This is a genomic window from Veillonella sp. R32 (genome assembly GCF_010093125.1).
Classification (GTDB): Bacteria; Bacillota; Negativicutes; order Veillonellales; family Veillonellaceae; genus Veillonella_A.
Genome location: NZ_NMZQ01000014.1, coordinates 1 through 57671, shown reverse-complemented (window position 1 = coordinate 57671; position 57671 = coordinate 1). Strand labels below are relative to the sequence as shown.

Genomic DNA, 57671 nt, shown 5'->3' with positions numbered 1-57671 from the left:
TACTCGTTCGTCGTTACGAGGACTAATTGAGCGGCCGTAAGACTCATAAGACAATCTCGCACCAAGCTCGCGAAGCAGCGCTTCGAGAGCTTGTGGCGCGTTTGCGTATACCTTTGACAGATATTAATTTGCTCGACAGAGCGTTTACGCATACGTCTTATGCAAATGAAAATAGAGCAGCTCGCGTTAAGCATAATGAACGTCTTGAATTTTTAGGAGACGCTGTATTAGACTTAATCATTGGCGAGTATCTGTTTACTACATATCCTCAAATGACTGAGGGTGAACTGACAAAAATTAAAGCAGCTACTGTATGTGAAACGTCCTTAGCCACTTGTAGTGCTAAATTAAATTTTGGTAACTACTTGTTGTTAGGTCGTGGGGAAGCCACATCTGGTGGTCGTGAACGGGCCTCCATTTTGGCGGATACCTTTGAAGCCGTTATTGGTGCTTTATATGTCAATACATCGTATGAAGTAGCGGCACAGTTCGTATTGAGTCATTTGAAAGGATATCTTGAAAAAGCCAAAGCTGGTAAATTAGGCAAAGATTATAAGACTATGTTGCAAGAATATGTGCAGCAAGAAGGGGAAAAGCAGATTGCTTATACCTTGTTGAGCGAGTCGGGCCCTGATCATGATAAAATTTTCTGCATGGAAGTACGTATTGAAGGTACGGCCTATGGATCAGGAACTGGTAAGAGCAAGAAGGAAGCAGAGCAAAATGCAGCACAAGTTACGTTAGACTATTTAGAAGGGAAACGTGCTTGTCAGCTATAATTAGGTGTATGTAAATAGAGGAGCGGCTAATCCGCTCCTTTTTCGTATAGAAAACGTGTTATTCCATGTTTAGTATCAAAGAATCGTTTGAATTCTGGATGACCATCATGGTAGGTAGCATCATTAGGCGAGGTGAGTATGAGCCATATAAGTAAGCGTGACATAAGTAAGCATAATATAAGCCAGCGTAACAAAAGTAAGCGTAATACAAGTAAGTGTAACAAAAGTAAGCGTAATACAAGTAAGTGTAACAAAAGTAAGCGTAACAAACATGGCTTGATTCCTTTTTATATTCCTCATGCAGGTTGCCCGCAACAGTGTATTTTTTGCAATCAACATCGTATTGCTAGTGGCGGGGCACAGGCGACTTTAGTAGATGTAAAAGCGACTATTGCAGAGTATGTAGGCAATGAACGATCTAATAAATATTGGGAAGTCGCATTTTATGGTGGTAGTTTTTCAGCTTTACCTAGGGATTTACAGGAAGGTTTATTAAAACCTTCCTATGAAGCGCTACAAGAGGGGCACATTGATGGTATTCGCTGTTCTACTAGGCCTGATGCTTTAAGTGATGAAGCCATTGATGTCTTAGTCGCTTATGGTGTTAGTACGGTGGAAATTGGCGTGCAATCCATGGATGAAGATATATTAATTCAGGCTAAGCGTGGTCATACGGCTAGGGAGGTCATAGAGGCGGTACAGCGGTTACAAGAACGAGGGCTTACTGTAGGCATACAATTGTTGCCAGGTTTACCTGGTGAAACTTGGCAAACCTTAGTACATACCGCTGTAGCTGTTGGTCAGTTAAGACCTGATTTTGTGAGGATTTATCCCGTCCTCGTTATTGCCGATACTGAACTCGCCGATGCTGTGGTAGCTGGTGAGTATACACCGCTAACAGTGGAGGAAGCTATCCGTTATAGTGCTTTTTTGAAAACGTATTTTGAGAGTTACCATATTGAGGTGATTCGCACAGGTCTACAAAGTACGGCTGACCTAGATGCAGGAATTGGCTTGGTAGGCGGTCCTTATGAGCCAGCCATGGGTGAATTAGTCGTTAATTATCAATGGCAACAAAAGCTAGAAACTTTGTTACACCAACACATGGAGGCCTTTGATACAGCGTATAATAAGCAGCTTGTCTGTGAAGTTGAAGGTAAGACTGAAATAGATACGAACTATAATGCGACGAGTAAAGAAATTACGATTGTCTATCCTCGTTGCTTAACCTCAAAATTACGGGGAGAAAAGCAACGGAATATAAACTATTTTAAGGCAACCTATAGTCAGTATACTTGGCATTGGTGTGAATGGGGCTCTAAAGTAGCCAAAAAGCTAGGGTTAGCTGCTCAGGATTATGAGGAAATTACAGAGAATGTGTGTTTGATTATCGATAATATTAGGTACACTGTGGTATAATAAAAGGTACGTTATTACAAGTGATTTTGGTTCACGGAAAGGTGGTTAGCATGCAACTCTTACGATTAGAGTTAAAGGGATTTAAGTCCTTTGCTGATAAAACAATTGTAAAATTTTCACCAGGCATGACAGCCATTGTAGGTCCTAATGGGAGTGGTAAAAGTAATATTACCGATGCCATGCGTTGGGTCTTAGGTGAATCAAATGTGCGCCAATTACGTGGCCAAAAAGCAGAAGATATCATTTTCGCTGGTACAGAAAAACGCCGTCCCATGAGTACGGCGGAAGTAACCTTAGTGTTTGATAATAGGGATAAGCGCTTACATCCCGATTTGGCAGAAGTGGCGTTAACACGTCGTATTTATCGCAGTGGGGACAGCGAATTTTATATTAATAAAAAGGCTTGTCGTTTAAAGGATATACAGGCTTTATTAGCTGATACAGGATTGGGCCGTGATTCTATGGCTATTATTGGTCAGAATCGTGTAGATGCGATTTTAAATAGTAAGCCTGAAGAGCGACGCTTAATTTTTGAAGAAGTGGCTGGAATTGCTCGTTTCAAAATGAACAAAGAAGAGTCTTTACGCCGCATGGGTCAAACGGATCGCAACATGGAACGCGTAGCGGACTTAATGGCTAATTTAGAGGAACAAATCGGTCCTTTACAAGAGAAAGCGGCTAAGACAGAAGAACATGGTCGTTTGAGCCAAGCAAAACGTCTATATGATGGGGCATTAGCCTTCCATGATTTTAAAGTAGCGGACCGCCTGTTTACTAAACAAGAAAATGAAAAGATTGCGTTAGAACAAGAAGATATTGAAATAGAAACGGAGTTAGCTACAGTAGCTGGGTCCGAGCAAAGTTTAAAATTACATAATGATGAACAGCAGTTGGCATTGCGCACTTGTGAAGAAGCGGTAGCGCAAGCGCAACGTGAAGAAGAGCGGTTACAAGGGGAGAAGAAGCTCGTAGAGGAACAGTTGCGGTCGGCCACTAAAGAAGTACAAGAATTACAATATCGCTTACATGAAATGGAAGCAACTATAGCTGGGGATGGGCAGAAAGTGTTAGTCCATCAAAAGCTTGTTACCGATAGTGAAACAGATATAGCAACCCAAGCAGAGGTAGTAGCTGCTAAAGAAGCGGCGTATGAAATGGCTAAAGCAGAATTGCAGACTATACAAGCGGCGTTTCAGGCCGTGCAAAAAGAAGCGGCCAGTCGTCATGAAGAGCAATTAGCTTTAGTTGGTCAAGTTGAAAAATATCGGTCTGAGTTACAACGGGTGGCGGATGAATTAGGTACCGCTCAGAATTTGGTGTCTACGTTGCATCAAGAAGTAGTAGACGTAGCGACGGAAGAAGAGACAGCATTAGCTAAGCAAGAAGACTTAGTAGCAAAAAAAGCAAAGCAAGAAGCAACGCGCGCAGAGCAACAGCAAGCTTTGCAAGAGCTACGCCGCAGTCGGCAACAATTGGAAAAAGCTATGCAAGCTAATCGCCGTGAAGAGCAACGCGTAGAAGGGCGTTTGCAAGTATTGGCTCAGTGGACCGAACAACATGAAGGGTATGCGGAAGGCACGCGTAATGCTCTGCAGGCGAATGAACCGTGGCGACGTGATTTGCATGGTGCCATTGGTGATTTATTTACGGTGGAACCTAAATTGGTAACAGCCTTAGATATTGCTTTAGGTGGTAGTATTAATCATGTAGTAGCGAGTACGGCTCGTGCTGCGGCAGATTGTATTGCCTATCTAAAGCGCACGCAAGGTGGTCGCGTTACCTTTTTACCTTTAGAAACGGTTAAAGGGCAAGCCTTGCAGACCCCAGCCTTACAAGAACCAGGCGTATTAGGTAGGGCTGTAGATTGTATTGCTTTTGATGAAAGGTATCGTGGTGTATTTACTTATTTATTAGGACGCACATTAATAGTAGATACAATGGAACGGGCTATTGAATTGCAGAAGCAATACAAGCAACAACTTCGCATCGTTACTTTAGGGGGCGAACAGTTTCAACCTGGTGGCTCCTTGGCTGGTGGGGTAGCCAAACGACGCAAAGCATCCGTAATGGCTCGTAAAGAAGAGCTTAGCACGTTAGAAGCACAGCGAGTTCAGTTACAAGCGAAACTTACGGCTGATCAAGCTAGTTTACAACGTGAAGAGCAAGCTATGGATGCATTAGTAGCGACTATAGACGCTGAAAAAGATAGTTGGGATGAACTTCATACCTTATTGCTCACAGCGCAGACACTTTGTCAGACGTTGAGTGAGCGCAAGCAACGGAAGGAACGGTTAGTAGCTGAAAATACAGCGAAAGTGAGTTCATTAGAAAAAGCGCAACAAACCTTACAGGAACAGTTGGCTCAAGGGGAATCACAGTTACGGGCCCTTCAAAGTCAATTGGATGCTGCAGGTGCTGGGGCGGTTACGTTAAGCCAACTAGAAGAGGCACAACAGGCTCAAGAAATGGCCAATACGGCCTGGAGTGAAGCTCGTTTTGCCTATGAACAAAGTCGCCAACAACAGGCGTATCGTCAAACGCAAATTGCTGAATGGCAAGCGGCCATTACGGCTAATACTGCTAAAATGGAGCCTTTGCAAGAGCAATTAACTCGACAGCTAGAATTGATAGAGATAACATTGCCACAGCAACTACAGAGTTTGACGGAGGCTTATAGCGGTCAAGCTAGTAGAGCCCAAGCATTGCAAACAGAGCGGCAAGATCTCTATGAATTACATAGTTCACAGAAGCAGAATTTAGAAGCGTTAAGTGAACGCCGTAAGGAATTAGATACACGCCAAAAACGAATTCAACAGCGTTTATTACAGATGGAAGGACAATTGGCTAAATATGAAATGAATAGTACCCAAGCGTTGGCGAAGTTAGAAGAGTTAGGCTTCACCAAAGAGGAGGCACAAGGTATTCAACTTGATGGGGCTGTCGCTGATTGGCGCTTAGCGCAGGGACAATTACAAAGTCAATTGGAAGCCTTAGGACCTATTAATCCAGAGGCGGTAAGCGAATATGAAGAAGCTCTTAAAAAGCAAAGTTTCTATGAAGAACAGAGATCGGATTTGGAGTTAGCGAAACAACAACTTCAGTCAGTGATTGCAGAAATTGACAAAGCTATGTCTACACAGCTCAGCGAAGTATTAGAGATTGTAGGCGACCGCTTCCAAGCTGTATTTAGCCAACTCTTTGGGGGTGGCACAGCTCAGATTGTCTTAACGGATGCAGATAATATTTTAACTAGTGGCATTGATTTTTATATTCAGCCACCGGGGAAAAAGCGGCAACAGTTAACCCTTTTATCAGGTGGTGAACGGGCGCTGACGGTTATTGCGTTGCTCTTTTCCTTCTTAGATTATCGTCCAGCACCATTCTGTGTGCTTGACGAAGTAGATGCTGCTTTAGATGAAGCTAATGTAGAACGCTTTGGCAGTTATTTACAACGTTTAGGGGCGGATACGCAATTTATCGTAGTATCTCATCGTAAACGGACTATGGAAGCCGCGTTGGTATTGCAAGGTGTTACCATGGTAGAACGAGGCGTTTCACGACTCTTAACAGTAGCCTTTGATGATATTGAGGAGGATATGTAATGGGATTTTGGAATCGTACTAAGCAAATGTTAGGCATTAGTAATGCCTTAGAAAATACAAAGAAAAAATTTACAGAAGCCATTGAAACAGTAGTCATTGGGTATGCAAAAATTGATGATGACTTTCTTGATGATTTAGAAGTGGCTATGATTACAGCTGACTTAGGTAGCAAAACGACAGAATTATTGATGAAAGAGATTCGTCGTGGCGTTACAGAAGGGAAAATCAACCATACCAATGAAGTAATGGGCTATATTGAAGAATATGTGACTAAGATTTTGGAAGATCAAGAAGAAACCTTAGAAATGCATTCGCCAGAAGTCATTTTAGTAGTCGGCGTGAATGGTGTAGGCAAAACGACGACTATTGCTAAATTAGCTCATTATTATAAGGAAGCTGGTAAAAAAGTGGTGTTAGCAGCGGCTGATACGTTCCGTGCTGCTGCTTCGGAACAGTTGACAATTTGGGCGGAACGAGCTGATGTGCCAATTATTAAGCACCAAGAAGGAGCGGATCCAGCCGCTGTGGTGTTTGATGCCTTAGCTTCTGCTAAAGCACGCAATGCGGATATTGTGATTATTGATACCGCTGGGCGTTTGCATACGAAGACTAATTTGATGGAAGAATTGAAAAAAATTGGTCGTGTGGCGGATCGTCAGGTCCCAGGAGCACCGCACCAGACTTTGTTAATTTTAGATGGTACTACCGGTCAAAATGCAGTGAGTCAAGCTAAATTGTTTGGTCAAGCTGTACCGATTACAGGGATTATTGTTACTAAATTGGATGGCACCGCTAAGGGGGGCGTGGTTATTTCCATTAAAGAAGAATTGGGGGTTCCTGTTCGCTGGATTGGTATTGGTGAAAAGATTGATGATTTACAACCATTTAATGCGAAGGAATTTGCCAATGCATTGTTTGATAAAGGAATGAGTACTGATGAAAAATGAGATGAGTCGTGAGGAATTAGTAGCTTATGCTAAGGCGGAGAACCGTGCTAATAAATATGGTGCCCCTGCAGAAGCTATTGAGACCTTAGGAGATTTATTAGCCTATGTAGGTAATGAAATGTATCGCCCTGTAACGCGCCTTATGTTGGCCAATTGGGCGGAATTGAATGAACGTATTGATAATTTTTCAGCAGAGGAATGGGCATTTGCTAGTGATGTAGCATCTAAAGTAGGGCTTGATAAACGAGTGGTGGCCTTGCTCATTGAAGTACTGGAAGGGGCGGATACGCCAAAGCAGGTAGAAGAAAGTCAGCGTACGGAACTCAATGAAGAAGAACGTAAAGTATTACAGCAACACATTGAGCGCGTTCGCGAAGAAGAAGCAGCGCAAGCCGCTGCCGAAGCGAATCGCTTGATGGCTGAAGAAGGTAAATAATATGGCACATCCAAGTATTCATCGTAATTACGAAGGACCTATGAATCCGTTTAAAGTAGAAGCTCCGTTTGAGCCTATGGGGGATCAGCCAGCGGCGATTGCCTCCTTAGTGCAAGGCGTTGAACAGGGCGATTGGGCGCAAGTTTTATTAGGCGCCACTGGCACTGGTAAAACCTATACAATGGCTAAACTTATTGAAGGGGTACAAAAGCCTACGTTGGTTATTGCTCATAATAAGACGCTAGCGGCTCAGCTAGCTAGTGAGTTTAAAAGTTTTTTTCCAAATAATGCGGTAGAATATTTTGTGTCTTATTATGATTTTTACCAACCTGAAGCGTACATTGCTTCTACGGATACATATATTGAAAAAGATGCGTCTATTAATGATGAAATTGATAAACTGCGACATTCTGCGACGATGAGTTTATTTGAGCGACGTGATGTTATTATTGTAGCATCTGTAAGTTGTATTTATGGCTTAGGGGATCCAGAAGATTATAGCGATTTAGTGGTTTCTCTGCGCTTAGGTCAAGAGAAAAGTCGCGAGGATATTTTAAAAAAATTAGTAGATATTCAATATACACGTAATGATTTAAACTTTACGCGCGGGACGTTCCGCGTTCATGGTGATACGATTGAAGTATTTCCTGCTGCCTATAGTGAACGGGTGGTGCGTATAGAACTATTCGGTGATGAAATTGACCGTTTAGCTGAAGTGGATGCATTGACTGGCGAAGTAATTGTGGACCGCAAGCATGTAGCCATTTATCCAGCTTCGCATTATGTAACGACTCGTGAAAAGTTACAAGTGGCTATAGAGCGTATTGAAGCAGAATTAGATGAACAATTAAAATTGTTAAAATCTAAAGATCGCCTGTTAGAAGCGCAGCGATTGGAACAGCGTACTCGGTATGATATTGAAATGATGCAAGAAATGAGCTATTGTTCAGGCATTGAAAATTACTCCCGTTTGCTTTCTAATCGTAAACCGGGGGAAGCGCCTTTTACTTTGATTGATTATTTTCCTGATGATTTTTTAATTCTTATTGATGAATCTCATGTGACTATGCCTCAGGTACGTGCTATGTACAACGGGGATAGAGCGCGCAAGGAAAACTTGATAGAATACGGGTTCCGTTTACCTTCAGCACTAGATAATCGTCCTTTGAAATTTGAAGAGTTTCAAGAGCGCATTAATCAGATTGTGTATGTATCCGCTACGCCAGGAACTTATGAAATGGAAGTACAAACAAATGTAGCTGAGCAGATTATTCGCCCTACAGGATTGCTAGATCCAGTTATTGAAGTACGACCTATTCGCGGTCAAATGGATGATTTATTAGGGGAAATTAAACAGCGCACAGCTAAGAATGAACGCGTTCTAGTTACGACATTAACTAAAAAAATGGCGGAGGACTTAACGGAATTCCTTAAAGAAGTAGGGGTTCGCGTTCGATATTTACATTCAGATATTGCTACTATTGAACGGGCTGACATCATTCGTGATTTGCGGGCTGGTGTTTTTGACGTGTTGGTAGGAATTAATTTATTGCGTGAAGGCCTTGATATGCCAGAAGTATCGTTAGTGGCTATTTTAGATGCCGACAAGGAAGGTTTTTTACGCAGTGATACCTCTTTGATTCAGACCATTGGTCGTGCTGCTCGTAATGAACATGGGCGTGTTATTATGTATGCCGATCGCATCACTGGTTCTATGGAGCGGGCTATTAGTGAAACAGAGCGGCGGCGTGAAGTACAGCAAGCCTATAATAAGGCTCATAATATTACGCCGAAGTCCATTCGTAAAGAAGTTAAAGAATTAATTGAATTGACGAAGTTGGAAGAAGAGGTAGACAGTTCTGGTTCTACTACAGGTAGTAAGCGGGGTGCTAAGAGTAAGTCAAGACAGCAAGGCGCTACCGATGCTAACGTTCCTAAGCAGAGGCAACGAGCGAGCAAAACTGAGCATACCGCCAGTTCAGCTGATAAGTCTGGTAATGTTGGTCGTGCTGGTAAGCGTAAGAATTCCTTGCAAGCAGTGGCTGAAGGCACCGCTACCTATGGTGATACTACGTCTAAGACAGTAGCGCCAGCTATTACGGTAGAAGATATATTTAATGACATAGAAACAACGACGCGACTTATGAAAGCGGCTGCAAAGCAGTTAGAATTTGAAAAAGCCGCCGAACTTCGTGATAAGTTAGGTATATTGCGTCAGCAATTGTCTGATTTGCAAGATGCTCATGAAACGAAGCCGAAACGTCGTCGTTAATACTAAATGTTCTTTAGCCAGGAGGTTATGGTGAAAGAAGAAATTATAGTAAAAGGAGCAAGGCAACATAATTTAAAAAATATTGATGTGGCCTTGCCAAGAGATAAATTTATTGTTATTACAGGGTTAAGTGGCTCCGGCAAATCGTCTTTAGCCTTTGATACGATATATGCAGAAGGGCAACGTCGCTATGTGGAGTCGTTGTCCGCTTATGCGCGCCAATTTTTAGGGCAAATGGATAAACCAGATGTAGATTATATTGAAGGTTTATCACCGGCTATTTCGATTGATCAGAAGACGACAAGTCGCAACCCTCGTTCCACCGTGGGGACAGTGACTGAGATTTATGATTATTTGCGCCTATTGTTTGCCCGCGTAGGTCGCGCGTATTGTCCCGAATGTGGCAAGCCCATTTCACAGCAATCCATAGAACAAATGACGGATGATGTAATGATGTTGCCAGAACGGACTAAAATTTTAGTTATGGCTCCTTTATTGCGTGGTAAGAAGGGGGAACATAAACAATTATTAGAACGATTGCGTAAAGAAGGGTTTACGCGAGTTCAAATTGATGGTGAGATTCGTACTTTAGATGAAGATATTCAGTTAGCGAAGACAAAAAAACATGATTTAGAAATTGTCATCGATCGTTTAGTGGTAAAAGAAGGCATTGAAAGTCGCTTAGCTGATTCTATGGAAACGGCGGCTAAGTGGGGGGAAGGTTTAGTAGTAGTGCAAGAAGTAGACGGTCGGACACATATGTACAGTCAACATTTTGCCTGCCCTGATTGCCACATTTCATTACCAGCTATTGAGCCTCGGATGTTTTCCTTCAATAGTCCTTTTGGTGCGTGTCCGGCTTGCTCGGGTATTGGTAGTACCATGGAAGTGGATGAAGACCGTGTTATTCCCGATGGTAATATATCCTTTGCTGATGGGGCGGTAGTGCCTTTAAGTTCTAATCCTAATGCATGGTTTATGCGCCAACTAGAAGGCTTATTAGTCGCTCATGGCTATGATTTGAATGCTACTTTTAATGAATTGCCTAAAAAGGTACAAGATTTAGTTATGAATGGTAGTACGGATAAGGTAACTTTCGACTATGAAAATATGCGTGGGGAAGTAAAGACATTCCATACGGAGTACGAAGGTATTTTGCCTATGGTAAAACGCCGTCATAGTGAAGCCTTGAATGATACACAGCGGGAAGCTTTTGAAGAATTTATGTCCATTAAACCTTGTAAAACCTGTGGCGGTGCTCGATTAAAACCAGAAGCACTAGCTGTTCGGGTAGGGCCGAAGAATATTCACGAAGTGACAGAAATGACGATTAGCGAAGCAGTGGAGTTTTTCCATACGGTGCCTTTAACTGACCGAGAACAATTCATTGGCAATCAGATTTTGAAAGAAATCAATGCTCGTTTAATGTTTCTCAATAATGTGGGCTTAGATTATTTAACCATGAGTCGCAATGCAGGCACTTTATCGGGTGGGGAAGCACAGCGTATTCGCTTAGCCACTCAGATTGGCTCTGGCTTAGTGGGCGTTTTGTATATCCTTGATGAACCGTCGATTGGTTTACATCAGCGGGATAATGATCGCCTCATTGCTACCCTTAAAGGGTTGCGTGATTTGGGCAATACTTTGTTAGTCGTTGAACATGATGAAGACACCATGCTAGCGTCGGATTATTTAGTGGACATTGGTCCTGGCGCTGGTGAACATGGGGGGCAGATTATAGCGCAAGGTACGGCCGAAGAAGTTATGGCTAATGAGCATTCCATTACGGGACAGTATTTAAGTGGTCGTAAGTTTATTGCGTTACCTGAAAAGCGACGTAAGTCGAATGGTAATTTCTTAGAAATTCGTGGGGCTTCTGAAAACAATTTAAAAAATATTAACGTGAAATTCCCTCTAGGCGTGTTTAATGTAGTCACCGGCGTTAGTGGGTCCGGTAAATCTACCTTAATTAATGAAATTTTATATAAGGGGCTGGCTAATCATCTATATCGTTCCTATCATAAAGTAGGGGCCCATAAGGAAATTCGTGGTACAGAACATATCGACAAGATTATTAATATTGACCAAAGCCCTATTGGTCGTACGCCACGATCGAATCCGGCCACTTATACAGGTGTGTTTGATTCGATTCGCGAATTATATAGCCAAACACCAGAAGCCAAAATGCGTGGCTATAAGCAAGGTCGTTTCAGTTTTAATGTCCGTGGTGGTCGCTGTGAAGCTTGTCGTGGCGATGGTATTATTAAAATTGAAATGCATTTTTTACCAGATGTATACGTGCCTTGTGAAGTTTGTAAAGGGGCCCGCTATAATCGTGAAACCTTGGAAGTAAAATATAAGGGGAAGACGATTGCGGAAGTGCTTGATATGGTAGTCGATGAAGCAGTCGAATTTTTTAAAGCCATTCCTAAAATTCATCGCAAATTAGTAACCCTCCAAGAGGTGGGGCTAGGTTATATCCGTTTAGGTCAACCAGCGACTACGCTATCTGGCGGGGAAGCACAACGTGTTAAATTAGCTACTGAATTAGCACGGCGTAGTACAGGTAAAACGCTATATATTTTGGATGAACCGACTACAGGCCTCCATGCAGAGGATATTCGTAAACTGCTAGACGTGTTACAAAAGTTAGTAGATGGTGGTGATACGGTCGTTGTGATTGAACATAATTTAGATGTAATTAAAACAGCGGACCATATTATCGATTTAGGCCCTGAAGGCGGCGTCCGTGGGGGTACTATCGTAGGTACGGGTACACCAGAGCAGATTTGTAAAGTGGACGCTAGTTATACGGGTAAATTTTTAGCCCCTGTACTAGCGAAGACTAAGAAATTTATGGCTGCTGCTAAAGCGGCGGTGAAGGCAGGTAACTAATGGTTACAGAGGATGTATTAGAGAAGATTAGTCATTTACCTACGACACCAGGTGTTTATTTATGGCGTGATCAATATAAGCGTATTATTTATGTAGGTAAAGCGATTAATTTGCGCAATCGCGTGCGCTCCTATGTGCGGCAAGATAGCAATCGAGCACCCAAAGTGACAGCTATGATGCGGCGTGCTGTGGATGTGGAGGTTATTCAAACCAAGACAGAAATGGAAGCGCTTATTCTTGAAAATACACTGATTAAGGAACATCATCCCAAATATAATATTATGCTTCGCGATGATAAGACCTATCCCTATGTGAAAGTAACGGTACAAGAGGAGTATCCGCGAGTGCTTATGGTGCGCCGGATGGTGCGGGATGGGGCCAAATATTTTGGGCCCTTTACGGATGTGACGGCGGTGCATCAGACCTTGAAATTATTTCGTCGTCATTTTCCTTTACGCACTTGTCAGAATATGAAGGTGCCACGTCCTTGTTTGCAATATCATATGGGCTATTGTGAAGCACCTTGCCAAGGTTTGGTAAGTCCTGAAAAATATGGTACGTATATTGAGCAGATTGTACAGGTATTAGAAGGTAAGCCAATTCCGTTATTAAATCAATTAAAGGAACAAATGGAAATGGCTGCGGAAGAATTAAACTTTGAAAAGGCAGCTCAATTACGCGATCAATTGCAAGCGTTAGATAAGCTGCGGGAAAAACAGCGTATGGTGACTCAGCGCGGTGATATTGATGTAGTGGGCCTTGCTATAGAAGGCCTTATGGCTTGTGTACAAGTTTTCTTTATTCGCCAAGGCCGTTTATTAGGGCGGGAAAACTTCTTCATTAAGAATGAAGGGGATGATGAAGTTACTATTATGACTGACTTTGTTAAGCAGTACTATAGTGGTGCTTCCTTTGTGCCGAAAGAAGTGTTACTTCCTTATGAAACGCCAGAGCAGGAACTTTTTGCCACATGGTTTTCTGAAATGAAGGGACAAGTGGTAGAGGTATCAGTGCCACAGCGAGGCTATAAATATGATTTAATAAAAATGGCTGCTGAAAATGCGCAAAACTTCTTGGCCGAACGACGGCGACAGTGGCAATACGATTTAGATAAAAGTGGTGGTGCTGTTAAGAAGTTAGCAGAAGTATTGGATTTACCGCGTTTACCTGAGCGGATGGAATGTTTTGATATTTCTCATACGCAAGGTAGTGAAACAGTGGCTTCTATGGTTGTCTTTGAAGATGGTAAGCCTGCGAAAAAAGAATATCGTCGTTTTAAATTAAAAACAGTGCAAGGCAAGCCTGATGATTTTAAATCTATGGCCGAAATTATGGAACGTCGTTATGGTAATGAGACGGATTGGCCTATGCCTGATTTGATTATTATAGATGGCGGTAAAGGGCAGTTGAACGCAGCCTTACCGTTGATTCGTGCTGTAGGGGTAACGGATGTGCCTGTTATTTCCTTAGCTAAGCGCATTGAAGAAGTATTTGTAGAAGGGCAGTCGGAGAGTATTATATTATCCCATCATTCTCCAGAACTTCAATTATTACAGCAAATTCGTGATGAAGCTCATCGCTTTGCCATTACGTATCACCGTAAATTGCGGGGGAAACGTAATTTAGAGTCTATTTTAGATCATATTGAAGGAATTGGACCTAAGCGGCGTAAAGCTTTATGGCAGGCCTTTGGTAATTTAGAAGGGATAAAGGCTGCTTCTGTTGAGGAGTTAGTTAGGGTGCCAGGTATGAATCAAAAAACGGCAGAGGCTGTTTTTGAGTTTTTCCGTTTGTCGAAAGAGGAAAAGCGTGCTACTATTGAAAGAGGCGCTCCGCAGAGGACAGCCCATTAATTAGTTTAGTCATAGCCTTTAATAAAGGCTGGTATTTGGGAGGTTTTTGTTTTGAAGGGTAAATTATCATTAAGTTCAGCCATTGTTATTGGCTCTATGCTATTTGGTATGTTCTTTGGAGCTGGCAATCTTATTTTCCCTGTTCACATGGGGCAGGAAGCGGGTGCTGATGTATGGCCCGCCACCTTAGGTTTTCTAATTACGGCTATTGGGTTGCCCTTTTTAGGGGTGGTGGCTATTGGTATTTCCCGCAGTAGTGGCCTATATGATTTAGCTACGCGAATTCATCCTACTTACGCTAAGTTATTTACGGTGTTATTATATTTAACAATTGGGCCTGCTTTTGCTTTGCCACGTACGGCTACCGTATCCTATCAAATTGGGTTAGCACCGTATATTGGCGATGAAGTACAAACTATAGCTTTAGCTACTTTTACTTTAGTATTCTTTGTATTAGCTTTGTTTTTCTCTATGAACCCAGGCAAGCTAATGACGTATATTGGTAAAATTTTAAATCCTTTATTTTTGATATTTTTAGCAATTTTGTTAGTCGTAGCCTTATTATCACCAATGGGATCTATTCATACAGCACCTATTAGTGGTGATTATACTACAATGCCATTTTTTAAAGGTTTTACTGAAGGGTATAACACGATGGATGCCCTAGCAGCGTTGGCTTTTGGTATTATTGTTATTCGGGCTATGCAAGAAGTGGGAGTTAAAGAGCCTAAAGATATTGCTGTTGGCATGGTAAAAGCGGGGTTTGTAACTGTTATTTTAATGGTTATTATTTATGCTTTCTTAGCCTATGTAGGGGCTTCGAGTCTAGGGGTATTGCCATTGTCTGCTAATGGAGGTATTGCATTAGCTCAGATTGCCCAATATTACTTTGGCTCTATTGGCGCTGTTTTATTAGCTATTATAGTTACCTTAGCTTGTCTAAAAACGGCGGTTGGTTTAATTTGTGCTTGTTCTGAAACCTTTGCCGAATTATTCCCAAATTCTATTAGTTATAAGAAGTATGCTTATACATTTGCTCTTATATCCTTTTTAATTGGGAATGTAGGGTTGACACAAATTATTTCATTAGCTATTCCTATTTTAATGTTATTGTATCCGTTGACGATAACTATTATTTTATTAACATTCTTGGCCCCTATTTTTAAAGGGCGTCAAGCTGTATATTTAAGTATGACTGTGTTTGCTTTATTAGCGGCTATTGGCGATGCTTTGAATACATTGCCGTCGTTTTTAGGGCAACAAAGTTTTGTACAAAGTACCTTGCAATTATATAAAATGTTACCTTTCTTTGACCTCGGCATGGGATGGATAGTACCATCGGCTATTGGTTTTGTGTTAGGACTTTTATATATTGCTGTGAAAAAATCTGAAACGATTGCTTAACAGGAGGCATAGACGTATGAATATATGTGTAACTGGTGGGGCTGGCTTTATTGGCTCACACCTAGTGGATCGACTCATTGAACAAGGTCATACGGTATTGGTGATTGACAATTTAAGTACTGGTTGTCGTGAATTTGTTAATCCTAAGGCACAGTTTGTGGAAATGGATATTCGGGATGATGGATTGGGAACCGTATTAGATGAATTTAAGCCTACCTATGTGTTTCACGAGGCGGCCCAAACAATGGTACCTACGTCTATGGAAAACCCTGCTTTTGATTGTGATGTCAATCTGATGGGCCTTATTAATGTGCTCAATGTATGTCGACAAGTAGGGGTGGCTAAAATTATTATGCCTTCGTCCGCTGCTGTATATGGTGATTTAGCAACGTTGCCATTGACAGAAACGATGGTAGGTCACCCATCTTCTTTTTATGGGCTTACTAAATTGACGACTGAAAGTTATTTACGCCTTTACTATGAAGCGTTTGGCTTGCCTTACATTTGTTTCCGGTATGCCAATGTATATGGGCCTCGCCAAGGTAATGGTGGCGAAGGCGGGGTAATTAGTATTTTTTGTGAACGCTTGCAAAAACAACAGGATATTACAATTTTTGGTGATGGTGAACAAACACGAGACTTTGTTTATGTAGATGATGTAGTAGCCGCTAATTTGGCAGCGTTAGATAAACCTGATTTAGTAGGGGTTATCAATGTAAGTACCGAAGTAGGTACATCTTTAAATGAATTAGTAGCTCACTTTAAGACCATTGTGGGACATGATTTTAAAGTGCAGTATGAGGCTGAACGAGCTGGTGATATAAAACATTCCTTGTTAAGTACAAAAAAAATGATGACTGAGTTAAATTATTCGCCTAAAATTAATTTGACAACAGGCCTAGCCAACACGTATCATTATTTCGATACTAAATTATAGATGTAAGGTACATAATTTAAAATTCTTTACTGAAATAAAATATGAAATAATAAGTGCAAGGGTAATTATTTTAAGGAGTTTGACATGGAAACAAAAAAACAAGAAGAAAAAAAGATTCAGTATATTATTTGTCGTGTATGTGGCTATATTGAAACGGCTGATAAAGCAGATCAACCATGCCCAGCTTGTGGGTTCCCAAAAACAGTTTGGGCTGAATATACACCACGCAAATTGAACCCTACGCGTAAACGTTTATTAGACTTACATTTACATCCAATTGCGGTACATTTCCCAATTGCTGGTTCCGCTTTGACTGTAGGTTTGCCAATTTTAGGCTTATTAGTACCTTATACTTTAAGCTATCGTTTATTTGATTTTGCTATGATGGTATGCTTAGTAATGCCTTTATTAGTACTTATTGGTGGCATTTCTGGTTATATTGGTGGTAAACTTCGTTATAAAACAACAACAGCGCCTGTGTTGAAGTTTAAAATTTACTTAAGTGTTGTATACTTTATACTTACTGTGATTCAAGCCTATGTGGCCTATGCCTATACAGTTCATGCAGGCAATGCGTTGATTATTGCTGTATTAGGTGTTTTAGCTTCCGTGTCAGCTGCTATTTTAGGTAAAAAAGGGTCTCACTTATTTGCTGGTTTATTTGGCCCTTACGTACAAGGTTAATCTTAGAGTGTGATATAATATTAGTAGCACACTAAGGTAAGTCTTTTCAGTTTCTACAAATTCTTCCACTTAGGAAGATTATATTACAACTTATTGAAGTGTCTTGTTTGGCATAGAGCTATGCTAAACAAGGCACTTTTTATCCGTTTAAGGAGCGACTATGCAAATCAATCGAGCAGTATTACAAATATTAGATTTTTCTTCGTCCTTAGCTGTTTATTCTGAAAACGAACTCAATATGGGCGAAGAGGCTTTACAGGATTATGTGAGTGCCCATGTGACAAAGGGAATTAAAGACCCTGGCTTGCGCACCGGTTATTTGAATGAAACCAGTCAATTAGGGCAGGCCTTACAGCAATATAAGGATGGCACTACAGACTTAGTTACTTTAGGCAAAGATATAGGGGAGCGTTTGTTTAATTTTATGAAACAAGCTACAGACCCTGTTATTATCGATACGATTATTTGTGAAGCAGCTGATAATAATTCATATCTTTGTATTTTACTTTGTCAAGCTCATGATGCGTATACCCATCAATTATTTAATGAAGAAGACGGCACCTTGACTACGGAGTTGATTCCTAACCGAGCAGTATTGCCAAGTCCTACGCAGAAATTACGTTCTTTTTGCGCCATTAATTTAGAGGACTTTTCCGTTCGCTTATTTGAACCTAAAGGCGAGTATGATGGTGAAGTCGTGTATATCTTAGGCGATAAAGTACTACAGATTGGCACTAATCCATCGTCCCGTGATACGGTGTCTAAAGTGCGCCGCATTGTAGATAAAGTAGCAAAGGCTCATGAAGGAGATGGTGTAGAAGAACTGGCAAAAGTTCGTTCTATGATTTCGAAAAATGCAGAAGTATCAGATACGTTAAATCCAGAAACGATTGTGGATACAGTCTTTGCTAATCAGCCACAGCAGAAGGAAGCAGCTAAAAAAGCTCTTGCAGAACAAGATATGTTACGGCCCTTACCTGTCAACCGTGAATTTGCTACTAAAGTAGGGGAAAAACATAAAATTAAAACTGATACGGGGATTGAAGTTAGCTTTCCCGTTGAATATATGCAAAATAGCGAATTTATCGAGATTGTAACTAATCCAGATGGTACTTTACGTATTGAATTGAAGAATATTAATAAAATTTTGAATAAATGATTACCTTTAAAATGAAGATTAAATAGGTTATCAATTAATTTTTATAATAAAATATAGTAGATTTTGGGATAATTGTAGTAAAATATAAAAGGAACGATAAGTGTGAGTAAGAAAGACCATAAAAAAACAAATGCTATGCGTATGTTAGACACGCAAAAAATCAGTTATGAAGTACTTGCTTATGAATGGGAAGAAGGCCGAGGTGCTGGTGTTCATGTAGCTGAGGAATTACATTTGCCAGAGGCACAAGTATTTAAGACTCTAGTGGGCCGTGGCAATGTGACAGGACCGGTCGTATTTTGTATTCCTGTAGCTGCCGAGTTAGATTTAAAACAAGCCGCCCGTGTTAGTGGTAATAAATCAGTAGAGCTTATTGCCGTTAAAGATTTATTGGGGTTAACGGGGTATTTACGCGGCGGTTGTTCACCAGTGGGTATGAAAAAACTATTTCCAACTTATTTTGATGCAACGATGGCTAGTTATACAGAAATTTATGTCAGCGCTGGCCTAAGAGGGATGCAAATTAAAGTAAATCCTCAGGATTTACAAGCGGTGGTAGCCGCACATTTTGAACCATTAACTATGAAATAGGGCAAATTATGAAGATATTAGAGGGGTCTTTAATTTTTATTTTATAGTTAGATGGTATGGTATTAGGATAGATTAGGATAGGTATATTATATGTTAATTAAAGGGATGTATTCAGTCTAATTATAAGGAGTTTGTATGGGTAAAAAATATTATGCCGTAAGAGAAGGGCGAGTACGGGGGATTTTTGATTCATGGGCTGCTTGTGAAAGACAAGTTAAAGGATATGGGGGCGCTATTTATAAATCATTTACGTCTAGGCAAGAAGCGGAGGAATTTATTGCTGATGAAGTAGCTCCTATTAAAGGAATGTCTATGGCGGAGTATTTAGAAACAGCTAAAGCCTCCCAGCGTAGATCGCCACGCCGTAAAAAAGTTGTGGCACCAGCACCAACACCAGTGGTAACGGCAGAATCTATTTTAGCGGATTTAGGACCAGATTGTATGTTGGCATATATTGATGGTAGTTTTGATAAAACACGTAATGTAGTAGGCTCTGGTGGCATTATGTTTTATGAAGGGCAAGAAGAAACGTTTTCTTTTGGTACGGATAAGGAAATGTATACTGCTTACTGGAACGTAGCTGGTGAATTATTAGGGGCTATGCACGTTATTAAGACGGCTATTGCTAAACAGATAAAAGAAGTTCATATTTATTATGACTATATGGGGATTGAAATGTGGGCTACTGGTCGTTGGAAAGCCAATAATCCATTGACGAAAGCGTATGCTGAATTTACGCTTAATAGCCGTCGTCAAGTGAAGACGGTATTTCATAAAGTGGCAGCTCATACAGGTGTTGTTTATAATGAAAAAGCTGATGCGTTAGCTAAGGCAGGCACGTCAAAAGTGATTGATTTATGAAAATAATGTATAATTCATGACTCGTTAACTATTGCGTCTACTGAAGTAGCACGGTACAATAAGAGAAGTGAATTAAAGGAGGGGTCAGAATGAAGAAAATCATCCTGCCATCAGGTTTTACATTTGATTATACTAATTTGTTTACTGCTTGGGGTGTTACTGAAGCAGATGTACATACGCATTTTGATTTAATTGCCAATGCTGTAAAGGCGGCTACTAGAGTTCGTTTAACAGGTATAGTGGATGGTCATTTATCTAAAGATGGAGCACCTGAAGCTGTCTTGTTTCCTCAATTGCCATACATTGAAGATGGTAATTTAAACAATGAAGCCGTTTTGCAACGGTTAACCGATTTAGGCCAACATGCCAAAGCGGCGGTAGATGCCGTTGTAAGCTTTGGTATTGGTGGCTCTTATTTAGGGGGCAAAGTTTTATTTGATGTTCATTGTGGCGAGTTTTGGAATCAGAAAACAGCGGCTGAACGCAATGGTTATCCTCAATTGTATTTTAGTGGTAACAATGTGGATCCATTGCGCACGAATGAATTAATTGCTACCTTGAAGCGTAGTGCGGCTCAAAAAGGCAAAGACTTTACAGTTATGCTTATCTTGATTTCAAAATCTGGTTCGACGATTGAGCCTATGTCCAATTTTATGGTGGTACAAGAGGCTCTATTGGCGGCTGGTATTAAGGTCGAAGTGGTTGCAGTTACGGATCCGCGCACAGATGAAAAGGAAACTTTGCTTCATAAATTGGCCGTTCAACAGGGCTGGCCGATGTTTGCTGTACCTGATGGTGTAGGTGGTCGTTTCTCAGTTTTTACTGAAGTAGGCCTTATTATTGGCGCTGTTATTGGTTTTGATATTCGCGCCTTTTTAGCCGGTGCTAAAGCTATGGATGAAGCTTGTCAAAGTGGTGATATGCTAAAAAATCCAGCTTTACTCAATGCTATTTTGAAATATGTAGGCTCTGAAAAATATGGCCGCATTATTGAAATTATGATGCCTTATGGTGACTCCTTGAAATCCTTGGCTGAATGGTATGTACAGTTATTAGCTGAATCATTAGGCAAGAAGCAGAGTAAGACGAAGGGCCGTTATGGTCGTACCCCAGTGGTTGCTGTAGGTACTACGGATATGCATGCTCAGACTCAAGAACATCAAGAAGGACGACTTAATAAGATTGTTACTTTTGTGAAGGTTAAGGATTGGGAAACTAAAGCAATTGTGCCTCATATGTATGATGCGTATGAGCCATTAAAAGCTTTTAGCGGTCTTGATTTAGGCGTAATTTTAAATACTGCCTTAGAGGCTAATAGCGAAGCATTAACTGGGGATGAACGTTTTAATATTACTTTTGAATTGCCAACCTTATCAGCGTATCATTTAGGCGAGTTTATGTTTATGCTTTGCTGGTCTATCTTCTATGAAGGACAATTAGCTGGGGTAGATGCTTTTGACCAACCTGGCGTTGAAGTGTATAAAAAATTATTAGGACCTAAATTAGCGGAACAGCAAGTTGAAGAAGTATAGGCAAAGTGATTCAGTGGATGTGTTGTAGGAGGCGTTGTTATGAATATTTTGGTCACTGGCGGGGCCGGTTATATCGGTAGTCATACAGTAAGAGCGTTACAAAAAGCAGGTCATACGCCCATTGTGTTAGACAATTTATCGCGAGGACATGTAGAATCGTTACCAGCTGGAGTTGAGTTTATTAATATGGATATTGCTGACCCAGCTTTAGTTAAGTTGTTAAAAGAAAAACAAATTGATGGGGTTATGCATTTTGCCGCCCACTCCCAAGTAGGGGAATCTATGACGAATCCTATGATTTATTATGAAAATAATGTAGTAGGCTCCTTCCATCTTATTGAATCTGTTCGTCAAGCAGGGGTAAAATATTTTGTCTTTTCTTCTACGGCCGCTGTCTATGGTGAACCAGAAGTGGTGCCTATTAAAGAAGATGCTCGTTTAGCACCTACTAATGTATATGGCCGTACAAAGCTTATGATTGAACAAATGCTACAAGATTATAGCCAGATTTATGGTTTGCGTTATGTAGCTTTGCGCTATTTTAATGCTGCTGGGGCTGATAGTAGTGGAGAAATTGGTGAAGATCATACACCAGAAACGCATTTAATTCCACTTATTTTGGAAGCAGCTTTAGGGAAACGCCCTAATATTACGATTTTTGGCACTGATTATGACACCGCTGATGGCACTTGTGTACGTGATTATATTCATGTGAATGACTTGGCTTCAGCTCACATTTTGAGTATGGAATATTTGCGCGATGGCGGTGCATCTAATTACTTTAATTTAGGTTCTGGTAATGGTTTTAGTGTAAAAGAAATTGTAGACGCTACTAAAACGGTTACCGGTGTAGATTTTCCAGTGGCTATTGGGGAACGCCGTGCCGGGGATCCAGGTACTTTGATTGCTTCTTCTGAAAAAGCTCAAACTGTACTGGGGTGGAAGCCGGTGCACAGCGATGTAACTCAAGTTATTAAAGATGCTTGGCAATGGCATCAAGGCCATCCTAATGGCTATAAAGCATAAAAAGGATAGTGAATAGAATGAATAGACTGTCTCTACAAGATTTGCGAAATTTGTTAATTAAGAAAGGTCGCCTCTTGTACGGGGCGGTCTTTTTATTTTGCCTCGTTTGTTTCTATGGTATTAGTACGGCACAGTGGCAGCGGGTAACTGATCTAAGTGAAAGTAATGCTAATGGAGCTAGGGAGGACATTTCCAATAAAAGCCACGTTGATGATGGAGCTTCTTATGGGCCGAATAAAGGAACAAGGGGTGGCACAGTAAGTGCTTATAATGCGAAGGGGCAGAACGGGGTTGGACAAGCACAGTTTACTAATGGTAAAGGGACGAATGGGAGTAGCCAAGGTGAAACAAAGGACCAATTTATAGCACCTGTTATAGGTTTGGCGAAAGCCTTAAGGGCTCAACCATTTGATGATTCTTTTACACATGCTTTGCTTACTGAAGATATGACAGCGGTCCCCTTAGGAGCCAATGTTATACCTAAAGAACGAAGTAGTGCAACTGGGGGACGTGATGGCCACGCCTATGGGAATCAACAGACAAATCTAAGTGGCATAAGGACTATTAGGGAACAACGTTCTTCGTATAGTAGTAATAGCTATAATCGTGTAAACAATGGCTATACGACAAAAGGGCGAGTTACTATAAATAGTTTAGAAAGTGTGCATTTAACAGGTTTAATAGGAGGTTCTACTAATTTAGCCCTGCTGCGGACTGATAATGGGGAAGCTTGTTATGCAGTAGGTGAAGGACCACAAGGTATCCTTGTGCAGGCCATTACAAGTGAGGCGGTTTTAATTAGTGACGGTGTTAAAAGTCGATGGCTTTATATGGAATAATTAATGTGAAATAATTTATAGGGAATAATTCATAAAAAATAGTTTATAGGGAACATTTTATGTAGCGTAATTTGTGTAGTCTAATTATGGGGGTAACTGGGGAGTCGTGAGTATGATAAGTAAGGTAGATAAGGTAAGCTATAATGATGCAATAAGTAATGTTACAAATAGTAATGTTGTAAACAGTAACGATGTAAGTAGTAATGATGTAAGTATTAATGATGCAGGGTGTAACGATATAAGCCATAATAAGGTAGCGCGAGATATAATGGGGACAGTACGAGAGTTTTATAAATACTTAAAAATAGTCTTGTGGTTAGTTTGTTTTTTACAATTTCATTTATGCGGTGAATCTGTTGCCGCTTTGTCTATGACCGTAAATAATGGGAGTTTAGCTGGTTTAGTACAGTCCATTGCACGCAGTGAAGGTATGGCTATTACAGGGACTGAAACTTTGGCTGGTAATGTTTCGATTCGTCTTAATGAGCCTAATGGGATTACCGCCATACAGCGATTGGCGCGGCTGAAACATTTTACTTTTTATGAAGAGGACGGCCTTTGGGTTGTGGATGGTAATGGTATGGGGGATAAGGAAGCGCGTGTAGCTCATATTATTTCACCTAAACATATGTCAGCATTAGCCCTAAGTGAAGCCTTGCAAGCGATTGTAGCGACAAAGAATATACGGGTTGTGAAAGGGGCTAATCAAGTGATTATTTATGGTACACCAGCGGAACTTAGACAAGTCCACGAAGTGTTGCCTACGCTTGATAGAGCGCCTAAGCAAGTGCGCCTAGAAGTGGCGGTGGTAGCCTTTGAACATTCTTATTTAAAAGAAACGGGCATTCAATGGTCTTGGCAAAGTATAACAGGGCATGGCGAAGATGATACTAATTCCTATGGTGGCATTCGTTTCGGCCGAGCTCCTTCTGGATTACCCTATACGTTTTGGTTTAAGCCAGAAATAAAAGCGCAAGCAACGACGGATAAAACGGTGCTAATTGCTCGGCCCTCTATTATGGCTTTAAACGGGGAAGAAGCGAAAATTTTAATTGGGGATCGCATTCCTGTCTTGGAAGAAGTGAAAGATGGCACAGAAAGTAGGACTACCACTCGATATGAAGAAGCGGGGATTCGTTTGACTTATACGCCCTTTGTAGCCGAGGATCATACGATTGAAGCGGATATTCATGCGGAAGTGAGTAGTCCTGCCTTAGTGTCTGAAATGAAGGCTTATCGTATTACTACTCGTGAAGCGCATACTAAGGTTAATCTGCAGTCTGGTGAAGTATTAGTGATTGGCGGTTTAATGGATAATCGAGAGGGGAAACAATTTACTAAAATACCAATTTTAGGAGATATTCCACTGTTGGGAAAATTATTTCAGCATGCTAGACGCACTAAGGATAAAGTAGAATTATGTATTTTTGTAAAAGCCATTGCCCTAGATGACCCTAAGAGAGATTCTCTGTGATATAATAAAATTATATGTAAATGAACGGAGGCATAAGGATGGAACGAATCCGTATAATTGGATTAGGTAAATCATTTGGGGTACGGCAAGTATTTAGTAATGTATCTTTTGAGATAAAACATGGTGAACGAGTTGGTTTAGTAGGACCTAATGGAGCTGGTAAATCGACGCTCATGAAATGTATTTTAGGCCTTGAAGAAGCTGATGAAGGGCAGATTGTTAAAGATAGTGCGACAACTATTGGCTATTTACAACAAGATATAAATTTAGGTGACGATAGCTTGGCTATTGAAATCCAAAAAGCCTTTGCTGACGTACAGCAATGGGAAGCGCAATTATTGGATGTGTCTAAGCAATTGGAAACACATCCACAAGACGAAAGTTTACTGAAGCGGTTAGCCCATATTCAAGAGCGTTTAGAGTGGCTTGGCGGCTATGATTATGAAGCACAAAGTCGGCGTATTGCTTATGGTCTTGGGTTTACTGATGAGGATTTAACCAAATCTGTATCTGAATTTTCTGGTGGTCAAAAGACACGGATTAATTTGGCGAAAGCATTAGTGCGTCGCCCTGATTTTTTATTTTTAGATGAACCGACTAACCATTTAGATATGGATATGCTGGAATGGTTGGAAAATTATTTAAGTTCTTATGGTGGCGGTATTTTAATTATTAGTCATGACCGCTATTTTCTTGATCGCGTAACGACGCGCATTGTGGAATTAGATCATCATAAAGCTACAAGTTATCGCGGGAATTATAGTCGCTATGTGGAGCAGCGCGAAGCACAGTATAAGGCTCAACAATCAGCCTATGAAAAACAACAAGAATATATTCGTAAGACGGAAGAATATATTGATAAATACAGAGCAGGGATTAAATCTAAAATGGCTAGAGGCCGTCAATCGCAATTGAATCGTTTGGAGCGGTTAGTGGCACCTGAAAGTTCAGAACAATTAAAGTTTACCTTTCCTAAAGCTGAATTTAGTGCCGATAAGGTACTAACTGTAGAGGAGTTGTTTTTGTCCTATGGGGACCGCGATATTGTGGAAGATATATCGTTTATGATTCGTCGTGGTGAAGCGGTTGCTTTGATTGGTCCTAATGGGGCCGGTAAGTCTACGCTTTTAAAAGCTATTACTGGAGAATTAACGCCTGAAGCAGGTTTTATAGATATTGGTAGCCGCGTGTCAGTCGGTTATTTTTCACAAGAACATGAGGAATTACATCCTCAGTGGACTGCTGTAGAAGAAGTTATGAGTCAGTTTAACTTTAGCGAAGAGAAAGCACGCAATGTATTGGGCATGTTCTTATTCCGTGGCGACGATGTGTTTAAGCAAGTTCGTGATTTATCTGGGGGCGAACGGGCCCGTTTAAGTTTATTAAAACTATTTTTACAAGGTGATAATTTCTTAATCCTTGACGAACCGACTAACCATTTAGACATTCCGACTCGTGAAGTGGTGGAAGAGGCACTTATGGGGTTTACAGGGACTTTATTAGTTGTATCCCATGATCGTTATTTTTTAGATAAAGTGGCAAAACGAACCCTTGTTTTGGAGCCCGATGGGCTTGAAGAGTTTCAAGGAAACTATACATATTATAAAGATAAACTAAAAGAACAAGCACAGGTTGCTGAGCAAGCGGCTTTAAGAATGGCAGGTGCCGGAACAAATGGGACTGGTAAGCCAGCAAATGAGGCTAAAGCTACTGGTAGAGAAAATACGGAAACCGCTCGTTCTGAGTCAACGTTGACTAATGCTGACGCCAATAAGAGTGATATGGGCATGGAAGGGCAAGTGGCTAACCTTAGTAGTAATAAGGAGGAACCTAAAAAGCTAAATGCTTATATGCAAGCTAAGCAGCTGGAAGAAACGGAAACGGAAATAGCTCGTTTAGAGGCAACTCTTAAAATGTATGAAGTACAATTACAAAATCCAGCGCTTCAAGAAGATAGTGAGGCCTTAGCGGAAACGGCCGCTCAAATGGATGAAGTTACGAATAAACTATCTGTTTTGTATGAAAAATGGGAGCAGTTAGCACAATGAAAGGTCGATTTGCACCGAGTCCAACCGGACATATTCATTTAGGCAATGTGTGGATTGCTATGTTGGCCTGGCTATCAGTACAACAACAGCAGGGTACCTTTTTAGTACGTATGGAAGATATTGATACGCAACGGGCCAAACGCTCGTTGGGTGAGGAGTTATTAGATGATTTAGAATGGTTGGGCCTTACCTGGGATGAGGGGCCACGCGTTGGTGGGGCGGCAGGGCCTTATTGGCAAAGTGAACGCTATTCTTTATATGAAGCGCAAGTTCAGGCTTGGGCTAAGGAAGGTATATTATATCCCTGTTATTGTAATCGTGCGCGTTTGCAGTCCATTAGTTCGGCTCCTCATGGTCATGAAGGAATTGCTCATTATGATGGTCATTGTCGGCATTTAAGTGAAATGGAGTGTCAACAGTTACGATTACAGAAAGTACCTTCTTGGCGTATGAAAATAGCTAATAGAGAGTATGATTTTACAGATCGTTGGCAAGGTACCCAGCATGCTCAGTTATGGCCTGGTGCTGATGATTTTATTGTTAAGCGAGCTGATGGCATGTTTGCTTATAATCTAGCTGTTGTTATGGATGACATAGCTATGGGGGTTACCGAAGTTATTCGTGGTTATGATTTATTGCCTGCCGTAGGGGCACAACTTTGGTTATATGAGTCTTTAGGGGCGCCAGCTCCTACATATGGACATGCGCCTTTAGTGGTGGATGAAAAGGGCTACCGATTATCAAAACGACAGCAGAGCATTACTTTGCGAGAGTTGCGTCAAAGTGGCTACAGCGGGGCCATGATATTAGGCCGTTTGGCTTTAGCGGCAGGACTGGTAACAACTAAACAAGTAGGTCCTTTTGAAACGCTCACTTGGTCCGCGTTAGTAAAGGGGAATATTGAGAATTTATCTCTGAAACAACAACAAGTCAAATTGACAAATTTCGATATTGTGATATAATTTATTACAGAGAGTTGAGGTGATGTTATGACACCTAAGGACGCACTTACTGAAAAAGTTTGGGCTGTGCTGGGCGCTACAAGTCGTAAGGAAAAGTTTGGTTATAAAATTTATGCTTGTTTACGCGACCATGGTTACACGGTGTATCCAGTAAATCCCAATGTAGCTGAAATTGAAGGAGCTACTTGTTATCCGTCGCTCAGTGACTTACCAGAAGTCCCTGCTGTGGTGGACTTTGTAGTGCCTGAGAAAATTGGCTTAGCTGCTTTAGAGGAATGTAAAACATTACGTATTCCTACAGTTTGGTTGCAGCCTGGTGCTGATAAACCAGCCGTAGTGACAAAGGCTAGGGAGCTAGGGCTACAGGTCATTGAAGATTGTGTATTAGTCCAAATACGTCCAGATAATCATTAATGAAAGTTCATATAACTGAAATAAATTTTCAAATATAGTCAATTGTAGGAGGGTATTTTAACATGGCAAATATTGCAGAAGTAACAACAGCAAATTTTAAAGAAGCAATTTCTTCTAAAGAAGTGGCAATCGTAGATTTTTGGGCTCCATGGTGCGGCTATTGCGTACGCATGATGCCTGTATTCGAAGCACTAGCTGAAGAATTGGGTGATAAAGTAGCCTTTGTTAAAGTTAACACTGATGAAGTTGTTGAATTAGCAAAAGAATACCAAGTAGAAGTATTACCTACTTTCGCTATTATTAAAAATGGCGAAGTAGTGGATCGTAAAATCGGTTATGTACCACAAAATGAATTAAAAGCAGCAATTGAAGCTCATTTATAATTTTGGTTTTATAACTCAATTTTAAAATGTAAAAAGCCTGGTGCTGAAAGTAAGCTCGAGTTAAACTCGATGATTACTTTCGGCATCAGGCTTTTTCTAGTTTCAGAAGCTTGTACTTTGTTAGCTTTGTAATTCTTTTTTACGCGCTTCTAAGGCTTTATCTAAGGATAAGGCCTTTTTTCGATCTAAATAACTGCGGGCAAAAATATGAGGAATGGATACGCCAATGGCAATGCAAATAACTGTCATTAGACCAGTAATACCACTGCGTAAAGCAAATAGGAGATTGTCCGGCGTTAGGGAATTAATTGTTAATAACCCAAATAAGAAACGATATAATAGGACGCCAGGAATCATTGGAATAACCGATGGAATAGATAAGATGAGGGGGGCAGTGCGGAAAAATTTATAAAAGCGCAATGCTAATAAGGCGATGATGGCAGCTGCAACAAAGCTGGCCCCCACTAAGGTGAACCCAAAGTTTACAATTAGTACGTTGCGCGTAATTACGCTAATAATGCCGCCTAATGCAATAATCCATAGCAGTCGATAGGGGGTGTTAAAAATGACAGAGAAGCAAACGGCCCCCACGGCAGCGGCAATCGCTTGAATCGGGGATACTACAGCAGGGGTAATATTAAGGTGGGTAAAAGTGGATACATGGTCAAAATAGAGCGCCATGGCAATACCCACTGACATACTGCTTACGATGAGTAAGGTGTGCATCGCGCGCGTCATGCCTGATACAATGTGATTATTAATCATGTCATCCACGGCATTGATAAGAGGAATGCCTGGTATTAAAAAGAGTGTACAACTGACCATGGCATAAATAATTTCAAAGGAACCTAAAGTAGTATGTAATAAATAGGCTGCTGAGGTAGCGGCAAAGGCAGCGGCCACAACGCCAAAGTAAAAGTTAATTTTAAAATGACGGCATAGATGGCGAATAAAAAAGCCCACTAATGCACAAATGGAGGTCATAATGGCTGAAAAGAAGGAACCGCCAAATAAAATAGTAAAAGCACCACAGGCAAGGCCAGCTGCTACAGCTAGAATAGAGGTAGAGTATTTAGGCGGTGCTTGGGCAATTGTTTTAAGATGATCTTCAAACTCATCTAAGGTAAAGTTTTGTTCTATGGCCTTCCACGTTAATTTTGACAATGTAGAGAGAATCGTCATATTCACACCGTGAGTAGGCGTTTTGCGAAAAGCTGTATAGGAATGCTTTTCATCATTGATGTTCAACATTAAGGTCATATAGGCAATATGAATGTGAACATATTGTGGTGGAATCCCCATATAGGTGGCAGCGCGCATCATATCGCGTTGTAGATGATTGGTGTTGGCCCCGTTTTCCATAAGGAGTTGGCCAAAATCAAGTAATAAATCCATTTTACGACGAATGGCTACGAAAGGTTCATTCATAATCTGGTAGTTAGAAGGGCCTGGCGAAGCAGGACAGGGGTGATGGCGATGCTGTGGATGACCGTGGGTGCTGTGAGTGGCCACCGAAGCAGGCCCATGAAGTGAAGTAATCGTATGTTTTTTATCAGTTTTGCGAGTCATACAATAATCCTTTCTATGAAGCTTGGGATTCTATTATTTCCTATTTAGTATATCATATGGCAGGCTTATAGTGTTAAGGGGGTGGTGAAAAATGGCGAATGGGGGGCAAAGTGGGGGAAGCAAAAAAATAGCAACGAAAAAAGTCGCATTATTACGAACATACGAATTTTAAAAGAAAACAAAAAAACGTTTAAAAGCAGGAAAAAATAAGGTTTAAAAATTTTTTCTGCTTTTTTTATTAAATTTCGCATATTTTATTGTTATTAAGTGGGGGAATGTGGTAGAATTTACCATATAGTGGTGAATAAGATAGGGAACGTGTAAAAGGAGGTGAGACAATGATGTTCATGGGTGAGTATTCACATACCATAGATACAAAGGGACGATTGATTATTCCTGCTAAATTGCGTGAGCAATTAGGGGAGTCCTGTATTATGACCAAGAGCCTCGATAATTGTCTCGCTATTTATACGTATGAAACCTTTGAAGCCAAAGCAACTCAATTAGCTGCTCAGTCTAATGGTAAAGCTAGTGTGCGTGGTCTAAAACGCTCTATTTTTGCCAATGCCAATGAATTAGAATTTGACAAACAAGGACGTATTTTAGTACCTGCTACATTACGTAACTATGCCTTTTTAAAAAAAGAAGCCGTAGTTATTGGTGCTGGTGACCATGTAGAGATTTGGAGTCGTGAACATTGGGATGCGTACTCTGCTGATATGGATGCGAATATGGAAGCCTTAACAGAAAATATGGAAGGGCTTATATTCTAATCCAATTTTAGGATTAAGAAGGTAGTATTGATTACGAAGGGAGGCCCCATGGAATTTCATCATGTCAGCGTGTTGCTTGACGAAACAGTAAAAGCAGTCATTACTGACCCTCATGGGGTCTATGTAGACTGTACGCTTGGTGGCGCTGGTCATGCACACGCCTTAGGTGAACAATTAGCCGAAGATGGTTTACTCATCGGCTTAGATCAAGATGAGGTAGCACTTGCTACGGCTACAGAACGTTTGCAAGATTTACCATGTCGTGTTATGACGATTCCTACCAATTTCCGCTATTTAAAACAAGCCTTAACGGAACGAGGTATTACAGCGGTTGATGGTTTCATCTTTGATTTAGGCGTATCCAGTTATCAATTAGATACGGCGGAACGCGGTTTTTCCTATATGCAAGATGGACCATTAGATATGCGGATGGATCAACATAGCTCTTTAACAGCAGCGACTGTGGTCAATACATATAGCGAGGAAGATTTGCATCGTATTATTCGCGATTATGGTGAAGAGCGGTGGGCTAAGCGCATTGCCCAATTTATCGTAGTCGCTCGTGCTAATCAGCCGATTGAAACGACGGGGGAATTGACGACAATCATTAAGCAAGCCATTCCTTCCGGAGCGCGCCGTGAAGGGCCACATCCAGCGAAACGGACGTTTCAAGCGATTCGCATTGAAGTAAACCAAGAATTAGCTATTTTACAAGACAGCTTTAAAGATGCTGTTGATTTATTAAAGCCCGGTGGCCATATTGGGGTCATTACCTTTCATTCTTTGGAGGATCGCATTACAAAGCAAACCTTTAAAGAATTAAGTACTGGCTGTATTTGTCCACCAGGATTACCGGTTTGTGTGTGTCATCATACAGCTAGTGTTAAGGCTCGAAATAAAGCGATAGAGCCTAGTAAAGAAGAAGTCGCTGCCAATCCAAGGTCACGCAGTGCTAAACTACGCGTGGCTCAAAAGGTATAGATAGATTGTGGGGGTTGATTGTATGTTAGCGAGAAAGACCGTTGGTGTGAGAGTTGCTCAACCAACAGCGAGACCCTATATACCAACGCAAAGGCGTACTGCGAAGCGAGTTGGCGTATTTAGTAATGCATCGCCGGAACTAAAGCAAGTCATGTTTCTGGTTGGTTTGGTTTGTACTGTTGGTTTTTGTATAGTAGGTGGCCAAGCGATTAAAGCGGGGGCCGGCTATCAATTGGTAGATATGCAAAAAGAAATGGTTCAACTTTCGAGAGATAACGATGAATTGAATTTAGAAGTAGCCGAATTAAAGTCGCCTACCCGGATTCAACAAATTGCGCAAGATAAATTGGGAATGGTTTTGCCCGATGCTTTTGTGTACAATAGCAAAGGTACTACTGTAGAACGAGATGTGAAAGTAACACAGCACATTGTGGATTAACTACGGTATGAGGCAGCTCCGTAGGTGAGCTGCTTTCCTTGTTTGAAGTGGAGGTATTTACGTGAAAACAGTACAAGATATTATAGATGTAATAAAAGAGGTAACCGTTACAGGACCCACCGACGTGGCTGTTTCACACATAACAGCTGACTCTAGAGACGTTAAAGCAGGTAGCTTGTTTATTTGCTTAACAGGAGCTCATGTTAATGGTCATGATTATGTAGCCAAGGCAATTGAAGCGGGTGCCGTAGCTGTATTGGTTTCACAACCGGTGGCAGTACCGGCTGGGATTGCTGTTTTAACCGTAGCGGATACGCGCGTTGCTATGCAGCAATGCGTACCGTTTTTTTATGACTATCCTGGCTGTAAGATGCGCATGATTGGCGTAACTGGTACTAATGGTAAAACGACAACTACTCATATTATTGGCCATATTTTACGAGCACAAGGTCATAAAGTAGGGATTATTGGTACTGTTCATGTTATGATTGGTGATAAAACCTATCCTATTCATAATACAACACCTGATGTAGTGGATTTACAGCATATTTTGGCGCGCATGGTTGAGGCAGGTGTCACACACTGTATTATGGAAGTATCTTCTCATGCTCTAGCTTTAGGCCGTGTTGCTGGGGTTGAATATGATACAGCAGTGTTTACCAACTTAACACAAGACCATTTGGATTTTCATAAGACTTTTGAAAATTATTTAGCGGCTAAATGTAAATTATTTGAACAAGTAAGTGCGCCTAATCAGCATAAAACTAAAAAAGGGGCCGTTATTAATATTGATGATCCTTATGGGGCTCGCGTGGAGGCTAAAAATTCAGCGCCTCTTATTACCTATGGTACAAAAGGCGTAGGTACGCTTGAAGGGGAACATTTAACAATTACCTCTAAGACCTCTGCTTATGATGTAGTCTATGAAGGTAAACAGTACCCCATTCATATGCGCATTACTGGTCTTTTTAATGTGTATAATACGTTAGCAGCCATTGGTGCTTGTTTATTTGAAGGCGTACCTATGGAGGCTATTATTAAAGCCCTTAGTGATTTTACTGCTGTGCCAGGCCGTTTTGAACTCATTGAAGAAGGACAACCTTTTGCAGTGGTAGTTGATTATGCGCATACGCCTGACGGCTTAGAAAATATTTTAGAAACAGCTAAAAAAATCGTGGATAATCATATTTTAGTAGTCTTTGGTTGTGGTGGTGACCGTGATGCTACGAAACGTCCCATTATGGGGCGCATAGCGGCTAAGTATGGTGATAAAATATTTGTCACTTCTGATAATCCTCGCACGGAGGATCCCAACCAGATTGTGGCACAAGTTGCTGCTGGCGTAAAAGAAGCATTGCGGACAGACTCTAGCTATGAAGTTCTTGTTGATCGCCGAACGGCTATTCATGAGGCGATTAAACAAGCGCAGCCAGGAGATGTAGTGATTATTGCTGGTAAAGGGCATGAAGATTATCAGATTTTAAAAGATAAGACCATTCATTTTGATGATAGAGAAGTGGCGCGAGAAGCGTTGAAGGAGAGATAAGCATGGCGGAACTTACGCTCCAGGAGGTGTTGACCGTTACTGGTGGTACCTATACTGGTGAAGTTAAGACAAATACAGTGTTTACAAATGTATCAACTGATACGCGTACCATTGAAGAAGGTTCCTTATTTGTAGCCTTAACGGGCGATACCTTTGATGGCCATGATTTTTTAGAACAGGCTAAAACAAAAGGAGCGTTAGGTGCTTTAGTAGGTAAAGGGCGAGCGATTGCTGATTTAATTTGTATTGAAGTAGACGCCCCTTTATTAGCTTATCAACAATTAGCTAATTATCATCGTCGTCGATTTGCGATTCCTGTAGTAGCTGTAACAGGTTCTTCTGGGAAAACAACGACGAAAGAAATGATTGCCACCGTATTAGGAGCTAAATTTAATGTGCTAAAAACGGAGAAAAATTTTAACAATGAAATTGGCTTACCTAAAACTCTGTTGCAATTGACTGAAGAGCATGAAGCTTGTGTAGTCGAAATGGGGATGCGTGGGCTTGGTCAGATTGATGAATTAGCACGTATTGCACAGCCTACTGTAGGGGTGATTACTAATGTGGGGAATAGCCATATTGAGTTATTAGGTTCCCGTGAAAATATTGGTAAAGCTAAAAGCGAATTGATTCGTCATATTCCCCCAGAAGGAACGGCCATTTTAAATGAGGATGATGATTTAGTTCGCCCAATGGCCGCTTTAACAGAAGGCAAAACAATTTTCTACGGCATTAAAGAGAATGCTACCGTATCGGGTTTTCAATTGCGGTATAAAAAAGATGGCATTAAATTTACTTGCCGTTGCTTTGACGAAGTATTTGATATTTTCTTACCTATGATTGGGGAACACAATGTATATGATGCATTAGCGGCTATTGCCGTAGGTCGTGCTTTAGGGGTGTCTTCTCAGAAAATAGCGAAAGCCTTAGGTAATTTTAAAGGTATTCCTATGCGTCAAGAAATCGTATCTTTTGGTGACATAGTAGTGTTGAATGATGCTTATAATGCTAATCCTGCTTCTATGGCAGAATCTATTAAAGCGTTAGGTCAATTAGACGGTAAACGAAAGATTGCTATGTTAGGTGATATGTTGGAACTTGGTGAGCACACGGAGGCGAGTCATCGTGAGATGGGGCGCTTGTTGGTGGCAGAAGGGTACGATCAAGTGTATACCTTTGGTGAAGCAGCTAAACATATTGCTCGTGAAGCGAAAGCAGCGGGCATTCGCGTAGCCAAAATTGCTGATAGTCATTTGGATATGGTGAATTCCTATTGGGAGGAACGAGCTAAAGGGGATGTAATTTTGGTAAAAGGTTCTCGCGGGTTGCGGATGGAACGGGTTGTATCCGAAATCGCTGATCGAGAGTCTGCGAAATAAAGACGATTGTACATAAATAATAAATTATAGTAAACATTTTTCAAAAAGGTCGAAATCTATTTGCATTACAGCCATAGATGTACTACCATAGATAACGGCCTTTATTTTTAAGAGTCCTTTAGTGGCTTTGGGGCTAGGTTAGTATATTAAGGAGCTCTTCTGTATAGAGCTTACTCTTGTTTTAAGGAGCGATTGTTCGAATGACCATGCAATTATTGTGGGCGTTTATTACCTCATTAGTAATAACCCTAGTATTAGGAAAAATAGGAATCCCTTTATTACGTCGTTTACACGCGCAACAGAGTATTCGTGAAGATGGGCCACAGGCTCATTTAGCTAAGGCAGGTACACCGACTATGGGTGGCCTTTTCATGCTGTTGGCTATGGTAATTAGTGTGTTAATTTTCTCACCTTTTCATATGGCAACGTGGGTTTTATTATTCTTAACATTAGGTCATGGTCTGCTCGGGTTCTTAGATGATTTTATTAAATCAGTTAAAAAACGTAATTTAGGACTTACTGCTAAACAGAAATTATTAGGTCAAATTATTATGTCTGCTATTTTCTGCTATATTGCTACTGAAATTTTAGTAGTACCCACTACGGTATGGATTCCATTAACGAATATTACTGTAGATTTGGGCTGGTTCTATTATGTATTAGTATTTGTGATTATTGTAGGGACTACCAATGCAGTTAACTTGACTGATGGGCTTGATGGCTTAGCCGCTGGTACGTCGGCAGCAGCCGCTATTGCTTATACGGTAATTGGTATGTTAGCCTTTCAAACTAGCGTAGCCTTCTTTGGTATCGTTTTATGTGGGGCTGTGTTAGGTTTTCTCTATTTTAATGCTAATCCAGCCAAGGTGTTCATGGGTGATACAGGCTCCTTAGCTTTGGGTGGTGCTTTTGCAGGTATGGCTATTTTGACAAAAACGGAGTTGTTATTAATCATTATTGGCGGTATTTTTGTAATGGAAGCCTTATCCGTTATTATTCAAGTAGCATCTTTTAAAACACGAGGTGTACGGGTGTTTAAGATGAGCCCGATTCACCATCATTTTGAATTGTCAGGTTGGAGTGAGCAAAAGGTAGTATCACGGTTCTGGCTTGGTAGTTGTGTATTTGCTGTTATTGGTTTATTGATGTATACATTGCGATAGGTAGGCGTTATTATGGAGTACAAGGGAAAACGAATTTTAGTACTGGGAGCAGGGCGTAGTGGTATCGGCGCTGCCCATGTACTCGGCCTATTAGGGGCAAAAGTAGTGTTAAATGATTATAAAACGGTAAATTTAACAGCAGCGGAGCAACAGTTGTTGGCTGAAGGCAAAGTAACCGTTATTACCGGTCGTCAGGATATAGATTTATTGACTGATGTGGATCGTATTGTTGTATCACCGGGCATAGCTTTGACAATTCCTATATTAGTAGAAGCTAAGCAACGCGGTTTGGATATTGTCGGTGAAGTGGAAGTGGCTTATGACATTTCTAAAGCACCTATTTTAGGCGTTACGGGCACTAATGGGAAGACGACGACAACTACGTTATTGGCAGAGGTCATGGCACAGACTGGTAAGCCTATTAAAGTGGGCGGTAATATAGGTTCTTCCTTAAGTGAGGCAGCGTATGAAATTTCCCGTGATGGCTATTTAGTGGCGGAATTGTCGAGTTATCAATTAGAAACAGTAAAAACGTTTCAACCACTAGGGGCGATTGTCTTAAACATTACGCCGGATCATTTGCAACGTCATAAAACCATGGCTGCTTATCAAGCCGCTAAAGAAAATATTTTTGCACACCAACAGGCTAGTGATCGAACGGTGCTTAATTTGGATGATGAGTCAGTAGCTAGTATGAAGAAACGAGTGCCAGGCAAAGTACTTTGCATCAGTCAGGACCATAGTGTGACGGATGGAGCGTATTTTGAAAATGGACAGTGTTATGCAGTTCGTGGTGGGGTAGCTGAATTTGTTATTAACACGGCTGAAATTCACTTGCCAGGGCGCCATAATATTGAAAATATATTAGCTGTTATTGCTTTGGCTTATGATTTAGGTGTTACGGCTGAGCAAATTCATGCTGTGATTGCACAGTTTAAAGGGGTAGAACATCGGTTAGAGCCAGTGGCGGAAATTGCTGGGGCTATGTATTTCAATGATTCTAAAGCAACGAATACAGACTCCGCTATTAAGGCTATAGAAGCCTTTACAGCGCCTATTATTTTACTAGCAGGTGGTCATGATAAGCTGACTGACTTAACAGAGTTTATGGCCTTAGTAAAGACACGTGTACGTGACTTAATTCTTATGGGGGAAGCAGCACAGCGCTTTGCCGAGGCTGCTAAAGCAGCCGGTGTAACCAATATTTATCAAGTCCGTTCTATGGCTGAGGCTGTAGCGAAAGGTTATGAACTGGCTAAGGCCGGTGATGTGGTGTTATTATCGCCAGCTTGTTCCAGCTTTGATTGGTATCATTGTTTTGAAGAACGTGGCGATGATTTTAAAAATGAAGTACAAGCATTAAAAACATTAGTGGAAGGGAAAGTAGAGCAGAAAGGGTCGTTGTCATGAAGCGTATCATTATTTCCGGTGGTGGCACTGGAGGGCATATTTATCCGGCCATTACTATTTATAAAGAGATTGCTGCTATGACAGAGGCTGAGTTTCTTTATATCGGTACTGATAAGGGGTTAGAAGCTACCTTAGTGCCGAAGGAAGGAATTCCTTTTAAGACCTTACCTGTGGAAGGGTTAAATCGTAATCTCTCTTTTAGAGCCTTAGTTACGTTAGGCAAAACTTTAGGTTCTTTGATAAAAGCGAATCGCATTATTTCTGAATTTAAGCCAGATATTGTGATTGGCACTGGTGGTTATGTATGTGGCCCTATTTTATTAGCTGCGGCTTTACGACATGTGCCCACATTAATTCAGGAACAAAATACGATTGGTGGTATTACGAATAAAATTTTGAGTCGCTTTGTTGATGTAGTAGCGGTTGGGTTTGAGGAGGCTGAAAAGGCCTTTGAAGGAGCAAAACGCATTGTCTATACAGGTAATCCTGTGCGACCAGAAGTGTTAGTAGATACGCGCGCTGAAGGTCGTGAATTCTTTAATTTACAAGACGATGAGTTTGCTGTTTTGATTGCTGGTGGTTCTCGCGGGGCACGTAACATTAATACGGCCATGATTGAGGTGCATAAACACTTTAAAGATCGAAAAGGTATTAAACTGATTCATGTTACGGGTACTGGTGAATATGACCGAGTATTAGCGGCGCTTGGCATTGAAGAGGGAACGGCGTATAGTGATACATCCATAATCTTGCCGTATTTGCATGAAATGCCAAAAGCCCTTGCGGCTGCTGATTTAGCCGTGTTCCGGGCCGGTGCGGTAGGGTTAGCAGAGCTAACCGTTCGTGGCATACCGTCCATTTTAATTCCTTACCCTTATGCGGCCGAAGATCATCAGACCTATAATGCACGGGCTTTAGTGAGTGCTGGTGCGGCTCGTATGATTGTGGATAAAATGTTACAAGGCAATGACCTCATTGGCGAGATTGAGTTCTTTATGAAAAATCCTGCCGAGCGAGCGCGCATGTCCGTAGCCGCTAAATCATTAGGAAAGCCACAGGCAGCACATGATATTGCCCAATTGGCCTTAGACATTGCAAAATAAATTATAAGGAGCGATTACACCATGCTAGATGGTATTCATAAAATACATCTTATTGGCATTGCTGGTTCAGGTATGCGAGCAATTGCTAATATTTTAATTAGTCAAGGATTTGACGTGTCTGGTTCGGATATTCAAGAATCAGCAGTAACTGAACGTTTTCGAAAAATGGGGGCTACCATTCATATTGGTCATAATGCAGCGTATGTAAAAGGCGTAGATGCTGTAGTTCGCTCTACCGCCATTCATGCGGACAACCCCGAATTGATGGCTGCTGAAGCGCAGCATATTCCTATTTTACATCGCTCTGATATTGTAAAAGCAGTGCTAGATATTACTAAAGGTATTGCCGTAGCTGGTGCGCATGGTAAAACGACGACCACCTCTATGTTGGGCCAAATTTTTGTTGAAGCTGGTCTCGATCCTACCGTTATTATTGGTGGTGAAGTGGATTATCTAGGGGGAAGCAGTCAATGGGGCCGTGGCGAATATAGTATTGCTGAGGCTGATGAAAGCGATGGGTCTTTCTTAAAATTGAATCCTCATGAGATTGTCATCACGAACATTGAAAATGACCATATGGACCATTATGGTACTATGGAGAATTTGCTAACAGCATTTGCTGAATTTGTTGGTAAGTTGCCAGCTCAGGGGACAGCGGTAGTGTGTGGTGATAATGAAAATATTCAACACATTATGAAACAAGTAGACCGTCAGTTTATTACCTATGGTTTAACAGCACATAATGAATATACGGCGCAGAATATTCATTATGAAAAAGGCGTTTTAGTATATGATGCGTTTCATCAAGAAAACTGCATAGCTACTGTGCGTTTAAAAGTGCCAGGTACGCATAATGCGCTCAACTCCTTAGGTGCTCTGGTTATGGCAACACGTTGTGGTATTCCTGTAGAGGTGGTCGTAAAAGGCCTTGCTAAATTTACGGGTGCTAAGCGTCGTTTTGAGACCAAAGGACATAGTCATGATGTATGGGTAGTTGATGATTATGCACATCATCCAACAGAAATCGCTGCTACGTTAGGCGCTGCGAAAGCATTAGAATCTCATCGCGTAGTTTGTATATTCCAGCCACATCGTTTTACTCGGACTAATCTCTTATTAAAAGAGTTTGGCCAAGCCTTTAAAAAGGCTGATGTATTATTTATTACAGACATTTACAGTGCTGGGGAAGAGCCTATTGCAGGCATTGATGGTCACTCTATCCCTAATATGGTAGAAGCCACAACGGGGCAAACGGTACATTACATTCCACATGTAGAGGATGTGCCAAAGGTGGTAAAAGCAGTATTACAGCCTAATGACTTAGTCATTACTATGGGGGCTGGTAGTATTAGCCAATATGGTCCAAAATTATTAGCTGCATTAGAAGAGGAATAGTCATGAAGGATAAACAAATTATTGTATTAATGGGTGGTCCATCAAAAGAAGCAGAAGTTTCACGGCGCACAGGCCAAGCTATTGCAGAAGCTTTGGTGAGCCTTGGCTATAAAGCGGAAACCTTAGAATTGGTGCCAGAACAAGTATTACAAGATATTAAGGCACGTAAAGGGGATATTGTATTTAATGCTTTGCATGGGAAATTTGGCGAAGACGGTGCATTACAAGGCTTGCTTGAAATGGCTGGTATTCCATATACTGGTTCGGGTATTATGGCACAAGCGGTGGGTATGAATAAAAAAATTAGTAAAGATGTGTTTGTAGGGTCACAAATTCCAACAGCCCGCGCTGTATCTTATAATAGTGAACAGCAAAGCGAAGCTCAAATTCTCGAACATATTAAAGCTAATTTTACGTATCCTGTTGTTTTAAAACCAGCTACGCAAGGTTCTAGTATTGGCGTTGTGATTGTACGAACCGAAGCGGAGTTAGAGGCTGCTGTCAAAGAGGCTTTGGTATATGATCACATTCTAGTAGTTGAGCAGTATTTAGATGGTCGTGAATTTACCGTGTCCGTATTGGATGGTAAAGCCTTGCCAGTGATTGAAATTCGTCCTCATTCTGGGGAATATGACTATCAGTCAAAATATACAACGGGCGCTACCGATTATTTAGTGCCTGCACCTATTGATGAAACGTTGACCACTAAGATGCAAGCTATTGGTGAAGCTGTATATAGCGAATTACAATGTAGTGGTGTAATCCGCGTTGATATTATGACGAATGAAGCAGGCGAACCTTTTGTATTAGAATATAATACAGTTCCTGGCATGACGGCCACTTCCTTAGTACCTAAGGCAGCCCGTGCTATGGGGATGGATTTTCCTACTTTATGTGAAAAGATTCTATTGTCCGCTGGTTTAGGTAAGTTTTAATTAATTGCGGAGATACAAAGATGAACGGAGATAATCGTCAGTATTCATCTAGTTCCAATCAAAGGCCTCATACTGGGGCTGGTGAAGCAAATTGGTCTAGTTGGTCTGCTTGGGCTGAACAGGCAGGGCCAGAGGTGGTAACACCGAATCCACAACCTCGTTTTGTACCACCACAGCCAACAGAACCACGTCACCTATATGATTTTGATCAACCCCGTGAAGAAACGCCTACCTATGATGATAGTCTAGGCGGTGGTTCAGGGGAACCGCCAGAGCCACCGCGCCGGCCTCATGCTTGGCGACGTCGCGTAGTATGGGGTGGTGGCGCCTTGCTAATCCTTTGGGCTTTATTATTTATGTTGCCCATTCCTTTTGGCACGATTCAAGTAACTGGTAGTGATAAGGTTACGGTGTCAGATGTAATGGCAGCTGGCAATATTCACTATCCTGTGAATTTATTGCAAATAAATTCTGGCCAATTAGAAGAACGTTTGCAACATGATTTACGAGTAGAAACGGCGAAAGTAACGTATGTATTGCCCTTAACCTTGCAAGTTAATATTACGGAACGACAACCTGCGGCGGTAGTAGCTACACAATTTGGCTTTGCTACGCTCGATTCAGCAGGTCGCGTTATTAATTTAGGAACTGCTATTGAAGATACGTCGGCACCCATTATTTCAGGTATTAAATTAGGCAATGTTCTCTTAGGGGACATGATTGAAGTACCAGTTATTAAAGGGGCTCTTACGTATTTAACCTCTTTAAGTGTGGAAGGACGTAAAAATATAGCAGAAATTAATGTAGGGGATACACAACAACTGATTGCTTATACTGTAGATGGTTTGCCATTACATTTAGGCGATACAACTGAACTAGATAAAAAAGGGCCTTTATCAGAAAATATGCTGCGTGATGTAAAGGCTCGTGGAGTAGCAGCACAATATTTAGATGTGAATGTAAAGGCGCCCTTTATAAAGACGCCTTAATACGAAAATAATGGAAGAGGAAGCATGTTAAAGCAAGGTCGTTGGGCGATAGCGGCTGTAAGTATGTTGTTAGGCGTTATGTTAGTAGGGCAATATAAAATGACTCAAAGCATTGCGGAAAGCAATATTCATTTACAGCGCACAGGAGATTTAGCACGTGAACTGACGGCAGCCGAAAAGGAACGAGACGAGCTACGTCAGCAATTAGAAGCAATACAAAAGAGTGATGCCACGGCCAGTGCGGTTAGTGACATCAATTTATTAAAACAACGAGCGGGCCTTACGGATGTGAGTGGCCCAGGGGTAGTCATTACGATTAATGATAGTAAGGTTCCCGTTAAAGACAATGAAAATCCTAACCTCTATTTAATTCATGATGAAGATTTATTGCGCGTTCTCAATGAATTGCGCGCCGGTGGGGCTGAAGCCATTGCTATTAACGATCAACGTTTAGTCGGTACATCCGAAGTGCGTTGTGCCGGTCCAACTGTTATGGTGAATGGTAAAGTATTTGCACCACCTTTTGTAATTAAAGCAATTGGTGATCCTAAGACCTTATCGGCGGCCTTAACTATGCGTGGTGGTGTAGTCGAATCTTTAAAATATTGGGGGATTGAATTAAAAATTCAAAAAGAAGATAATATTGTAGTACCTGCTTTTGCGGGTACTTTTAAAGAAGAACACTTAAAAGAAATTAAACAAGGAGGCGGTAAACAATAATGATGTACTTATTTATCGTCGGTGGTTTAATTTTAGGCATTGCTATTGGTGTACTGACACCGCTAGAAATTTCACCTATATATGCTAAATACACATCAGTAGCGTTATTAGCTGCATTAGATAGTGTTTTTGGTGGTACTCGAGCAGCCTTAGAACGTATCTTCAATTTATCTATCTTTTTAACGGGTTTCTTTTCAAATTCACTATTAGCGGCTTTATTAGTATTCTTGGGCAATTTTGTTGGCATAGACCTCTATTATGTAGCATTAATCAGTTTTGGTTTACGATTATTCCAAAATACAGCAGCCATTCGCCGATTACTTTTGTCAAGACGTACAAAATAAGGTATACTTTTATTTAAAGAGTGGAAAAAATAAAAAAAATAGTGTAAAATGAAATGAAACTAGTTATAATAATATTGAATATAATCACTTAGTTTGAAATAAAGGGCATATAAATCTTACGGGCAACAGGAGGAGGAACGTAAATGTCGGAATTCGCAAGTATTAAAGTTATTGGTGTCGGTGGTGGCGGAAGCAACGCCGTAAATCGTATGATTGACAGTGGCCTTCAAGGTGTAGAATTCTTGGTAGCCAATACAGAAACACAAGCATTAGATAATTCAAAAGCAACAACAAAAATCCAATTAGGTGAAAAATTGACTAAAGGTCTTGGCGCTGGTGCCAATCCTCAGGTTGGGGAAGAAGCCGCTCAAGAAAGTCGTGAAGAAATTACTAAAGCCCTTCAAGGTTCCGACATGGTATTTGTTACTGCTGGTATGGGTGGTGGCACTGGTACTGGTGCAGCACCTATCGTAGCTGAATGCGCTCGTGAAATGGGTGCGTTGACCGTAGGTGTAGTAACGAAACCATTTACTTTTGAAGGTAAACGTCGTAAAAATCAAGCGGATAAAGGCATTGAAATGCTTACTAGCAAAGTAGATACTATTATTGTGATTCCTAATGATAAATTATTGCAAGTGGTAGATAAAAAGACTCCATTGAACGAAGCATTCCGCACAGCTGATGATGTGCTTCGTCAAGGTATCAAAGGTATTTCTGATTTGATCACCGTACCAGGTCTTATTAATCTTGACTTTGCTGACGTAAAAACAATTATGACTAATCAAGGGGAAGCCTTGATGGGTATTGGTATTGGCGAAGGTGAAAACCGCGCTGTAGATGCTGCTAAAATGGCAATTAATAGCCCATTATTGGAAACTTCCATTGAAGGGGCTAAAGGCATTCTCTTGAATATTACTGGTAGCAATGATTTAAGCTTATTCGAAATTAACGAAGCTGCTGAAATCATTTCCGAAGCAGCGGATCCAGAAGCTAACATTATTTTTGGTTCCGTTATAGATGAAAACCTTGGAGACCGTGTACAGATTACTGTTGTAGCTACTGGCTTCGGGGCACAGCCTAAAACAGGGGTAACAAAATCTCCATTTGGTACAGTAGGACCTGAAATTCCTACATTTATGAAACGCTAATTATATAATTAGTTTTATGAGAACAGAGGAGGTACCTTTATGAACAAGAAATTATTCGTGGCTACTTTAGCCGCTACTATGTTGACTGGTGCTGCTTTCGCAGCTGCTGTACCTGTTACTGATATTAATGAAGGTCAGAGCAAAATCGGTGTAGAATATAGCTTTAACCAAAGTGTAAGTGATGAAAGTGGTCATGCTGATGGTTTTGGTGCTAATTTGCAAACTGCTTTAAGCGATAAATTAGCTTTACAATATGCATATAGCAAAGTAAATCTTGATGATCAAAGTGATTTAAAAGACCATCAATTAGCAGCTGTATATGAAATTCATCCAAATGTAAACATATATGGTGCTGGTACTTACATTAAAGCAGATGGTGACCATGAAACTGGTATGCAAGCTGGTGTAATTGGTCATGTGCCATTGACTGATAAAATTAATGGCTATGCTAAAGTAGGTTTTGGTAACGATATTAAAAACACATATCAAATCGGTGCTGCCTATGCATTAAATGATGATTTAGATCTTAACGTATATTATCAATATGATAAATACAGCGTAGATGGTGACCGTGGTACTGTAAAAGGTTTACATGCTGGCGTAGGTTATAACTTCTAGTTTTAGGAAGAAGCTTATAATTTCTGATTTTAGAATAAAACTGGCATAGCATATATACGGATATAATAAAGTCCATGATAGTAGCTTGGCTATTATCATGGACTTTTGTGCATTTTAAAGAGTGTTAGAAAATAGTATATAATATAGACACAATAGTGTATACAATATTCTTTTGAAAAACAAAGCATTTCCGCTTGTAAGAGATACCCATTTTAGTTATTATTAAGTAAGGAATTATTAACTTAAGATGGGATGGTGTTATGAATGACTATGAGTATGGCTGCCACACATGCACGTGGTAAAAAAGCAAAAGATAATATTTTCGTCATGAATGCACGAGCACAGGAAGATGCGCGTCAGAACGGAAAAGAAAATGTATTGAACGGTACCTTAGGCTCCATCATGGATGAAGAAGGGGATATTGTATTCTTAAAAGCAGTAGAACATGAATATCTACATTTGCCACGTAATGAATACACGGCCTATGCACCTATTGCTGGATTACCTGAGTTCTTAGAAGCAGCGCAAAAGGAATGCTTTGGTGAATCAAGACCAGATGCTTTTGTGTCTGCTGTAGCTACGGCTGGTGGTACAGGTGGTATTCACCATTTAGTTCATAACTACACGAATCCTGAAGATATAGTGTTAACGGCGGATTGGTATTGGGGGGCTTATGAACAAATTTGTGGCGACAATCATCGTCATTTAGAAACCTATCCATTATTTGATGAAAATTTACATTTTAATTTTGAAGCCTTCAAAGGGAGGGCTTTGGAAGTAGCCGCTAAACAGGAAAATGTAGTTTTGATTTTTAATACACCAGGTAATAACCCAACTGGTTTTAGTTTAACTGATGAAGATTGGGATAAAGTTATCGGCTTTGCTAAAGAATTAGTAGGTAATGGCAAGAATAAAGTTATTATCGCTTGTGATGTAGCTTATATTGATTACTCTGGTGAAAAGCAAACAGTTCGTCGATTCTTTAAAAAATTTAGCCAATTACCTAAAGAAATCTTAGTTGTTGCATGCTATAGCTTATCTAAAGGGTTTACTATGTATGGCCAGCGTGTAGGTGCTATGATTGGTATTACTTCGGATGAAGCTGTTAATAATGAATTTACTGAAATTAATGCGTTAACTTCACGTGCTACTTGGTCAAATATTTGCCGACCAGCTATGCGCACTATGGCTAACATTGTGAATGATCCAGCAAAATTAGCTGCTCATGAAAAAGAACGAGCTGAATATTGTGAATTAGTACAAGAACGGGCGCATATTTTCACAGAGGAAGCTAAGGAGTTAGGCGTTCCTTGCTTACCATACTGTGGTGGTTTCTTCTTGACAATTCCAACAGAATATAGCAAAGAAATTGTGGAAGAATTAACAAAAGAACATGTCTATGTCATTGCATTAAAACATGGGATTCGCATTGCTGCTTGTAGCATTCCTAAGCGACAAATGCATGGCTTAGCTAAGACGGTGTATGAAGTAATGCATCGTTTAGGCCACTTATAAAAAAATCCGGTAAACTGACGGTGAGATACAGAGCCAAAAGTTATACGAACTTATGGTAGTAATCACGGTTGGTTTACCGGTTTTGTTTTTATAGCCTCTTTTAATGGGCTTGCTTTTTAGCATTAGCCAAGTCTTTGGCAGGGGTAATAGTACCTGTTTCTTCATCTACAAATTGAACACGGTCTAATTGTGATTTTACCTGACCACGAATGAAGTCGAGATAAATGCGATATAATTCCTTTTTCTCTACTAATTCTGCATCAGTTAAAGCTTGACCTGATTTCTTTTTATGCGCTAATTCATTAATACGTGCTAACACATCATTAATTTTCATACGTTCCTCCCAAGTAATATATGTACTTACATTATATCATATTGGTCAATCTTACTCTATGGTAGGCGTTATTTATCCTAAATGGGCTTGGTTTGATGTTTAACTAGAGTTAGTGATATAATTGTAAGCAGTATAATACATGTGTATTCGATATTGCATTAGGAGTAGTTGGTAATGCGTGTAACTAAAGCCATTAAGGCAGAACAAATTGAGATTTTAGAAACTGTATATAAAGATGCAAAGCCTGCTTTACATTATAATAGCCCCTTTGAATTATTAGTGGCTGTAGTTTTGTCTGCGCAGTGTACGGATGAACGAGTTAACATTATTACGGACCGTTTATTTCCTACGTATAGCGATCCTGCCGATATGCTAGCTCTAGGGACGGCTAAGCTAGAAGTATTAATTCGTGATTGCGGTTTATACCGAGCTAAAGCGGCTAATTTAATTAAAACTTGTGATATTTTAGTCCATACTTATGGTGGGGAAGTACCAGCTGATTTTGATAAATTGGTAGAATTGCCAGGGGTAGGACGAAAAACGGCGAACGTGCTTATATCTGTTTTATTTGATATACCTGCTATTGCCGTAGATACGCATGTATTTCGCGTATCGAATCGCTTAGGTCTAGCTCGGGGCAAGACTCCAGAAGCGGTGGAAGAAAAATTAAAAAAAGCAATCCCTATGGATAAGTGGAGTGCGGCCCATCATTGGCTTATTTGGCATGGTCGCAAGGTATGTAAAGCGCGTAAACCACTATGCGGTGAATGTCCATTAGTCCATGTATGTCCATCAGCTGGTAAGGAGGCATAAAAGTGAAAGAATCAATGCAAACTATTATTAATAAATTTAAGACCTTAGGTGTTACTGGTAGTGCTGTAGTTACGGAACTATTGCGCTTTCGCGTGTTAGACCAAATGCTTCAAGCAAGTCCAGAAGTTCGTCAATGGGGCATTACGGGTGATAAATTATATGAACTAGCTACTCAAAGTACCGTAGAGGCTTTTGGTCCTATGCCTTATGACCAGGCTGGTTTTGAACAAGTATATGGCCCATCTTTTGCTGTAGAAGTGATGGATTTTATTACGGAAACAGGCTATGTAGAAGGTATTGCTAGTGGTGAACAATGGCGCTTACCTTTTAAAGAAATCATTGAAGAACATAAGAAGTCCGAAGGCATTATTTTATTTGCGTTTATTGAAGAATATGCAGGGTTAGCGGAAGAAATTTTGCAAGCATTGCCAGCAGAACGCTTATTGTTGTATACGCCATCAGAAACTTGCTATAACTTGTTCAAACAATTATATCCGTTGGCTCCCGTTATTGATGAATGGCCGGAAGATGTTATTTTTGACCACATTGTGGCTGCGTCAACCGGTTTATTCCGGGCACCGGTGCAAATTATGGAAGAATTGGCTACCCGAGTAGGTAATATTACGGAACTAGGGACGGCTCATTATTTTATTCCTATTAGTGCTATTCAAGATCAAGTAGGGATGAATCGTATGGCGGTGCAGTATATGCTTTTACAAAAGCGGTTACAAGCCGTACGGGAATGGGCGCCTTTAGGTACCTATGAATTTGTGTATACTAATTATGATGTGAAAAAAGTGGCATTAGAAATTCGTGAAGTTATGGCTGAAGGTTGGCGCAGTACGCCGTTTATTGCCTTGCCGCATGAAGTATTGGCCGCTATGGATACGTTCTCTTTAGTACAATATGGTTTATCTTTATGTGGGGTTGAGCCGGCCATGAAAGCGCAATTGCCAACATTAGGGGAAGATGGTTTCACGTCGGCGGATCCTAAAGTGCCTTTATATGTTCAGAAGATTTTTAGTGCCTATGAAGCTACTCGTTTAGTAGTGGAACGGCAAGGTTTAACAGTACAGTTGAAATTGGTGCCCCAAGAAGGGCGTCCTAGTGGCGAGTCTTTTGATGAAACGGCGTATGCCGAATTGATGGAACAGACGGATTTAACACAGTCTACGGAGGCATATTGGTTGTTTACTAATCCTCAAGCCGCGTATATTTGGTATACGTATTTCCGCAGTGAACGGGGCCAAGCTGTACTTACTAAATTGGCACAAATGGTATTAACACCGGCGGCTCTTTTACAGTTAATGGGCAGTGTTCGTCGTAATATTATTAAAGAGGAAGCGTTAGCGGAATTAGCGAGTCAATTTGAAACGGCTCGGGAGGCACGTAAAGTAGCTTTGGAACAAGCCGATGCTGCTTGGCAAGGTGCTATTGAGGCAATCGCAGCTGAAATTGTACCAGTAACTGAGAGCGCTAATTGACAGGATGGAATAATTGGGATAAAGTAAAGAAATAGATAAGGAGGTACATAATGGCTGTAGTAAATTTTGAAATTTATAAAGTACTCGGTACTTTATCTGAAAATAAAGATGGTTGGAAAAAACAATTAACTTGCACTAGCTGGGGACGTTATAATCCTAAATTTGATCTTCGTTCTTGGGATAGTGAATACAATGGTATGACTAAAGGGATTACCTTGTCTTTAGAAGAAATTGTAGCACTTCGTGATTTACTCAATGAAGTCGATTTAGAAGCGGCTTATGAAGAATCCGTAGCAGAACGTCAAGCTGCTAAAGCTGCTGAAAAGGCCGCTGAAAAAGAAGGGGCTGACGAATAATAAAAAATTTATCATTTTCAATCGAATAAGTTGCATTAAGTGATTGAGCATGATATAATCAATAAGCATAGTTTTGGACAGTGGAAAGAGGTGTATAGAATGAAAGAAGGAATTCATCCTAATTATGGTGAAGCTACCGTAACTTGCGGTTGTGGCAATACGTTTAAAACTGGTTCTGTTAAAAACGACCTTCGTGTAGACGTATGTTCCAAATGTCATCCGTTCTTCACAGGACAGCAACGTACTGCTCAGGCTCGCGGTCGTATCGAACAATTCAACAAGCGTTACGGTAAATAATTACTGTAGTCTAGCTATACAAATAATACGGCAGAGCTTCGGCTCTGCCTATATTTGTTTGAGAGAGGAGACGCTTTTGGAAACGAAACGAGTTAAGAAATTTGTTGGTGGACAGGCGGTCATAGAAGGTGTTATGATGCGCGGCCCTAAGTATACAGCTACGGCGGTGCGTGAACCGAGTGGCCAAATTGTGGTAGATAGGACCACTACAAGTTCAATTAGTGAACGCTATCCTATTTTAAAAAAGCCTTTATTGCGTGGTTGTGTAGCGCTATATGAGTCCTTAGTTATCGGCATGAAGGCCCTGTCTTTTTCAGCTAAAGCAGCTGGAGAAGAAGAGGAAACTATGTCAAATAAAGAGATTGCTTTGACCATGGTAGTGTCTACTCTATTGGCTATTGGTTTATTTTTAGCCTTACCAACGTATGCAGCTAAATGGATCCCTGGTGTAGGGGATAATCATTTTGTATTAAATTTAATAGAAGGGGCTATTCGCCTAATTCTATTTTTACTTTATATTTGGGCCATTGGTCAAACGAAGGATATTCGACGGGTTTTTCAATATCATGGGGCTGAACATAAGACGATTCATACTTATGAAAGTGATATGCCCTTAACGGTGGCGAATGTGCGCCAGCATTCCCGTTTGCATGCTCGTTGTGGCACTAACTTCTTGCTTATCGTAATGGTAACGAGTATCTTTGTATTTGCCTTCTTAGGTTGGCCTAGTTTATGGGAACGCATTATTTCTCGGGTTCTATTAATGCCTGTAGTGGCAGGGATTGCCTATGAAATGATTCGTTTAGCTGGTCGTAGTGAAAGTCCTTTGGTAAAGGCTTTGATTACGCCTGGTTTATGGTTGCAATACATGACAACTCGTGAGCCGGAAGATGATCAAATTGAAGTGGCTATTCGCGCTCTTGAAGAAGTTAGACCTAGCGAAGAAGATGCCTATGAAGTGTAACTTTATCTAGATAATGATAGTAGCTTACTAGTTATTAAGTAGAGTACTAGTTATTAAGTAAACTATTAGTTATTAAGTAAGGTACTAGTTATTAAGTAAGCTATTAGTTATTAAGACAAAGAAATTGATAAAATTAACCTGAAAGGGGTACCTATTCATGGTATTAGTTGATAAATTACAAGTTATTGAAGATAAATATATGGATTTGGAGCAACGTATTAGTGACCCTGAAGTGATTGCTCGACAACAGGAGTGGCAAAAGCTAACACGTCAGCATGCGAGTCTTACTGAAACAGTAGAAGCTTTCCGTGACTATAAGCAAGTTTTGACGGGCATTGATGAAGCGTTGGAAGTGCTGGAAGATAAATCCTTAGACGAAGAATTCCGTGAAATGGCACAAGAAGAATTAAAAGAATTAAAAGAGCGCAAAGAAGAACTCGAAGAGCGTCTTCATATTTTGTTGTTACCAAAAGATCCTAATGATGAAAAGAATGTTATTGTGGAAATTCGCGGTGGTGCTGGTGGTGATGAAGCCGCTTTATTTGCAGGCGATTTATTCCGTATGTACACAAAATATGCAGAAGCACAAGGTTGGCGTTGTGAAATTATTGATGCTAATGCACCTGAATTAGGTGGTTTTAAAGAAGTGGTATTTTCGGTGGATGGCGATAGTGCTTATTCCAAATTAAAATTTGAAAGTGGCGTACATCGTGTACAGCGTGTACCTGAAACAGAATCTTCTGGTCGTATTCATACCTCCACAGTAACGGTAGCTGTTTTACCAGAAGCGGAAGATGTGGACATTGAAATTAATGATAAAGATCTTCAGATTGATACCTATTGTGCTAGTGGTGCTGGTGGTCAGCACGTTAACCGTACAGAATCAGCTGTGCGTATTACGCATAAACCAACAGGCATTGTGGTAGCTTGTCAAGATGAACGATCGCAATTAAAAAATAAAGATAAGGCAATGCGCGTATTACGTGCTAAGTTGCAAGATAAAGCAGAACAAGAAGCAGCGGCTAGCGTAGCGGCTGATCGTAAGAGCCAAGTAGGGACTGGTGACCGCAGTGAACGTATTCGTACCTATAACTACCCACAAGGTCGCGTTACGGATCATCGTATTAATTTAACGCTCTATAAACTAGATGCAGTGCTCAATGGTGATTTAGATGAATTAATTCAAGCTTTAATTGCAGCAGATCAGGCGGCTAAGATGCAGGAGGCTGATCAAAATGCCTAAGGAGCTATGGACAATTGGCCGCTTGCTCCAGTGGACAGAGCAGTATTTTCTCGGCAAAGGCGTCGAATCAAGTCGCCTTGATGGGGAAGTGCTGCTTTCTCACATATTGGGGAAAGATCGGATTTATCTATATACTCATTATGATGAGCCTTTGACTAAGGCTGAGTTAGATGCCTTTCGACCATTGGTGTTAGAGCGTGGTAAAGGGTACAGTGTAGCCGCTATTATTGGTAAAAAGGAGTTTATGGGTCTTACTTTTACTGTGACTAAAGACGTGCTCATACCACGACCTGATACGGAAACCCTAGTAGAAGATATATTAACTATTATTCCTAAGGATGAATCACCTTATATTCTCGATGTATGCACTGGACCAGGTACAATTTTGTATAGTTTATTACATTATTTGCCGGCCGCCACAGGCTTAGGCCTTGATATTAGTAAAGAGGCTTTAGGGGTAGCGGTTACCAATCGGGAACAGTTACAGTTGCAGGCGCGTGCTAAACTTTGTGCATCTGACTTATTTAGTGCGTTGCAACAAGAGGCACAATACGAAAAGGCCTTTGACATTATCGTGTCTAATCCACCGTATATTCCATCAGCAGAAGTAAAAACATTAGCGCCTGAAGTATTGCATGAGCCTGTGCTTGCCTTAGATGGGGGAACCGATGGTTTAGATTTTTATCGTCGTTTATTAACTGAGGCACCGCGTTATTTAAAAGCAGGTGGTTATTTAGCTGTTGAAATAGGCTATGACCAAGAAGCAGCCGTTTCAGAGCTAGCCAAAGGGACTGGGTTTTATAGTGATGTGGTAGCTAATAAGGATATTGCTGGTATTGTACGTGAACTACGTTGGCAGAAACTAGGTGACTAATATGGCATTAGAAACAAAAATATATAAAAACTTAGACCCTAAAGAAATTGCTGAATTAGGATCTCGATTACGGGCTGGGGAATTAGTCGCTATTCCTACAGAAACTGTGTATGGCTTAGGTGCTAATGGCTTAGATGAGGAGGCTATGTCAAGAATCTATGAAGCGAAAGGCCGTCCCTCTGATAATCCATTGATTTTGCATGTCCCAGACCAGGCCAGTGTAACTCCTTTAGTGAAAGAGATTTCCCCGACTGCTAAGCAGTTGATGGATGCCTTTTGGCCAGGACCTTTGACCATTATTTTGCCTAAGTCCGATAACGTACCATTGCGGGCTACTGGAGGCCTTGATAGTGTGGCGGTTCGCTGTCCAGCTCATGACGTATGTCGTGCTATTTTACAAGCGGCAGGTGTACCTGTAGCGGCTCCTAGTGCTAATATTTCAGGCCGTCCTAGTCCTACTACAGCCGATGCGGTATATCATGATATGGCGGGGCGTATTGAAGCTATTGCTGATGCAGGCCCTTGTGAGGTAGGGGTGGAGTCAACTATTGTAGAATGTGGTGACGATGCAGTTACGATTTTAAGACCTGGTGGTATTACGGATGCTATGCTACGTCAAGTAGTGAGCACGGTTACTTTTGATGAAGCATTGAGTGCACCTGATGTGGCGCCTAAGGCACCAGGTATGAAATATAAACATTATGCGCCTGATGGAGTGATGACGACTTATGTAGGAGTGCCTAAATTAATTAGCGAAGCTATGATTGAAGCAATGGAAGCCATTCAAAAAGAGCATGAGGAACTAGTGTCTCAAGAGGGGAAAACAAGCATAGCCAAACCGCTACGTTTTGGTTTTTTAATCAATGAAGAAGTAGCACAATTTTTGGATATTTACTTGGCTGATTTACCGGTGCCTTTTGAATTTGTTATTTATGGTAATGCTGCTGATTATCGTGGCTTAGCTCATTCTTTATATTCGTCTTTATTAGCTTTTAATGAGGCAAAGGTGACGCATATTTTTGCTACTGGTGTACCACGGCAAGGTTTGGGGCGAGCTATAATGAATCGCATGGATAAGGCCAGTGGCTACAACGTTGTGAATGCTGTACCTAAACGTGACTAATAGCTTTAAAATAATGATTTGAAATGAGGTTTTACTATGAATATTTTATTTGTTTGTACCGGTAATACTTGTCGTAGTCCTATGGCTGAAGGTTTGTTGCGTGCTATGGCTGCTAAAGAAGATAAAGATATTGTTACTTTATCGGCTGGTTTATTTACAGCGCCAGGTGGTCGAGTTTCACCGTATGCAGAAAAGGCTGTAAAAGATGTGGTAGATATTTCACAGCATCAATCACGACCTCTTACCAAGGCCTTATTAGATGCGGCTGATTTAGTATTAGGCCTTTCGTCTGATCATAAAAATGTTCTACTTCGTCAATTCCCTGATATGAAGGATAAAATTATGACCTTAGGGGAATGGGCGGGCACGAATGAAGATGTGCCTGATCCATTTGGTGGCACTCAAGAAGAATATAATGAGTGTGCTAGTCAAATCAAAACTTTATTGACTCAAGGCTTAGCAAACTTGAAATAATAGGTTTTTACTTAACATCTATATTTTTGAATATAAAAACTATTTTCTATAAATTGACAAGTATCTTCAGAATATGCACAAATGTCGTTGCTTGATTTAATGTGACATAGTAAAATAGTGTGAGAGATATTTATATTTTAAAAGTATCGATTAGGAGGGATAGGATGAAAGTAGCCATTGGCGCAGACCACGGTGGCGTCCATTTAAAAGCTACAGTGAAAGCTGTACTCGATGAGCTTAACGTGGCCTATACTGACTTCGGAACAGATTCTGAAGCATCAGTGGATTATCCAGATATTGCCGGCCCTGTGGCTAAAGCAGTAGCTGCTGGTGAATATGATCGGGGCATTTTAATTTGCGGTACCGGTATTGGTATTGGCATTGCCGCCAATAAAGTAGCGGGGATTCGAGCTGCACTTTGTCACGATACATTTTCCGCGCACGCTTCACGGGAGCATAATAATGCCAATATTTTAACTATGGGTGAACGTGTAATTGGCCCAGGGTTAGCAACAGATATTGTAAAAATTTGGTTAACCACTGAATTTGAAGGGGGCCGTCATGAACGGCGTGTCGCCAAAATTGCTGAATTAGAGGCTTAAAGTCCTTATAATTTGGGGGAACAACTTTTATTTCATAGGCACTATGAGTTAAGTGTGTAGGAGGTAATGCTATGAGCATTCTTAAGAGTCAAGATCCAGAATTAAAACAATGTATTGATTTAGAGTTGAGCCGTCAACGCAACAAATTAGAAATGATTGCATCTGAAAACTTCGTTTCAGAAGCCGTTATGGAAGCGCAAGGCAGTGTATTAACTAACAAATATGCAGAAGGTTATTCTGGTAAACGCTATTATGGTGGCTGTGAATATGTTGATATGGTAGAGGATTTAGCTATTGCTCGTGCTAAAAAACTATTTGGCGCTGATCATGTAAATGTACAACCTCATTCTGGTTCGCAAGCTAATTTTGGGGTATATTTTGCCTTATTAAAACCAGGCGATACTATTATGGGGATGAATTTATCCCATGGTGGTCATTTGACTCACGGTTCGCCAGTAAACGTTTCAGGTACATATTTTAATGTAGTACCTTATGGTGTAAATGCAGAAACACAACAAATTGATTACGATGAAATGCGTAAAATTGCCTTAGAATCCAAACCAAAAATGATTATTGGTGGTGGCAGTGCGTATTCTCGTATTATTGACTTCAAAAAAATGGCTGACATTGCTCATGAAGTGGGCGCTATTTTCATGGTAGATATGGCTCACTTTGCAGGACTAGTAGCTGCTGGGTTGCATCCAAATCCAGTAGAATATGCCGATATCGTTACTACAACGACACATAAGACGTTGCGTGGCCCTCGTGGTGGCATGATTCTCTGCAAAGAAAAATATGCTAAAGCCATTGATAAAGCTATTTTCCCTGGTATCCAAGGTGGCCCTTTAATGCATGTTATTGCGGCTAAAGCGGTTGCTTTTGGGGAAGCCTTACAACCAGCTTTTAAAGAATATGCTCAACAAGTTGTGACAAATGCTAAAGTATTAGCAGCAGCCCTTGAAAAAGAAGGGTTTTTAATCGTTTCTGGTGGCACTGATACGCATGTCATGTTAGTAGATGTACGAAGCTGTGGTTTAACTGGTAAAGTGGCTGAATTCTTGCTTGATGAAGTAGGTATTACTTGCAATAAAAATACGATTCCATTCGATCCAGAAAGCCCATTTGTGACAAGTGGTATCCGTTTAGGTACGCCAGCTTTGACAACTCGTGGTTTGAAAGAAGCTGATATGGAAGAAATTGCATCCATTATTGCATTAGTGCTTAAAAATTCTGAAGATAAAGCAAAACATGAAGAAGCAGCTAAGCGCGTAGCCGCTCTTTGTGCAAAATATCCTATGTATCCTAATCTTTAATACGAGGCTAAGAGAGAGTTTCACATAGTGTGAGTATACTGTATGGTACTATGACATAGTTATGTAGTATAATAAGGTAGAACACACAAAATAATGCACAGTATTTAGGCATAAGGAGGCACTAAATTTTATGAACGTTAATGTAATGACTCATCCCTTGATTCAACATAAAGTAACCTTGATTCGTAATGTAGAAACGGGGTCAAAAGATTTTCGTGAATTATTGGAAGAAATTACACTATTAATGGGTTACGAAATTACTCGTGACTTGCCTTTGGAAGACGTAGAAGTACAGACTCCGTTAGTCAAAGCAATTGGTAAACAAATTGCAGGTAAAAAATTAGGGATTATTCCTATTTTACGTGCTGGTTTAGGCATGGTTAATGGTCTTTTAGAATTAATGCCAATGGCAAAAGTAGGCCATGTAGGTTTATATCGTGATCCTGAAACGTTGAAACCAGTTGAATATTATTGCAAATTGCCTTCAGACTTGGCAGGCCGTCGTATTATTGTAACCGACCCAATGTTGGCTACTGGTGGTAGTGCATCGGCAGCGATTACTCTTTTAAAAGAAAAAGGGGCTCGTGACATTCAGTTGATGTGCTTAGTAGCAGCACCACAAGGGGTGGAAACAGTTAATAAAGAACATCCTGATGTGCGCATTTATGTGGCTGCTCTTGATGAAGATTTAAATGAACATGGCTATATCTTACCTGGTCTTGGTGACGCAGGGGACCGTATTTTTGGTACTAAATAGTATTTTTGTAATACAGTAAATAGCTGTTATAGTACATAATGTATAAAATTAAATAGTTTGATAATAGAACAAGAATTGGTAGCCAATTCTTGTTCTATTTGTATATAGGTCTTGAGGGGCTCTTTGTCAAATTTGGGGGCTCTAAAGAGCTTATGCACTCTTAGGAAGGACATGTAATGTTGTTGTTGAGTGTTCTTTTTTAGCATTAATGAATAAAATCCGATTACGAAAGCGTTCGAAGTTTTGTATTCCAAACGCACAACGTTTCAGTGCTTTTATTTTATTGTTACAACCTTCTGTAAAGCCGTTAGAGTATGGTAATGTTAGGGCATTAACTATCTCTTCTCGCCAAAATTTAAAGGTCTTTAGAAGTGATTTAAATTCAGGAAGTTCAGAGCTGGCTACTAAGGAAAGCCATTGATCAATGGCCCATTGGATATTTTCTTTATCTTTAAACATTAAAACGCGTGAAAATGCTTGTTTTAATACATAA

The 57671-nt window shown here is 40.7% G+C and carries 54 protein-coding genes (1 of these 54 running past the window's edge); 51 read left to right on the top strand and 3 right to left on the bottom strand.

Translation table 11 applies throughout. The features are described from left to right. From fabF to trxA, 23 genes are all read left to right on the top strand, one after another. Window positions 1-26: the final stretch of a beta-ketoacyl-ACP synthase II gene (fabF, locus tag VER_RS04240; protein WP_162099636.1), read on the top strand. It extends 1219 nt beyond the left edge of the window; 26 of the gene's 1245 nt are visible here — the last part of the coding sequence; its start codon lies off the left edge, out of view; the stop codon is at window positions 24-26. Beyond that, window positions 27-779: a ribonuclease III gene (rnc, locus tag VER_RS04235; protein WP_162099635.1), complete on the top strand. Its 753-nt coding sequence runs from the start codon at window positions 27-29 to the stop codon at window positions 777-779. A gap of 138 nt (window positions 780-917) precedes the next feature. Beyond that, complete coding sequence (locus VER_RS04230) at window positions 918-2198, top strand: elongator complex protein 3 (protein WP_162099634.1); 1281 nt, start codon at window positions 918-920, stop codon at window positions 2196-2198. 50 nt (window positions 2199-2248) lie between these two features. Beyond that, complete coding sequence (gene smc, locus VER_RS04225; RefSeq protein ID WP_162099633.1) at window positions 2249-5800, top strand: chromosome segregation protein SMC; 3552 nt, start codon at window positions 2249-2251, stop codon at window positions 5798-5800. Continuing rightward, the gene (gene ftsY / locus VER_RS04220; RefSeq protein WP_162099632.1) at window positions 5800-6747 is read left to right on the top strand and encodes a signal recognition particle-docking protein FtsY; all 948 of its coding nucleotides are present in this window, start codon (window positions 5800-5802) and stop codon (window positions 6745-6747) included. The genes smc and ftsY overlap by 1 nt, the downstream gene beginning before the upstream one ends. After that, on the top strand, window positions 6737-7183 hold the full coding sequence (locus VER_RS04215; RefSeq protein WP_162099631.1) for a hypothetical protein: 447 nt from the start codon (window positions 6737-6739) through the stop codon (window positions 7181-7183). The genes ftsY and VER_RS04215 overlap by 11 nt, the downstream gene beginning before the upstream one ends. Window position 7184: 1 nt before the next feature. Next, window positions 7185-9455: an excinuclease ABC subunit UvrB gene (gene uvrB / locus VER_RS04210; RefSeq protein ID WP_162099630.1), complete on the top strand. Its 2271-nt coding sequence runs from the start codon at window positions 7185-7187 to the stop codon at window positions 9453-9455. Window positions 9456-9485: 30 nt separating this feature from the next. Then, window positions 9486-12350 (top strand): excinuclease ABC subunit UvrA, encoded by a 2865-nt coding sequence (gene uvrA, locus VER_RS04205; RefSeq protein WP_162099629.1) that lies wholly within the window; start codon window positions 9486-9488, stop codon window positions 12348-12350. Beyond that, entirely contained in the window at window positions 12350-14203 is a 1854-nt protein-coding gene (gene uvrC / locus VER_RS04200) for an excinuclease ABC subunit UvrC (protein ID WP_162099628.1), read from the top strand. Before uvrA ends, uvrC begins: the two co-directional genes overlap by 1 nt. A 51-nt stretch (window positions 14204-14254) precedes the next feature. Next, entirely contained in the window at window positions 14255-15607 is a 1353-nt protein-coding gene (gene brnQ / locus VER_RS04195; protein ID WP_162099627.1) for a branched-chain amino acid transport system II carrier protein, read from the top strand. A gap of 16 nt (window positions 15608-15623) precedes the next feature. Beyond that, on the top strand, window positions 15624-16544 hold the full coding sequence (locus VER_RS04190; RefSeq protein WP_162099626.1) for an NAD-dependent epimerase/dehydratase family protein: 921 nt from the start codon (window positions 15624-15626) through the stop codon (window positions 16542-16544). Between the two features lie 84 nt (window positions 16545-16628). Then, complete coding sequence (locus tag VER_RS04185) at window positions 16629-17228, top strand: rubredoxin-like domain-containing protein (protein ID WP_162099625.1); 600 nt, start codon at window positions 16629-16631, stop codon at window positions 17226-17228. Window positions 17229-17388: 160 nt separating this feature from the next. Further along, window positions 17389-18387 carry a nucleoid-associated protein gene (locus tag VER_RS04180; RefSeq protein WP_162099624.1) on the top strand — a complete coding sequence of 333 codons (999 nt, stop codon included), beginning with the start codon at window positions 17389-17391 and terminating at the stop codon, window positions 18385-18387. 102 nt (window positions 18388-18489) lie between these two features. Further along, on the top strand, window positions 18490-18978 hold the full coding sequence (gene ybaK / locus VER_RS04175; RefSeq protein ID WP_162099623.1) for a Cys-tRNA(Pro) deacylase: 489 nt from the start codon (window positions 18490-18492) through the stop codon (window positions 18976-18978). 135 nt (window positions 18979-19113) lie between these two features. Continuing rightward, a complete protein-coding gene (locus tag VER_RS04170) occupies window positions 19114-19839 on the top strand; it encodes a viroplasmin family protein (RefSeq protein WP_162099622.1) in 726 nt (241 codons plus the stop codon). Window positions 19840-19928: 89 nt separating this feature from the next. Further along, a complete protein-coding gene (locus tag VER_RS04165; RefSeq protein WP_162099621.1) occupies window positions 19929-21371 on the top strand; it encodes a glucose-6-phosphate isomerase in 1443 nt (480 codons plus the stop codon). 39 nt (window positions 21372-21410) lie between these two features. Next, window positions 21411-22397, top strand: a complete 987-nt coding sequence (gene galE, locus VER_RS04160; protein ID WP_162099620.1) for a UDP-glucose 4-epimerase GalE — start codon at window positions 21411-21413, stop codon at window positions 22395-22397. A 17-nt stretch (window positions 22398-22414) separates the two neighbouring features. After that, window positions 22415-23236 carry a hypothetical protein gene (locus tag VER_RS04155; RefSeq protein WP_162099619.1) on the top strand — a complete coding sequence of 274 codons (822 nt, stop codon included), beginning with the start codon at window positions 22415-22417 and terminating at the stop codon, window positions 23234-23236. Window positions 23237-23348: 112 nt separating this feature from the next. Beyond that, on the top strand, window positions 23349-24710 hold the full coding sequence (locus tag VER_RS04150; protein ID WP_162099618.1) for a type II secretion system protein GspD: 1362 nt from the start codon (window positions 23349-23351) through the stop codon (window positions 24708-24710). Between the two features lie 38 nt (window positions 24711-24748). After that, window positions 24749-26758 (top strand): ABC-F family ATP-binding cassette domain-containing protein, encoded by a 2010-nt coding sequence (locus tag VER_RS04145; protein WP_162099617.1) that lies wholly within the window; start codon window positions 24749-24751, stop codon window positions 26756-26758. Next, a complete protein-coding gene (gluQRS, locus tag VER_RS04140; RefSeq protein ID WP_162099616.1) occupies window positions 26755-27720 on the top strand; it encodes a tRNA glutamyl-Q(34) synthetase GluQRS in 966 nt (321 codons plus the stop codon). Before VER_RS04145 ends, gluQRS begins: the two co-directional genes overlap by 4 nt. Window positions 27721-27747: 27 nt before the next feature. Beyond that, window positions 27748-28134, top strand: coding sequence for a CoA-binding protein (locus VER_RS04135; protein WP_162099615.1), 387 nt, complete (start codon window positions 27748-27750; stop codon window positions 28132-28134). Window positions 28135-28196: 62 nt separating this feature from the next. Further along, on the top strand, window positions 28197-28517 hold the full coding sequence (gene trxA, locus VER_RS04130) for a thioredoxin (protein ID WP_162099614.1): 321 nt from the start codon (window positions 28197-28199) through the stop codon (window positions 28515-28517). Window positions 28518-28637: 120 nt separating this feature from the next. Here trxA and VER_RS04125 read toward each other — a convergent pair whose 3' ends face one another. After that, window positions 28638-30086, bottom strand: coding sequence for a threonine/serine exporter ThrE family protein (locus VER_RS04125; RefSeq protein ID WP_162099613.1), 1449 nt, complete (start codon window positions 30084-30086; stop codon window positions 28638-28640). A 341-nt stretch (window positions 30087-30427) separates the two neighbouring features. Between VER_RS04125 and mraZ the strand changes: the two genes are divergently transcribed. From mraZ to VER_RS04045, 16 genes are all read left to right on the top strand, one after another. Beyond that, the gene (gene mraZ / locus VER_RS04120) at window positions 30428-30859 is read left to right on the top strand and encodes a division/cell wall cluster transcriptional repressor MraZ (RefSeq protein WP_162099663.1); all 432 of its coding nucleotides are present in this window, start codon (window positions 30428-30430) and stop codon (window positions 30857-30859) included. A 48-nt stretch (window positions 30860-30907) separates the two neighbouring features. Then, window positions 30908-31840 carry a 16S rRNA (cytosine(1402)-N(4))-methyltransferase RsmH gene (gene rsmH / locus VER_RS04115; protein WP_162099612.1) on the top strand — a complete coding sequence of 311 codons (933 nt, stop codon included), beginning with the start codon at window positions 30908-30910 and terminating at the stop codon, window positions 31838-31840. 22 nt (window positions 31841-31862) lie between these two features. Continuing rightward, window positions 31863-32279 carry a cell division protein FtsL gene (gene ftsL, locus VER_RS04110; protein WP_162099611.1) on the top strand — a complete coding sequence of 139 codons (417 nt, stop codon included), beginning with the start codon at window positions 31863-31865 and terminating at the stop codon, window positions 32277-32279. 61 nt (window positions 32280-32340) lie between these two features. Continuing rightward, on the top strand, window positions 32341-33825 hold the full coding sequence (locus tag VER_RS04105; protein WP_162099610.1) for a UDP-N-acetylmuramoyl-L-alanyl-D-glutamate--2,6-diaminopimelate ligase: 1485 nt from the start codon (window positions 32341-32343) through the stop codon (window positions 33823-33825). A gap of 2 nt (window positions 33826-33827) precedes the next feature. Continuing rightward, complete coding sequence (murF, locus tag VER_RS04100) at window positions 33828-35204, top strand: UDP-N-acetylmuramoyl-tripeptide--D-alanyl-D-alanine ligase (protein WP_162099609.1); 1377 nt, start codon at window positions 33828-33830, stop codon at window positions 35202-35204. 200 nt (window positions 35205-35404) lie between these two features. Next, on the top strand, window positions 35405-36367 hold the full coding sequence (mraY, locus tag VER_RS04095; RefSeq protein ID WP_162099608.1) for a phospho-N-acetylmuramoyl-pentapeptide-transferase: 963 nt from the start codon (window positions 35405-35407) through the stop codon (window positions 36365-36367). Window positions 36368-36379: 12 nt separating this feature from the next. Then, the gene (gene murD, locus VER_RS04090; protein WP_162099607.1) at window positions 36380-37777 is read left to right on the top strand and encodes a UDP-N-acetylmuramoyl-L-alanine--D-glutamate ligase; all 1398 of its coding nucleotides are present in this window, start codon (window positions 36380-36382) and stop codon (window positions 37775-37777) included. Continuing rightward, on the top strand, window positions 37774-38880 hold the full coding sequence (gene murG / locus VER_RS04085) for an undecaprenyldiphospho-muramoylpentapeptide beta-N-acetylglucosaminyltransferase (protein ID WP_162099606.1): 1107 nt from the start codon (window positions 37774-37776) through the stop codon (window positions 38878-38880). The genes murD and murG overlap by 4 nt, the downstream gene beginning before the upstream one ends. 21 nt (window positions 38881-38901) lie before the next feature. Then, entirely contained in the window at window positions 38902-40275 is a 1374-nt protein-coding gene (gene murC, locus VER_RS04080) for a UDP-N-acetylmuramate--L-alanine ligase (RefSeq protein ID WP_162099605.1), read from the top strand. Window positions 40276-40277: 2 nt separating this feature from the next. After that, window positions 40278-41210 (top strand): D-alanine--D-alanine ligase, encoded by a 933-nt coding sequence (locus VER_RS04075; protein ID WP_162099604.1) that lies wholly within the window; start codon window positions 40278-40280, stop codon window positions 41208-41210. Window positions 41211-41230: 20 nt separating this feature from the next. Beyond that, window positions 41231-42199, top strand: coding sequence for a cell division protein FtsQ/DivIB (locus VER_RS04070; protein WP_162099603.1), 969 nt, complete (start codon window positions 41231-41233; stop codon window positions 42197-42199). 24 nt (window positions 42200-42223) lie between these two features. Next, the gene (locus VER_RS04065; protein WP_162099602.1) at window positions 42224-42919 is read left to right on the top strand and encodes a DUF881 domain-containing protein; all 696 of its coding nucleotides are present in this window, start codon (window positions 42224-42226) and stop codon (window positions 42917-42919) included. Next, window positions 42919-43263 carry a small basic family protein gene (locus VER_RS04060; RefSeq protein ID WP_202922120.1) on the top strand — a complete coding sequence of 115 codons (345 nt, stop codon included), beginning with the start codon at window positions 42919-42921 and terminating at the stop codon, window positions 43261-43263. The genes VER_RS04065 and VER_RS04060 overlap by 1 nt, the downstream gene beginning before the upstream one ends. Before the next feature lie 143 nt (window positions 43264-43406). Further along, on the top strand, window positions 43407-44411 hold the full coding sequence (ftsZ, locus tag VER_RS04055; protein WP_162099601.1) for a cell division protein FtsZ: 1005 nt from the start codon (window positions 43407-43409) through the stop codon (window positions 44409-44411). 39 nt (window positions 44412-44450) lie between these two features. Next, window positions 44451-45029: an outer membrane beta-barrel protein gene (locus tag VER_RS04050; protein ID WP_162099600.1), complete on the top strand. Its 579-nt coding sequence runs from the start codon at window positions 44451-44453 to the stop codon at window positions 45027-45029. A gap of 264 nt (window positions 45030-45293) precedes the next feature. Continuing rightward, a complete protein-coding gene (locus VER_RS04045; protein WP_162099599.1) occupies window positions 45294-46544 on the top strand; it encodes a pyridoxal phosphate-dependent aminotransferase in 1251 nt (416 codons plus the stop codon). Window positions 46545-46644: 100 nt separating this feature from the next. Here VER_RS04045 and VER_RS04040 read toward each other — a convergent pair whose 3' ends face one another. Next, window positions 46645-46878 (bottom strand): DUF896 domain-containing protein, encoded by a 234-nt coding sequence (locus tag VER_RS04040; RefSeq protein ID WP_162099598.1) that lies wholly within the window; start codon window positions 46876-46878, stop codon window positions 46645-46647. Between the two features lie 174 nt (window positions 46879-47052). Here VER_RS04040 and nth point away from each other — a divergent pair, with 174 nt between their 5' ends. The 12 genes from nth (at window position 47053) to upp (ending at window position 57178) form a co-directional block, all read left to right on the top strand. After that, window positions 47053-47691: an endonuclease III gene (gene nth / locus VER_RS04035; RefSeq protein ID WP_162099597.1), complete on the top strand. Its 639-nt coding sequence runs from the start codon at window positions 47053-47055 to the stop codon at window positions 47689-47691. 2 nt (window positions 47692-47693) lie between these two features. Continuing rightward, window positions 47694-49175: a hypothetical protein gene (locus tag VER_RS04030; protein WP_162099596.1), complete on the top strand. Its 1482-nt coding sequence runs from the start codon at window positions 47694-47696 to the stop codon at window positions 49173-49175. A 50-nt stretch (window positions 49176-49225) separates the two neighbouring features. Further along, window positions 49226-49531: a YdbC family protein gene (locus VER_RS04025; RefSeq protein WP_162099595.1), complete on the top strand. Its 306-nt coding sequence runs from the start codon at window positions 49226-49228 to the stop codon at window positions 49529-49531. 99 nt (window positions 49532-49630) lie between these two features. After that, on the top strand, window positions 49631-49828 hold the full coding sequence (rpmE, locus tag VER_RS04020; RefSeq protein WP_115309447.1) for a 50S ribosomal protein L31: 198 nt from the start codon (window positions 49631-49633) through the stop codon (window positions 49826-49828). Between the two features lie 133 nt (window positions 49829-49961). Next, window positions 49962-50792, top strand: a complete 831-nt coding sequence (locus VER_RS04015; protein WP_238390134.1) for a DUF1385 domain-containing protein — start codon at window positions 49962-49964, stop codon at window positions 50790-50792. A gap of 157 nt (window positions 50793-50949) precedes the next feature. Beyond that, the gene (gene prfA, locus VER_RS04010) at window positions 50950-52035 is read left to right on the top strand and encodes a peptide chain release factor 1 (protein WP_162099593.1); all 1086 of its coding nucleotides are present in this window, start codon (window positions 50950-50952) and stop codon (window positions 52033-52035) included. Then, a complete protein-coding gene (prmC, locus tag VER_RS04005; RefSeq protein WP_162099592.1) occupies window positions 52028-52909 on the top strand; it encodes a peptide chain release factor N(5)-glutamine methyltransferase in 882 nt (293 codons plus the stop codon). The genes prfA and prmC overlap by 8 nt, the downstream gene beginning before the upstream one ends. Before the next feature lies 1 nt (window position 52910). Next, the gene (locus tag VER_RS04000) at window positions 52911-54032 is read left to right on the top strand and encodes an L-threonylcarbamoyladenylate synthase (RefSeq protein ID WP_162099591.1); all 1122 of its coding nucleotides are present in this window, start codon (window positions 52911-52913) and stop codon (window positions 54030-54032) included. A gap of 36 nt (window positions 54033-54068) precedes the next feature. Further along, complete coding sequence (locus VER_RS03995; RefSeq protein ID WP_162099590.1) at window positions 54069-54506, top strand: low molecular weight protein arginine phosphatase; 438 nt, start codon at window positions 54069-54071, stop codon at window positions 54504-54506. Between the two features lie 164 nt (window positions 54507-54670). After that, window positions 54671-55108 (top strand): ribose 5-phosphate isomerase B, encoded by a 438-nt coding sequence (gene rpiB / locus VER_RS03990; RefSeq protein WP_162099589.1) that lies wholly within the window; start codon window positions 54671-54673, stop codon window positions 55106-55108. 71 nt (window positions 55109-55179) lie between these two features. Continuing rightward, window positions 55180-56421 carry a serine hydroxymethyltransferase gene (glyA, locus tag VER_RS03985; protein WP_162099588.1) on the top strand — a complete coding sequence of 414 codons (1242 nt, stop codon included), beginning with the start codon at window positions 55180-55182 and terminating at the stop codon, window positions 56419-56421. A gap of 130 nt (window positions 56422-56551) precedes the next feature. Beyond that, window positions 56552-57178, top strand: coding sequence for a uracil phosphoribosyltransferase (gene upp / locus VER_RS03980; protein ID WP_115309455.1), 627 nt, complete (start codon window positions 56552-56554; stop codon window positions 57176-57178). A 150-nt stretch (window positions 57179-57328) separates the two neighbouring features. Here the strand turns inward: upp and VER_RS03975 are convergent. Continuing rightward, the coding region (locus VER_RS03975; RefSeq protein WP_162099587.1) for a transposase at window positions 57329-57671 on the bottom strand (343 nt) is incomplete at its 5' end.

What these genes read in the sequence shown, in the direction of transcription:
- mraY (WP_162099608.1), top strand. Translation starts at nt 35,405, where the DNA reads ATGACCATGCAATTATTGTGGGCGTTTATTACCTCATTAGTAATAACC.
- VER_RS03995 (WP_162099590.1), top strand. Translation starts at nt 54,069, where the DNA reads ATGAATATTTTATTTGTTTGTACCGGTAATACTTGTCGTAGTCCTATG.
- VER_RS04075 (WP_162099604.1), top strand. Translation starts at nt 40,278, where the DNA reads ATGAAGGATAAACAAATTATTGTATTAATGGGTGGTCCATCAAAAGAA.
- VER_RS04065 (WP_162099602.1), top strand. Translation starts at nt 42,224, where the DNA reads ATGTTAAAGCAAGGTCGTTGGGCGATAGCGGCTGTAAGTATGTTGTTA.
- VER_RS04165 (WP_162099621.1), top strand. Translation starts at nt 19,929, where the DNA reads ATGAAGAAAATCATCCTGCCATCAGGTTTTACATTTGATTATACTAAT.
- VER_RS04040 (WP_162099598.1), bottom strand. Translation starts at nt 46,878, where the DNA reads ATGAAAATTAATGATGTGTTAGCACGTATTAATGAATTAGCGCATAAA.
- uvrC (WP_162099628.1), top strand. Translation starts at nt 12,350, where the DNA reads ATGGTTACAGAGGATGTATTAGAGAAGATTAGTCATTTACCTACGACA.
- murD (WP_162099607.1), top strand. Translation starts at nt 36,380, where the DNA reads ATGGAGTACAAGGGAAAACGAATTTTAGTACTGGGAGCAGGGCGTAGT.
- VER_RS04045 (WP_162099599.1), top strand. Translation starts at nt 45,294, where the DNA reads ATGACTATGAGTATGGCTGCCACACATGCACGTGGTAAAAAAGCAAAA.
- rpiB (WP_162099589.1), top strand. Translation starts at nt 54,671, where the DNA reads ATGAAAGTAGCCATTGGCGCAGACCACGGTGGCGTCCATTTAAAAGCT.
- mraZ (WP_162099663.1), top strand. Translation starts at nt 30,428, where the DNA reads ATGTTCATGGGTGAGTATTCACATACCATAGATACAAAGGGACGATTG.
- VER_RS04230 (WP_162099634.1), top strand. Translation starts at nt 918, where the DNA reads ATGAGCCATATAAGTAAGCGTGACATAAGTAAGCATAATATAAGCCAG.
- VER_RS04185 (WP_162099625.1), top strand. Translation starts at nt 16,629, where the DNA reads ATGGAAACAAAAAAACAAGAAGAAAAAAAGATTCAGTATATTATTTGT.
- VER_RS04170 (WP_162099622.1), top strand. Translation starts at nt 19,114, where the DNA reads ATGGGTAAAAAATATTATGCCGTAAGAGAAGGGCGAGTACGGGGGATT.
- VER_RS04215 (WP_162099631.1), top strand. Translation starts at nt 6,737, where the DNA reads ATGAAAAATGAGATGAGTCGTGAGGAATTAGTAGCTTATGCTAAGGCG.
- VER_RS04025 (WP_162099595.1), top strand. Translation starts at nt 49,226, where the DNA reads ATGGCTGTAGTAAATTTTGAAATTTATAAAGTACTCGGTACTTTATCT.
- VER_RS04150 (WP_162099618.1), top strand. Translation starts at nt 23,349, where the DNA reads ATGATAAGTAAGGTAGATAAGGTAAGCTATAATGATGCAATAAGTAAT.
- prmC (WP_162099592.1), top strand. Translation starts at nt 52,028, where the DNA reads ATGCCTAAGGAGCTATGGACAATTGGCCGCTTGCTCCAGTGGACAGAG.
- VER_RS04155 (WP_162099619.1), top strand. Translation starts at nt 22,415, where the DNA reads ATGAATAGACTGTCTCTACAAGATTTGCGAAATTTGTTAATTAAGAAA.
- VER_RS04145 (WP_162099617.1), top strand. Translation starts at nt 24,749, where the DNA reads ATGGAACGAATCCGTATAATTGGATTAGGTAAATCATTTGGGGTACGG.
- uvrB (WP_162099630.1), top strand. Translation starts at nt 7,185, where the DNA reads ATGGCACATCCAAGTATTCATCGTAATTACGAAGGACCTATGAATCCG.
- trxA (WP_162099614.1), top strand. Translation starts at nt 28,197, where the DNA reads ATGGCAAATATTGCAGAAGTAACAACAGCAAATTTTAAAGAAGCAATT.
- gluQRS (WP_162099616.1), top strand. Translation starts at nt 26,755, where the DNA reads ATGAAAGGTCGATTTGCACCGAGTCCAACCGGACATATTCATTTAGGC.
- murG (WP_162099606.1), top strand. Translation starts at nt 37,774, where the DNA reads ATGAAGCGTATCATTATTTCCGGTGGTGGCACTGGAGGGCATATTTAT.
- upp (WP_115309455.1), top strand. Translation starts at nt 56,552, where the DNA reads ATGAACGTTAATGTAATGACTCATCCCTTGATTCAACATAAAGTAACC.
- VER_RS04135 (WP_162099615.1), top strand. Translation starts at nt 27,748, where the DNA reads ATGACACCTAAGGACGCACTTACTGAAAAAGTTTGGGCTGTGCTGGGC.
- VER_RS04190 (WP_162099626.1), top strand. Translation starts at nt 15,624, where the DNA reads ATGAATATATGTGTAACTGGTGGGGCTGGCTTTATTGGCTCACACCTA.
- murC (WP_162099605.1), top strand. Translation starts at nt 38,902, where the DNA reads ATGCTAGATGGTATTCATAAAATACATCTTATTGGCATTGCTGGTTCA.
- VER_RS04015 (WP_238390134.1), top strand. Translation starts at nt 49,962, where the DNA reads ATGATGCGCGGCCCTAAGTATACAGCTACGGCGGTGCGTGAACCGAGT.
- murF (WP_162099609.1), top strand. Translation starts at nt 33,828, where the DNA reads ATGGCGGAACTTACGCTCCAGGAGGTGTTGACCGTTACTGGTGGTACC.
- ftsZ (WP_162099601.1), top strand. Translation starts at nt 43,407, where the DNA reads ATGTCGGAATTCGCAAGTATTAAAGTTATTGGTGTCGGTGGTGGCGGA.
- VER_RS04070 (WP_162099603.1), top strand. Translation starts at nt 41,231, where the DNA reads ATGAACGGAGATAATCGTCAGTATTCATCTAGTTCCAATCAAAGGCCT.
- rsmH (WP_162099612.1), top strand. Translation starts at nt 30,908, where the DNA reads ATGGAATTTCATCATGTCAGCGTGTTGCTTGACGAAACAGTAAAAGCA.
- VER_RS04180 (WP_162099624.1), top strand. Translation starts at nt 17,389, where the DNA reads ATGCAAATCAATCGAGCAGTATTACAAATATTAGATTTTTCTTCGTCC.
- prfA (WP_162099593.1), top strand. Translation starts at nt 50,950, where the DNA reads ATGGTATTAGTTGATAAATTACAAGTTATTGAAGATAAATATATGGAT.
- VER_RS04125 (WP_162099613.1), bottom strand. Translation starts at nt 30,086, where the DNA reads ATGACTCGCAAAACTGATAAAAAACATACGATTACTTCACTTCATGGG.
- nth (WP_162099597.1), top strand. Translation starts at nt 47,053, where the DNA reads ATGCGTGTAACTAAAGCCATTAAGGCAGAACAAATTGAGATTTTAGAA.
- smc (WP_162099633.1), top strand. Translation starts at nt 2,249, where the DNA reads ATGCAACTCTTACGATTAGAGTTAAAGGGATTTAAGTCCTTTGCTGAT.
- VER_RS04060 (WP_202922120.1), top strand. Translation starts at nt 42,919, where the DNA reads ATGATGTACTTATTTATCGTCGGTGGTTTAATTTTAGGCATTGCTATT.
- VER_RS04050 (WP_162099600.1), top strand. Translation starts at nt 44,451, where the DNA reads ATGAACAAGAAATTATTCGTGGCTACTTTAGCCGCTACTATGTTGACT.
- ftsY (WP_162099632.1), top strand. Translation starts at nt 5,800, where the DNA reads ATGGGATTTTGGAATCGTACTAAGCAAATGTTAGGCATTAGTAATGCC.
- ftsL (WP_162099611.1), top strand. Translation starts at nt 31,863, where the DNA reads ATGTTAGCGAGAAAGACCGTTGGTGTGAGAGTTGCTCAACCAACAGCG.
- galE (WP_162099620.1), top strand. Translation starts at nt 21,411, where the DNA reads ATGAATATTTTGGTCACTGGCGGGGCCGGTTATATCGGTAGTCATACA.
- VER_RS04000 (WP_162099591.1), top strand. Translation starts at nt 52,911, where the DNA reads ATGGCATTAGAAACAAAAATATATAAAAACTTAGACCCTAAAGAAATT.
- rpmE (WP_115309447.1), top strand. Translation starts at nt 49,631, where the DNA reads ATGAAAGAAGGAATTCATCCTAATTATGGTGAAGCTACCGTAACTTGC.
- glyA (WP_162099588.1), top strand. Translation starts at nt 55,180, where the DNA reads ATGAGCATTCTTAAGAGTCAAGATCCAGAATTAAAACAATGTATTGAT.